This window comes from Symbiopectobacterium sp. (assembly GCF_051710365.1).
Taxonomy (GTDB): domain Bacteria; phylum Pseudomonadota; class Gammaproteobacteria; order Enterobacterales; family Enterobacteriaceae; genus Symbiopectobacterium.
Window position 1 is genome coordinate 1 of record NZ_JBPETA010000001.1, and the last position, 54,298, is coordinate 54,298.

At 54.6% G+C, this 54,298-nt stretch carries 34 protein-coding genes, 4 tRNA genes and 8 pseudogenes; 38 read left to right on the forward strand and 8 right to left on the reverse strand.

Features of this window, described 5'->3' with window-relative positions:
- Positions 1 to 105: 105 nt before the first annotated feature.
- Complete coding sequence (locus ACTBDZ_RS00005; RefSeq protein WP_438813731.1) at positions 106 to 1,602, reverse strand: YifB family Mg chelatase-like AAA ATPase; 1,497 nt, start codon at positions 1,600 to 1,602, stop codon at positions 106 to 108.
- A 349-nt stretch (positions 1,603 to 1,951) separates the two neighbouring features.
- Between ACTBDZ_RS00005 and ACTBDZ_RS00010 the strand changes: the two genes are divergently transcribed.
- From ACTBDZ_RS00010 to ACTBDZ_RS00040, 7 genes and pseudogenes are all read left to right on the forward strand, one after another.
- A complete protein-coding gene (locus tag ACTBDZ_RS00010) occupies positions 1,952 to 2,050 on the forward strand; it encodes an IlvGEDA operon leader peptide (protein WP_195314403.1) in 99 nt (32 codons plus the stop codon).
- Positions 2,051 to 2,191: 141 nt separating this feature from the next.
- Positions 2,192 to 3,841 carry an acetolactate synthase 2 catalytic subunit gene (gene ilvG, locus ACTBDZ_RS00015; RefSeq protein ID WP_438813732.1) on the forward strand — a complete coding sequence of 550 codons (1,650 nt, stop codon included), beginning with the start codon at positions 2,192 to 2,194 and terminating at the stop codon, positions 3,839 to 3,841.
- A 17-nt stretch (positions 3,842 to 3,858) separates the two neighbouring features.
- Entirely contained in the window at positions 3,859 to 4,116 is a 258-nt protein-coding gene (ilvM, locus tag ACTBDZ_RS00020) for an acetolactate synthase 2 small subunit (protein WP_438813733.1), read from the forward strand.
- 43 nt (positions 4,117 to 4,159) lie between these two features.
- Positions 4,160 to 5,034, forward strand: a pseudogene (gene ilvE, locus ACTBDZ_RS00025) (branched-chain-amino-acid transaminase).
- A gap of 113 nt (positions 5,035 to 5,147) precedes the next feature.
- Complete coding sequence (gene ilvD / locus ACTBDZ_RS00030; RefSeq protein ID WP_438813734.1) at positions 5,148 to 6,998, forward strand: dihydroxy-acid dehydratase; 1,851 nt, start codon at positions 5,148 to 5,150, stop codon at positions 6,996 to 6,998.
- 5 nt (positions 6,999 to 7,003) lie between these two features.
- Entirely contained in the window at positions 7,004 to 8,557 is a 1,554-nt protein-coding gene (gene ilvA / locus ACTBDZ_RS00035) for a threonine ammonia-lyase, biosynthetic (RefSeq protein WP_438813735.1), read from the forward strand.
- A gap of 80 nt (positions 8,558 to 8,637) precedes the next feature.
- Positions 8,638 to 9,384, forward strand: coding sequence for a DUF2461 domain-containing protein (locus ACTBDZ_RS00040; RefSeq protein WP_438813757.1), 747 nt, complete (start codon positions 8,638 to 8,640; stop codon positions 9,382 to 9,384).
- On the opposite strand, the gene ACTBDZ_RS00045 is transcribed toward ACTBDZ_RS00040, so the two are convergent.
- Positions 9,381 to 10,151 carry a lysozyme inhibitor LprI family protein gene (locus ACTBDZ_RS00045; protein WP_438813736.1) on the reverse strand — a complete coding sequence of 257 codons (771 nt, stop codon included), beginning with the start codon at positions 10,149 to 10,151 and terminating at the stop codon, positions 9,381 to 9,383. The two genes, ACTBDZ_RS00040 and ACTBDZ_RS00045, sit on opposite strands and share 4 nt — an antisense overlap.
- A gap of 623 nt (positions 10,152 to 10,774) precedes the next feature.
- Here ACTBDZ_RS00045 and ACTBDZ_RS00050 point away from each other — a divergent pair.
- Positions 10,775 to 12,898, forward strand: a pseudogene (locus tag ACTBDZ_RS00050) (TonB-dependent siderophore receptor).
- Positions 12,899 to 12,902: 4 nt separating this feature from the next.
- Here ACTBDZ_RS00050 and ilvY read toward each other — a convergent pair.
- Positions 12,903 to 13,793 (reverse strand): HTH-type transcriptional activator IlvY, encoded by an 891-nt coding sequence (gene ilvY, locus ACTBDZ_RS00055; protein ID WP_438813737.1) that lies wholly within the window; start codon positions 13,791 to 13,793, stop codon positions 12,903 to 12,905.
- A 162-nt stretch (positions 13,794 to 13,955) separates the two neighbouring features.
- Here ilvY and ilvC point away from each other — a divergent pair, with 162 nt between their 5' ends.
- Entirely contained in the window at positions 13,956 to 15,434 is a 1,479-nt protein-coding gene (gene ilvC / locus ACTBDZ_RS00060) for a ketol-acid reductoisomerase (RefSeq protein ID WP_438813738.1), read from the forward strand.
- Positions 15,435 to 15,512: 78 nt separating this feature from the next.
- Here ilvC and putP read toward each other — a convergent pair.
- Positions 15,513 to 16,995: pseudogene (gene putP / locus ACTBDZ_RS00065) on the reverse strand (sodium/proline symporter PutP).
- 350 nt (positions 16,996 to 17,345) lie between these two features.
- Here putP and putA point away from each other — a divergent pair.
- Positions 17,346 to 21,289: pseudogene (putA, locus tag ACTBDZ_RS00070) on the forward strand (trifunctional transcriptional regulator/proline dehydrogenase/L-glutamate gamma-semialdehyde dehydrogenase).
- A 64-nt stretch (positions 21,290 to 21,353) separates the two neighbouring features.
- Here the strand turns inward: putA and ppiC are convergent.
- Positions 21,354 to 21,635 carry a peptidylprolyl isomerase PpiC gene (gene ppiC, locus ACTBDZ_RS00075; RefSeq protein WP_252320717.1) on the reverse strand — a complete coding sequence of 94 codons (282 nt, stop codon included), beginning with the start codon at positions 21,633 to 21,635 and terminating at the stop codon, positions 21,354 to 21,356.
- A gap of 178 nt (positions 21,636 to 21,813) precedes the next feature.
- Between ppiC and rep the strand changes: the two genes are divergently transcribed.
- Positions 21,814 to 23,838 carry a DNA helicase Rep gene (rep, locus tag ACTBDZ_RS00080; protein WP_438813739.1) on the forward strand — a complete coding sequence of 675 codons (2,025 nt, stop codon included), beginning with the start codon at positions 21,814 to 21,816 and terminating at the stop codon, positions 23,836 to 23,838.
- 10 nt (positions 23,839 to 23,848) lie between these two features.
- Here the strand turns inward: rep and gppA are convergent, their stop codons facing one another.
- Positions 23,849 to 25,345, reverse strand: coding sequence for a guanosine-5'-triphosphate,3'-diphosphate diphosphatase (gppA, locus tag ACTBDZ_RS00085; RefSeq protein ID WP_438813740.1), 1,497 nt, complete (start codon positions 25,343 to 25,345; stop codon positions 23,849 to 23,851).
- A 6-nt stretch (positions 25,346 to 25,351) separates the two neighbouring features.
- Positions 25,352 to 26,638 (reverse strand): ATP-dependent RNA helicase RhlB, encoded by a 1,287-nt coding sequence (gene rhlB / locus ACTBDZ_RS00090; RefSeq protein ID WP_438813741.1) that lies wholly within the window; start codon positions 26,636 to 26,638, stop codon positions 25,352 to 25,354.
- 117 nt (positions 26,639 to 26,755) lie between these two features.
- On the opposite strand from rhlB, the gene trxA reads away from it, so the two are divergent.
- The 18 genes from trxA to ACTBDZ_RS00180 all read left to right on the forward strand — a co-directional run bounded on the left by trxA (position 26,756) and on the right by ACTBDZ_RS00180 (position 43,462).
- Complete coding sequence (trxA, locus tag ACTBDZ_RS00095; RefSeq protein ID WP_438813742.1) at positions 26,756 to 27,082, forward strand: thioredoxin TrxA; 327 nt, start codon at positions 26,756 to 26,758, stop codon at positions 27,080 to 27,082.
- 471 nt (positions 27,083 to 27,553) lie between these two features.
- Entirely contained in the window at positions 27,554 to 28,813 is a 1,260-nt protein-coding gene (rho, locus tag ACTBDZ_RS00100) for a transcription termination factor Rho (protein ID WP_010283881.1), read from the forward strand.
- A gap of 307 nt (positions 28,814 to 29,120) precedes the next feature.
- Positions 29,121 to 30,203 carry a UDP-N-acetylglucosamine--undecaprenyl-phosphate N-acetylglucosaminephosphotransferase gene (gene wecA, locus ACTBDZ_RS00105; protein WP_438813743.1) on the forward strand — a complete coding sequence of 361 codons (1,083 nt, stop codon included), beginning with the start codon at positions 29,121 to 29,123 and terminating at the stop codon, positions 30,201 to 30,203.
- 23 nt (positions 30,204 to 30,226) lie between these two features.
- Entirely contained in the window at positions 30,227 to 31,324 is a 1,098-nt protein-coding gene (gene wzzE, locus ACTBDZ_RS00110; protein ID WP_438813744.1) for an ECA polysaccharide chain length modulation protein, read from the forward strand.
- Positions 31,325 to 31,376: 52 nt separating this feature from the next.
- Complete coding sequence (gene wecB, locus ACTBDZ_RS00115; protein ID WP_438813745.1) at positions 31,377 to 32,510, forward strand: non-hydrolyzing UDP-N-acetylglucosamine 2-epimerase; 1,134 nt, start codon at positions 31,377 to 31,379, stop codon at positions 32,508 to 32,510.
- A 23-nt stretch (positions 32,511 to 32,533) separates the two neighbouring features.
- Positions 32,534 to 33,796, forward strand: a complete 1,263-nt coding sequence (gene wecC, locus ACTBDZ_RS00120) for a UDP-N-acetyl-D-mannosamine dehydrogenase (RefSeq protein WP_438813758.1) — start codon at positions 32,534 to 32,536, stop codon at positions 33,794 to 33,796.
- Positions 33,787 to 34,860, forward strand: a complete 1,074-nt coding sequence (gene rffG / locus ACTBDZ_RS00125; RefSeq protein ID WP_438813746.1) for a dTDP-glucose 4,6-dehydratase — start codon at positions 33,787 to 33,789, stop codon at positions 34,858 to 34,860. Before wecC ends, rffG begins: the two co-directional genes overlap by 10 nt.
- Positions 34,861 to 34,923: 63 nt before the next feature.
- Complete coding sequence (gene rffC / locus ACTBDZ_RS00130) at positions 34,924 to 35,643, forward strand: dTDP-4-amino-4,6-dideoxy-D-galactose acyltransferase (RefSeq protein ID WP_438813747.1); 720 nt, start codon at positions 34,924 to 34,926, stop codon at positions 35,641 to 35,643.
- Positions 35,630 to 36,760 carry a dTDP-4-amino-4,6-dideoxygalactose transaminase gene (gene rffA, locus ACTBDZ_RS00135; RefSeq protein WP_438813748.1) on the forward strand — a complete coding sequence of 377 codons (1,131 nt, stop codon included), beginning with the start codon at positions 35,630 to 35,632 and terminating at the stop codon, positions 36,758 to 36,760. The genes rffC and rffA overlap by 14 nt, the downstream gene beginning before the upstream one ends.
- Before the next feature lies 1 nt (position 36,761).
- Positions 36,762 to 38,012 carry a lipid III flippase WzxE gene (gene wzxE, locus ACTBDZ_RS00140; RefSeq protein WP_438813749.1) on the forward strand — a complete coding sequence of 417 codons (1,251 nt, stop codon included), beginning with the start codon at positions 36,762 to 36,764 and terminating at the stop codon, positions 38,010 to 38,012.
- Positions 38,009 to 39,094 carry a TDP-N-acetylfucosamine:lipid II N-acetylfucosaminyltransferase gene (locus ACTBDZ_RS00145; protein WP_438813750.1) on the forward strand — a complete coding sequence of 362 codons (1,086 nt, stop codon included), beginning with the start codon at positions 38,009 to 38,011 and terminating at the stop codon, positions 39,092 to 39,094. Before wzxE ends, ACTBDZ_RS00145 begins: the two co-directional genes overlap by 4 nt.
- Positions 39,091 to 40,464, forward strand: coding sequence for an ECA oligosaccharide polymerase (gene wzyE / locus ACTBDZ_RS00150; protein ID WP_438813751.1), 1,374 nt, complete (start codon positions 39,091 to 39,093; stop codon positions 40,462 to 40,464). Before ACTBDZ_RS00145 ends, wzyE begins: the two co-directional genes overlap by 4 nt.
- Positions 40,465 to 40,473: 9 nt before the next feature.
- Positions 40,474 to 41,220, forward strand: a complete 747-nt coding sequence (gene wecG, locus ACTBDZ_RS00155; protein ID WP_438813752.1) for a lipopolysaccharide N-acetylmannosaminouronosyltransferase — start codon at positions 40,474 to 40,476, stop codon at positions 41,218 to 41,220.
- A gap of 220 nt (positions 41,221 to 41,440) precedes the next feature.
- Positions 41,441 to 42,832, forward strand: a complete 1,392-nt coding sequence (gene thrP, locus ACTBDZ_RS00160; RefSeq protein ID WP_438813753.1) for a bifunctional threonine/serine APC transporter ThrP — start codon at positions 41,441 to 41,443, stop codon at positions 42,830 to 42,832.
- A gap of 139 nt (positions 42,833 to 42,971) precedes the next feature.
- Positions 42,972 to 43,048: transfer RNA gene (locus ACTBDZ_RS00165), tRNA-Arg, on the forward strand.
- Between the two features lie 97 nt (positions 43,049 to 43,145).
- Positions 43,146 to 43,221, forward strand: a tRNA-His gene (locus ACTBDZ_RS00170).
- 23 nt (positions 43,222 to 43,244) lie between these two features.
- Positions 43,245 to 43,330 (forward strand) — tRNA-Leu (locus ACTBDZ_RS00175).
- Positions 43,331 to 43,385: 55 nt separating this feature from the next.
- A tRNA-Pro gene (locus ACTBDZ_RS00180) sits at positions 43,386 to 43,462 on the forward strand.
- Between the two features lie 43 nt (positions 43,463 to 43,505).
- Here the strand turns inward: ACTBDZ_RS00180 and ACTBDZ_RS00185 are convergent.
- Positions 43,506 to 44,315, reverse strand: a complete 810-nt coding sequence (locus tag ACTBDZ_RS00185) for a transporter substrate-binding domain-containing protein (protein WP_438813759.1) — start codon at positions 44,313 to 44,315, stop codon at positions 43,506 to 43,508.
- 305 nt (positions 44,316 to 44,620) lie between these two features.
- On the opposite strand from ACTBDZ_RS00185, the pseudogene ACTBDZ_RS00190 reads away from it, so the two are divergent.
- The 9 genes and pseudogenes from ACTBDZ_RS00190 to ACTBDZ_RS00230 all read left to right on the forward strand — a co-directional run bounded on the left by ACTBDZ_RS00190 (position 44,621) and on the right by ACTBDZ_RS00230 (position 53,615).
- A pseudogene (locus ACTBDZ_RS00190) lies at positions 44,621 to 45,693 on the forward strand (iron-containing alcohol dehydrogenase family protein).
- A gap of 193 nt (positions 45,694 to 45,886) precedes the next feature.
- Complete coding sequence (gene purB, locus ACTBDZ_RS00195; protein ID WP_438813754.1) at positions 45,887 to 47,251, forward strand: adenylosuccinate lyase; 1,365 nt, start codon at positions 45,887 to 45,889, stop codon at positions 47,249 to 47,251.
- 13 nt (positions 47,252 to 47,264) lie between these two features.
- Complete coding sequence (locus ACTBDZ_RS00200; protein ID WP_438813755.1) at positions 47,265 to 47,792, forward strand: GNAT family N-acetyltransferase; 528 nt, start codon at positions 47,265 to 47,267, stop codon at positions 47,790 to 47,792.
- An 11-nt stretch (positions 47,793 to 47,803) separates the two neighbouring features.
- Positions 47,804 to 48,613: pseudogene (locus ACTBDZ_RS00205) on the forward strand (transporter substrate-binding domain-containing protein).
- A 68-nt stretch (positions 48,614 to 48,681) separates the two neighbouring features.
- A complete protein-coding gene (locus tag ACTBDZ_RS00210) occupies positions 48,682 to 49,353 on the forward strand; it encodes an amino acid ABC transporter permease (protein WP_438813760.1) in 672 nt (223 codons plus the stop codon).
- A gap of 12 nt (positions 49,354 to 49,365) precedes the next feature.
- Positions 49,366 to 50,126, forward strand: a pseudogene (locus ACTBDZ_RS00215) (amino acid ABC transporter ATP-binding protein).
- 93 nt (positions 50,127 to 50,219) lie between these two features.
- Positions 50,220 to 51,384 (forward strand): annotated as a pseudogene (locus tag ACTBDZ_RS00220) (amidohydrolase).
- 308 nt (positions 51,385 to 51,692) lie between these two features.
- Positions 51,693 to 52,046 (forward strand): hypothetical protein, encoded by a 354-nt coding sequence (locus tag ACTBDZ_RS00225; RefSeq protein ID WP_222158873.1) that lies wholly within the window; start codon positions 51,693 to 51,695, stop codon positions 52,044 to 52,046.
- A 54-nt stretch (positions 52,047 to 52,100) separates the two neighbouring features.
- Positions 52,101 to 53,615: a S10 family peptidase gene (locus ACTBDZ_RS00230; protein ID WP_438813756.1), complete on the forward strand. Its 1,515-nt coding sequence runs from the start codon at positions 52,101 to 52,103 to the stop codon at positions 53,613 to 53,615.
- Positions 53,616 to 54,298 lie beyond the last annotated feature (683 nt).

The window sequence follows — 54,298 nt, forward strand, 5'->3', positions numbered from 1 at the left end:
AAGGTTACGGATGGTAACGTGGGGAGTACTCATGCTGATTGGTCTGCAAAAAGCAGTAATAAATTCAGAACTTCAGAATACCGTCAAGTCCCGAAAAAAGAAAAATCAGGTGCGGAATGACGGATAACTTATCGCTTCCGCCAAATGGTCGCGCTGGATATCGGGCTGTTGCGCCAGATCGGCGATGGTCCTTGCTACCTTCAAAATGCGGTGCCAGGCACGCACAGACAGCTCCAGCTTGGTCATTAACGCCTCCAGCCAGACGGCATCCTCTTCGTGCAAGCGGCAGTGAATATCCATTTCCGGCGGTGTCAGGCGCGCATTGATTTTCTCCGCTCGTGCAAGTTGCCTCTCTCGTGCCGTCAATACGCGTGCTTGAACGTCGGTGCTGCGCTCTCCCTGTCGCCCCTGTTTGTGCAGCGTTCCGGGAGGCAGTAGCGGAACTTCAATCGACAGATCGAATCGGTCGAGAAATGGCCCGGAGAGTTTTCCCAGATAGCGCAGGATCTGCTGTACCGGCAAGCGGTTATGGATACCTTGATAGTGCCCCGATGGGCTGGGGTTCATGGAGGCGACGAGCTGAACGCGGGCAGGATAATTCACTTTAGCCCGCGTGCGGGAAATCACGATTTCACCAGCCTCTAACGGTTCTCGCAGGGCATCCAGTACACGCCGCTCGAACTCGGGTAACTCATCGAGGAACAGGATGCCATTGTGCGCCAACGAGATCTCTCCCGGTTTTGGCAATCCGCCACCACCCACCAGTGCCGTCATGGATGCGCTGCGGTGCGGCGCTCGAAAGGGGCGAGTGTGCCACAAACCCAGAGTCGTATCCGCAGCGCTCACCAGGCTGTTAATGGCGGCCACCTCCAGCGCCTCTTCATTGCTCAACGGGGGCAATAGCCCGGCAAGACGGCTGGCCAGCATGGTTTTTCCGGTGCCGGGTCCCATCAGCAGCAGGTTGTGGCCTCCGGCGGCAGTGACTTCGAGCGCCCGTTTTCCCTGCTCTTGCCCAATGATGTCTGCCAGATCCGGGTCGTTGTTGAGGTCGGGCGCATGAACTTCAACCGCCTGGCTGCTGGCTAACGGCTCACCGCTGTGCAAAAAGGCGCACACCGCATTCAGGTGTTCTGCCAGCAGTACTTCGCCGTGCCCGATAAGCGCCATTTCCTGCTGATGAGCCAGTGGCAAAATAAGCTGCCGGCCCGCCTTGCCAGCCGCGATGGCTGCCGGGATCGCGCCGGTAACCGCACGCAGCGCCCCGGATAATCCCAATTCACCCAGAAACTCATACTGCGCTAACGCCTTGCCACAAATCTGCTCTGAGGCTGCCAGAATCGATAATGCGATGGGCAGATCGTAGCGCCCGCCCTCTTTGGGCAAATCCGCTGGGGCGAGATTGACTGTGATCCGCTTGGCGGGAAAGGTGAACCCGGCATTGAGCAGTGCGCTGCGCACCCGATCCCGTGCTTCCTTAACCGTGGTTTCCGGCAGGCCAACCAGCGTTAGTGCGGGCAAGCCATTGCTGATATGGGCTTCGATCGTCACGCAAGGGGCCTGAATGCCAATCATTGCGCGCGTATAGGTAACAGCCAGCGACATAAGGCTCCCTCCTGTCAATCCCGACAGCGTGCGCTATCCTGAGCCTAAGCGGCAGTATAAAAACAACGTTATCAGCAACGGTTCGCACAAAGGTGGTTACCATACAGTGCGTTTCCTCTGGAATGGGCGCTGGTTTGCAGCTTTTGCGTGAATCGATGACGTCGTCGGTGAAAGCTCGAAGAAAAAGCACAATATGAATAATTGTTTATATCTATATGATTAATTTGCATTTAACGCAGATTTTTTCATCGGTTTTCGTTGCGCGTTAGAAAAAAATATTGTCAGTGGCGCTAAGTCTGTGGTAACTTCTTAGGTATTCGTTCGACAGTGATGACAGAACAAACCATTTATGAAAGCGTTCTCCCTCGTGATTAGCCTAGTCATTATTAGCGTGGTGGTGATTATTAACCCACCGTGCGGGGCGTCGCTGAGACGAAGAATGGCTTAAAAATCAAGCCGTAATTCAAAAAAACCCCGCACCGTAAGGTCGGGGGTTTTTTTGTTGGGCGGTAAAAACTACAGAAGGGAGTGGAGTATGTCTTACAGCATAAAATCCTATTTCTCCCCGGCAGCGTCGGGGAAATAAACTATGAATGGGGCTCAATGGGTGGTGCAAGCGTTGCGGGCGCAAGGTGTCGATACCGTGTTTGGTTATCCGGGCGGCGCGATTATGCCGGTTTACGATGCACTCTACGACGGCGGCGTTGAGCACCTGTTGTGCCGTCATGAACAAGGCGCTGCCATGGCGGCGCTTGGTTATGCCCGCGCGACCGGCAAGGTAGGCGTGTGTATCGCCACCTCAGGCCCAGGTGCCACTAACCTGATCACCGGGTTGGCGGATGCGCTGCTGGATTCCGTACCGGTCGTGGCAATTACCGGTCAGGTGGCTTCACGGCTGATCGGTACTGATGCCTTTCAGGAAATCGACGTGCTGGGCCTGTCGCTGGCCTGCACCAAACACAGCTTCCTAGTGGATTCGCTGGAGTCGCTGCCGGAGATCATGGCAGAAGCCTTCGCCATCGCCAGCAGCGGTCGTCCCGGCCCGGTGCTGGTGGATATCCCAAAAGGCATCCAGTTGGCCACCAGTGAGATAGCCCCGCAGTTTACGCCAGTCGATGACAGTCAGCCGAATTTCCCCAAGCAGGCCATCGAGCAAGCGCGCGCCATGCTGGCGGCGGCGAAAAAACCGATGTTATACGCCGGCGGTGGCGTGGGCATGGCGCAGGCGGTGCCTGCCCTGCGTGCGTTCATTGCTGAGACGGGCATTCCCTCCGTCGTTACGCTGAAAGGATTGGGTGCCGTTGATGCCGAGCATCCGCACTACCTCGGCATGTTGGGCATGCATGGTACCAAAGCGGCTAACCTGTCGGTGCAGGCGTGTGATTTGCTGATTGCCGTCGGTGCGCGGTTTGACGATCGCGTGACGGGTAAACTGAATGCGTTTGCGCCTCATGCAGCGGTTATCCATCTGGATATCGATCCGGCAGAGCTGAGTAAATTGCGCCAGGCCAACGTGGCGCTGCCGGGGGATTTGAACACGCTGTTGCCTGCATTGGCCCAGCCGCTGGCGATTGACGCCTGGCGTCAAGAGGTGGCGGCGCTGAAAGCCGAATACCCGTGGCGTTACGATCATCCGGGTGAAGCCATCTATGCGCCCGCGCTGTTAAAAACCCTGTCTGAACGCAAACCTGCGGAAACCGTGATCACCACCGATGTCGGCCAGCACCAGATGTGGGCCGCACAGCACATGCGTTTTTCCCGTCCGGAAAATTTCATCACCTCCAGCGGGTTAGGCACCATGGGCTTTGGTTTGCCAGCGGCAGTCGGCGCGCAGGTAGCCCGCCCTGAAGATACCGTGGTGTGTATTTCCGGTGACGGCTCTTTCATGATGAACGTGCAAGAGCTGGGCACCATCAAACGAAAACAGCTGCCGATAAAAATCGTGCTGCTGGATAACCAACGGTTAGGCATGGTTCGGCAGTGGCAGCAGTTGTTCTTCAATGAACGTTATAGCGAAACCAACCTCTCCGATAACCCCGATTTTCTGACCCTGGCAAGCGCATTTGGTATTCCAGGGCAACGCATAACCCGAAAAGATCAGATCGATGCCGCGCTGGATGCCCTGTTGAGCAGTGATGGGCCGTACTTGCTGCATGTCTCTATCGATGAACTGGAAAACGTCTGGCCGCTGGTTCCACCGGGTGCCGGGAATGAAACCATGCTGGAACGTACCGAATAATGGCAGGAGAACAGAGAATGACGCACCATCAACTTTCCATACAGGCTCGCTTTCGTCCCGAAATGCTGGAGCGCGTGCTGCGCGTGGTACGCCACCGCGGTTTCCGAGTGTGTGCCATGAACATGATGACGGCCTCCAACCCCGACCACATCAATATCGAATTGACCGTTGCCAGCCAACGGCCGGTGGATTTATTGTCAACACAGTTAAGCAAGCTGCTTGATATCGCTTGTGTTGAAATACAACCCCACACATCACAACAAATACGTGCCTGAAGGCATTAGAAAGGATAATGACAAGCAAAGCTTCAATGGTGAGATGGTGCCGTGGGCGGAAGCTAAAGTACACGTGATGTCCCATGCGCTGCATTACGGTACGTCCGTGTTTGAAGGGGTGCGCTGTTACGATTCCCATAAAGGCCCGGTGGTATTCCGTCACCGTGAACATATGCGCCGCCTGCACGACTCCGCTAAAATTTATCGTATGCCGGTGCAGTACAGCGTGGATGACCTAATGGAAGCCTGCCGCGCAACGCTACGTAAAAATGACCTGAAAAGCGCCTATATTCGTCCGCTGGTGTTCGTTGGCGACGTTGGCATGGGCGTGAATCCGCCGGAAGGTTATGTCACGGATGTCATCATTGCGGCATTTCCCTAGGGCGCGTATCTGGGCGAAGACGCACTGGATCAGGGGATTGATGCCATGGTGTCCTCCTAGCCAACACCATTCCAACGGCAGCAAAAGCGGGCGGTAACTACCTTTCCTCCCTGCTGGTGGGCAGCGAAGCGCGTCGCCACGGTTATCAGGAAGGGATTGCGCTGGATGTCAACGGTTATGTGTCTGAAGGTGCAGGTGAAAACCTGTTTGAAGTGAAAGATGGAGTGTTGTTTACCCCGCCGTTCACCTCATAAGCGCTGCCGGGTATCACCCGTGACGCCATTATCAAACTGGCGCAGAGCCTGGGGCTGGAAGTGCGTGAGCAGGTGCTGTCGCGTGAGTCGCTCTATCTGGCGGATGAGGTCTTTATGTCCGGCACTGCCTCGGAAATCACTCCGGTGCGCAGCGTGGACGGTATTCAGGTCGGCATTGGTCGTTGTGGCCCAGTCACCAAACAACTACAAAAAGCGTTCTTCTGCCTGTTTACCGGCGAAACCGAAGACAAATGGGGCTGGTTAGATCAGGTTAACCCGTAATCGTAACAAGAAAGATTAATACACCCCTTTCCTTTGCTTCACGAACCCAAGACGCCAGTCGCCGCTGAACGGGAGCAGGAAAGGGGATGAAACACACACTGGAGTAACAGAGTATGCCTAAGTACCGTTCAGCCACAACCACGCATGGCCGTAACATGGCAGGTGCGCGCGCCCTGTGGCGTGCCACCGGAATGACCGATGCCGATTTCGGCAAGCCGATCATCGCCGTGGTCAACTCGTTCACACAATTTGTTCCGGGCCACGTGCACTTGCGTGATCTGGGCAAACTGGTGGCGGAGCAAATCGAAGCCGCTGGCGGCGTGGCCAAAGAGTTCAACACCATTGCGGTGGATGATGGTATCGCGATGGGGCACGGTGGCATGCTCTACTCCCTGCCATCACGTGAGCTGATTGCAGATTCGGTCGAATACATGGTCAATGCCCACTGCGCCGATGCGATGGTGTGCATTTCGAACTGCGACAAAATCACCCCCGGAATGCTGATGGCCTCGCTGCGCCTGAACATCCCGGTGATCTTTGTTTCTGGCGGTCCGATGGAAGCCGGGAAAACCAAGCTTTCTAACCAATTGATCAAACTGGACTTGGTGGATGCCATGATCCAGGGGGCTAACCCGAACGTCAGCGATGCGGATAGCGATCAGATCGAACGTTCCGCTTGCCCGACCTGCGGTTCCTGTTCCGGCATGTTTACCGCTAACTCGATGAACTGCCTGACGGAAGCGCTGGGCCTGTCACAGCCGGGCAATGGCTCGCTGCTGGCGACCCACGCCGATCGTAAGCAACTGTTTTTGAACGCGGGTATGCGTATCGTTGAACTGACTAAACGCTACTACGAGCAGGATGATGCTAGCGCGCTGCCGCGAAATATCGCGACCAAGGCTGCGTTTGAAAACGCCATGACGCTGGACATCGCCATGGGCGGTTCCACCAACACCGTTCTGCACTTGCTGGCCTCCGCGCAGGAAGCAGAAGTGGATTTCACCATGGACGACATCGACCGTCTGTCACGCCGTGTGCCGCAGCTGTGTAAAGTGGCACCGAGCACGCAGAAATACCACATGGAAGACGTACACCGTGCGGGTGGGGTGATCGGTATTCTGGGCGAACTGGATCGTGCCGGATTGCTGAACCGCGATGTGCGTAATGTGCTGGGCAAAAGCCTGACGGAAACGCTGAACGCTTACGACGTCATGCTGACCGATGATGACGCGGTGAAAAGCATGTACTCCGCAGGGCCAGCGGGCATTCGTACCACACAGGCGTTTTCACAGGATTGCCGCTGGGAGTCGCTGGATACCGATCGTGAACAGGGCTGTATCCGTGCGCGTGAGCACGCCTACAGTCAGGATGGCGGTCTGGCTGTGCTGTACGGCAACATCGCGGAAAAAGGCTGTATCGTAAAAACCGCCGGTGTGGATGAAGGTAGCCTGGTGTTCCGTGGTCCGGCCAAAGTGTACGAATCGCAGGATGACGCCGTGGAAGCCATTCTGGGCGGTAAGGTGGTCGCGGGTGATGTTGTGGTTATCCGTTACGAAGGGCCGAAAGGCGGGCCGGGCATGCAAGAGATGCTCTACCCGACCAGCTTCCTGAAATCCATGGGATTGGGTAAAGCCTGTGCATTGATCACTGACGGTCGTTTCTCCGGCGGCACCTCTGGGCTTTCCATCGGTCATGCTTCGCCTGAAGCGGCCAGTGGCGGCACCATCGGGCTGGTGGAAGAGGGTGACATCATTGCCATCGATATTCCTAACCGTACCATTGAGCTGGTGGTAGCGAAAGATGAACTGGCACGCCGTCACGATGCGGAGCTGGCGCGCGGCGATGCTGCCTTTACGCCGAAAAACCGTCAGCGTCAGGTGTCCTTTGCCTTGCGTGCTTACGCCAGTCTGGCAACCAGCGCGGACCAAGGCGCGGTACGCGATAAGAGCAAGCTGGGAGGCTAAGTTCAATGGCGGTATCACTCCCTCTCCCCGACGCTCCGTGCGGCGCGGAGTATTTGCGTGCGGTGTTGCGCGCGCCGGTCTATGAAGTGGCACAGGTGACGCCGCTTCAGCCGATGGATAAACTCTCGGCGCGTCTTGGCAACACCATTGTGGTGAAGCGCGAGGACCGTCAGCCGGTGCACAGTTTCAAACTGCGTGGTGCCTATGCCATGTTGGCAACCCTGACCGAAGCGCAGAAAGCGCACGGTGTGGTAACGGCCTCCGCCGGTAACCACGCACAGGGCGTGGCGCTTTCGGCCAGTAAGCTCGGCATCAAGGCGCTGATCGTCATGCCGGTCGCCACCGCGGATATCAAAGTGGATGCGGTGCGCGGTTTTGGCGGTGAAGTGCTGCTGCACGGCGCCAATTTCGACGAAGCCAAGGCCCGTGCGATTGCGCTGTCGCAAGAGCAGCATATGACCTTCATTCCGCCGTTCGATCACCCGGCCGTGATTGCCGGGCAGGGAACGCTGGCGATGGAGCTGTTGCAGCAGGATGCGCATCTCGATCGCGTGTTTGTGCCAGTCGGTGGCGGTGGTCTGGCAGCCGGCGTGGCGGTGTTGATCAAACAACTGATGCCGCAGATTAAAGTGATCGGCGTTGAGGAGGAAGATTCCGCATGCTTACGTGCGGCATTGGATGCCGGACACCCGGTGGATTTGCCGCGCGTTGGATTGTTCGCCGAAGGCGTGGCGGTCAAGCGCATCGGCGATGAAACCTTCCGTCTGTGCCGGGAATATCTGGATGATGTCATCACCGTGGACAGCGATGCGATTTGTGCCGCACTGAAGGATATCTTTGAAGATGTGCGGGCGATAGCTGAGCCGTCTGGTGCACTGGCACTGGCGGGGATGAAGAAGTATATCCAGCAGCACGGCATTCAGGGTGAACGGCTGGCGCATATTCTGTCGGGTGCCAACGTCAACTTCCACGGCCTGCGCTACGTCTCTGAACGCTGTGAACTGGGTGAACAGCGTGAGGCATTGCTGGCGGTAACCATCCCTGAGCGCAAGGGCAGCTTTTTGACCTTTTGCCAACTGCTGGGTGGTCGCTCGGTGACCGAGTTCAACTACCGCTACGCCGATGACAAGGACGCCTGCATTTTCGTGGGGGTGCGTCTGACGCGTGGTCATGCGGAGTGGGATGAGATTATTGCAGAGCTCTCCGCGGGCGGTTATCAGGTGGTCGATCTCTCCGATGATGAAATGGCGAAGCTCCATGTGCGTTACATGGTCGGTGGACGTCCTTCCAAGCCGTTGCGGGAACAGCTTTACAGCTTCGAGTTTCCGGAATCTCCCGGAGCGCTGCTGAAGTTCCTGCACACGCTCGGCACGCACTGGAACATCTCGCTGTTCCACTATCGCAGCCACGGCACCGATTTTGGTCGCGTGCTGGCGGCGTTCGAAGTGACCGAGCGCGATCTGGAGTTTGAGCAACGTTTGCAGGCGCTGGGCTACGAGTGCCATGACGAAACCCAAAATCCGGCGTTTCGTTTCTTCCTGGCCGGTAACGCGGCGTAATGTCAGTGTGCCCGACGGTGGAATTTCACCGCCGGGCGCGCTATCGTGGTTGCCATTCAAGGGATTAGCAATGGCAGACCATCATGACGACGTTCAACGGTTTCTCGCAGCAGAGCCTGACTTTTCTTCAACAGGTTCGACAGGAAAACAGCAAAGAGTGGTTTGACGACAACCGCGCGATATACGATGAGACGCTGGTTGCCCCGTTTCGCGCGCTGGTCGATGATTTGAGCCTGACGATGCTACCGATCGACGATCAGTTTGAAATTCGTCCCGCCATTGGCAAAACCCTGTCGCGTATCCATCGTGATACCCGTTTTTCTCACGACAAATCCCGCTACCACAGCCAGATGTGGCTGACGTTTAAACGCCCGCGTAAAGACTGGACGGACGCGCCGGTGTACTTTTTCGAAATTGGCCCGGATTTCTGGCGTTATGGCTTGGGATACTACAGCGCCACGCGCGATACCATGGCGCTGTTTCGCCAGACGCTGCGCGACAACCCGCAGGCCTTTTTGGCAATGGCCGCGTGTCTGGCGCCTACGTTTACGCTGGAAGGCGAAAGCTATAAACGTCCACTTATCAAGGATCAGCCTGCGGAATTGGCGACCTGGTACAACCGTAAATCCTTCGCTGCCATGACCACGCGGCAAGATATGGACGCGCTGTTTTCTGCTGATTTGGTTACCACGCTGGCACAGGGTTTTCGCCAACTGGAGCCGCTGTATCGCTATCTGATGGGCATTGAGAGCATGAAGCGGCTGACGCCTGAACAGGAGGAGGGAAGCTGGTCGAGCTTCCCGGCGTCAGCGCGTTTTGAACGTTAGGGTTTTTGCCGCGTCATCACCATGTTGAACAGGTAGCTTTCGCCCTGCGTATCAAACGTCGAGATGCGAATTTCGTCATCGCTCACGCAGGTAAACAGGATCTTGGTGGTGCCGCCAAAGCTGCTTTCCCGGCGGCCAATCGCCTGCGTATCACTCATCTGGCGGGCGGTAAACTCACCGTCATCCAGCCGGTTGGCGTAGCGGAACGCGACGGAAATGTTGCCGCTGATTTTCCCTTTTTCCTGCGTCATGTCCAAACCGACCTCATTATAGGGTGCTTTCTGATCGTACATTTCCTGAAAATAGCTGCCGAGGTTGTCGTATTCTTCCTTGGTGAGGTCCTGCAAATAATCCTCGTAGCTGAACGCCCCATGGAAACACCCGGTGGTTTTGATCGGGGTAATGGGCGTCGGTAACGCGTGCTGGGCCACCTGATTGAGGTAGCGCAGTCGGTTAAGCTGCTGCTGATAGCGCTGGCGCAGGCAATCCTCATCCTGGCATTGGTTACGCGTGGTGAGCCAACTGCGTTGAAACAGGTTTAATGCCTGTTCAAAGGGCTGGCTCTGTGTATAGGTGGTCAGCGCCGATCGTGCGGTCTTCCACTCCTGCGCCAGTTCATCATCCAACTGGCCGAGCAGCGGGCTTTGGCAAATCTGTTTTTCCTGCGCGCTGGTGGCATTGGCACAGTCGAACGAGACAGCCTGTGCATGAGGCACAAACGCGCAAGCCGCCAATGCCGCCACGGCAGAGAACACAGAGAGCTTCATAGGGGATCCTGTTTCATTCCTTGAGCAATTAGTGTTTGTTATACAGCCATCTGCGCTGCTCCGCCAGTCCAGTGCACCAACGTAGAGTGCCATGACCGTTTAACACAATCTCTTCCTGTTGGCCGATGTGTTAACAACGTAGCGGCATGTCCAGAATCGAAAACTGATATTCGCGACGGCGGAGTGACGTTAAGCTATTCACTAATTGTATCGGGTGTTAGCCCGAGTGATTCGGTCTTATCAGGGATGTCTTGTGGCATTTTCCTGCGAAAATGATATGTCTTGCGGTTCACGTTCACCAGACATCAGGAGCAGATTCGTGACGGCAAGGCTGTAACGATAGAACATCCCCATGGTGAATCCCTTTCATTTTTACAACGCAATGTTAAATGCAAAGTAAGAAAAATTAATGCAATTGCATAAATGCAATTGAGACGAGTTTGCATTTGAAATAGTCTTTTTTTTGCATTATCAGCCACGAATATGTTGGCTTATTTGTGATGCATAAAAATAGTATTGCAGTGAAGGATGAGCGTGTGTCTGAAAATAAAAGGAAATTTTACCTCATTGGGCGGTTATTTTTCGGTTATGTCACGGTACTGAGTGTTGCATCGTCGCTATTAATGGCTGTGCAAACGTTGGCCGCCGAAACGGTAACCGGTAACGCTGATGTGATGGTGGTCATTGCACAAGACGAGCAAAATACCGCGTTCCCCGCTGGTGGAATGATAGCGAAACAGAGTGCCGCCGGTACAAAAACGCAAATGCCGTTGGTAAAGACGCCACAGTCGATTGCGGTGGTCACGCGCGCACAAATGGACAAGCAGCGGGTGAGATCCGTCTCCGATGCGTTTAATTACTCTGCCGGCGTGCTTCCAAATTACCGGGGCTCCTCTAACCGCAATGATGAAACCATCATGCGCGGTTTTCGCTATGCGCCTAAATTTCTTGATGGGCTGAGTTTTGGCCTGATCGGGCAAGGTGCCTGTATTGGAAAGATCGATCCCTGGTTGTTAGAACGCGTTGAATTGATTCGCGGCCCGGCGTCTGTCATGTATGGTCAGGTCGATCCTGGCGGTACGGTTATTATGACCAGCAAACGTCCCACGGCGGAAAAGATTCGCCACGTACAGTTTAGTGCGGGTAACCAACGTTTTGGTGAAGCCGCGTTTGATTTCGGCGGTGTGCTAAGCGATGACAGCGCACTGTTATATCGCTTGAACGGGATAGCCAATACCCGGCAGCAATTTGTTAAAGATGCCAAACAACAACGCATTGCGATTGCCCTGGCGTTGACGTGGTTGCCCAATGCCGACACCAGTCTGACCGTACTGACCCGTTACCAATACGACCCTGAGGCGGGTTTTCGTAACTTCCTGCCCGCTTACGGCACGGTGTTTGCCACCAACGCCGGTTATATCCCTTACTCGCTGAATGTCAGCGATCCGAATTACCATCACTCAACGCGTGAGCAGATAGCGTTCGGTTATATTTTTGGGCACTCCTTTAACAGGGCGATTTCTGTTCAACAGGATCTGCGCTACTCACAGTTGCATGATAACTATAAATCTCTGGTTTACAGCACCGGCGGCAGCGTCACGGATACTACGCTAACGCGTAACCAGCAACGTGAAAAAATAGATGCTGATGAATTGGGGATCGATACCCAATTGAAAGCAAACTTCGTCACTAGCTCGGTCAACCATACCCTACTGGCTGGGTTGGATTATATCTGGCAGAAGTGTGACGCTAATTTGTGGCTCAATAGCGGAAGTCAGTACGATTTTGATTGGGCTCACCCTCACTATGGTGGGTCTTATCTGGAAAATGACAGCGACTTGCCCTTGGTACGCAGCGCGTTTAAAAAGCTCGATCAGGTAGGGCTCTATGCGCAGGATCAGGCGGTATGGCAGCAGCGGAACCTGCTACTCTCTGGGCGTCACGATTGGACAGAAATTCGTACCTACGAGAGCACGCTCAACAATGCCAAAAGGCAGTCGAATGATGATGATTTTACCGGTCGCGCGGCGCTGCTGTATGCGTTTGAGAATGGTTTTTCACCCTATATCAGCTACAGCACTTCCTTTGAGCCTAATCTGGACAGCGGCATTCCGGGGTCGGCACCCTTCAAACCCACAACCGGTGAGCAAACTGAAGTGGGGATAAAGTTTTAGCCAGTGGGCCGCAACACCTTGTTAACGCTATCGTTGTTTGACATCACGCAGAAAAACATCACGTCATGGAACAGCAAACTCAAGTTCAACGAGCAAATTGGCAAAGTCGAATCACGAGGCGCTGAAGCGGAACTCCATACCCAAATCACACCCGCACTGAGCCTGATGTCGGCGTACAGTTATACGGAGGCGGAGACGAAAGAGAGCACCAATGCGAGCACGCCAGCAGGGAACAGGCCAGCGGCGACGCCACGCCATATGGCCTCCGCCTGGGGCACCTACTTTGTTCACTACGGCCCGCTGGCCGGGCTGACTGTGGGAACCGGTGTACGTTACATCGGCAGTAGCTATGGCGATAACAAGGAGAGTTTCAGTGTGCCGCACTACATCCTGTATGACGCGATGGTGAGCTATGATTTGGGCTCAGCCTCACCGCAGTGGAAAGGTGCGGTGTTGCAGATCAATGTCAACAACCTGACCGATAAGCATTATGTGGCCTCTTGCAGTAATAACGAAGCCTGCTTCTACGGCGTTGGACGCTCGATTATCGCGACGGTTAGCTACCGCTGGTAATCCCTCAAACACTGTCCTGCAAGATATGCCAGAACGCGGCAATCAATGGCTCATTGAGTCGCTTTTTCTGCACGCAAACGCCGAGTTCAAACGGTTCCATCGCTTGCTCCAGCAATACGGAAACGCGGTTACGCACTGGCTCTGGGCTGTTTTCCAGCACCACGTCCGGGATCAACGAGATGCCGCAGCCCAGTGCCACCATCGACACCATTGCCTCGTGCCCCGACACGGTGGCGTAAATCAGCGGATTGGCGATGTGGTGACGACGGAACCAGACATCAATTCGTTTTCGCACCGGGCCGTGTTCGGGCAAAATAAACGGAATCTGTGCCCAGTCTGGATTGGGTTGCCGTACCATCGACTGCACCGGTGATGCCAGCGCTGGGGCAATTAGTACCAGGGGGATCTTGCCGATAGGCATAAAATCGATGGTGGTAGGTAAGGTTTCCGGGTGGCCCGCGATGCCGAGATCGGCTTCATTGGACTGCACTTTTTCCACCGCATCGGCGGCATCGCAGGTTGTTAGCTTGATTTCGACCAGCGGATGCTGGGCGCGGAAACGGTCGAGGATCGGCGTTAGATGGCTATAGGTGGCAGTCACGGAATAGAAAATGCGTAGCTCACCGCTCAATGAAGGCCCTCGTTGCCCAATGGCGTGGCGCAACTGCTCGTGATGCAGCAGCGTTTGCTGAGCAAATTGTTTCAATTGCTCACCTGCATCGGTCAGTTGCACCATGCGGTTATCACGTAAAAACAGGGTTTGCCCGACATCCTCTTCCAGTCGTTGGATTTGGCGTGACAAGGTTGACGGACTCAGGTGCATGGCTTTGGCGGTGCGCCCGAAATGGCGGCTGTCACACAGGTGCAGAAACAGTTTCAAATCTCGTAAATCCATGTGCGCACGGCCTCATTTTCGTCTTGCAGTTATTGCAATGTCATCTTGTTAATATATCAATTTAAGCAATACTTTTCCTGTCATATCATGAGGGCATTCAGGCTTCCCTGACAGGAAACCTCTTCTGAACACTCGCAATTAACAGATTAAACGGAGTTGTGCATGGCTAACTATTTCAACACTTTGAACCTGCGTCAGCAGTTGGCGCAATTGGGTGTATGTCGTTTCATGGGACGTGAAGAATTTGCAGACGAAGCGAACTACCTGAAAGGCAAAAAAGTGGTGATCGTCGGTTGCGGCGCGCAAGGGCTGAACCAGGGTTTGAATATGCGTGATTCCGGGCTGGATATCGCCTATGCGCTGCGTGCAGAAGCTATCGCGGAAAAACGTGCGTCATGGCGTAAAGCGACTGAAAACGGTTTTAAAGTCGGCACCTATGAAGAGCTGATCCCGCAGGCGGATCTGGTGGTGAACTTGACGCCAGACAAGCAGCACTCCGCTGTGGTTCAGTCTGTTCAACCGCTGATGAAGCAGGGTGCATCTCTGGGTTACTCTCACGGTTTCAACATCGTTGAAGTGGGTGAGCAGATCCGTAAAGACATCACCGTGGTGATGGTGGCGCCGAAATGTCCGGGCACCGAAGTACGTGAAGAGTACAAACGCGGCTTTGGTGTTCCGACGCTGATCGCGGTTCACCCGGAAAACGACCCGAAAGGTGAAGGCATGGCGATCGCCAAGGCCTGGGCTGCCGCTACTGGTGGTCACCGTGCGGGCGTACTGCAATCTTCTTTCGTTGCTGAAGTGAAATCTGACCTGATGGGCGAGCAGACCATCCTGTGTGGTATGTTGCAAGCAGGTTCTTTGCTGAGCTTTGACAAACTGGTTGCTGAAGGCACCGATCCTGCCTATGCGGAAAAACTGATTCAGTTCGGCTGGGAAACCATTACCGAAGCGCTGAAGCAAGGCGGCATCACGCTGATGATGGATCGTCTGTCTAACCCGGCAAAACTGCGTGCTTACGCGCTGTCTGAGCAGTTGAAAACGATCATGGCACCGCTGTTCCAGAAACACATGGACGATATCATCTCCGGTGCGTTCTCCAGCGGCATGATGGAAGACTGGGCCAATGACGACATTAAACTGCTGACCTGGCGTGAAGAAACCGGTAAATCCGCGTTTGAAAATGCCCCGCAGTTCGACGGTAAAATCGCAGAGCAAGAATATTTTGACCACGGCGTACTGATGATCGCTATGGTTAAAGCCGGTGTAGAACTGGCGTTCGAAACCATGGTAAGCGCGGGCATCATCGAAGAATCCGCTTACTACGAATCGCTGCACGAACTGCCGCTGATTGCGAACACCATTGCACGTAAGCGTCTGTATGAAATGAACGTGGTTATCTCTGACACCGCAGAATACGGTAACTACCTGTTCGCGAATGCCGCAGTGCCGTTGCTGAAACAGGCATTCATGGCTTCACTGCAAGCGGGCGACATCGGTAAACCGGTGGCAGCCAGCAGCGTGGACAATGCGCAGCTGCGCGACGTCAATGATGCGATTCGCAACCACCCGATCGAAGCGGTTGGTCAGAAACTGCGTGGCTACATGAAAGACATGAAACGCATTGCGGTTGCAGGCTAAGAATAAACGCATTACTTCGGCAATGAAAAAAGGCGCAACCGTGGTTGCGCCTTTTTTATGCGTGAAACACATCGTTCCTTAGCGGCTCTGGAACTGGGTTTCCGCCTGTTGGAAGCGATCGGTGACGGCTTTGGAAGGCGCACGACTCATCAGGCTAACGATAAAGATCGCCAGGCTGGCAAAGAGAAAGCCGGGGATGATTTCATACAGATTAAACCAGGCATTCTGTTTCCAGATAATCACCGTGGCAGCTCCGATCAGCATACCGACCAGCGCGCCGTTACGCGTCATACGCGGCCACAGCAGGGAAATCAGGATCACCGGGCCAAACGCGGCCCCAAAGCCGGCCCAAGCGTAGCTGACCAGCCCCAACACGCGGTTTTCTGGGTTGGCGGCCAACACGATTGAAATGATGGCAATCAGTAACACCATAATGCGACCAACCCAGACCAGCTCGCGCTGCGTAGCGCCGGGACGGAAGAAGGGGCGGTACAAGTCTTCGGTAATGGCGCTGGAACAGACCAGCAGCTGACAGCTCAGGGTGCTCATTACCGCCGCCAGAATAGCGGAAAGTAACACACCGGCGATCCACGGGTTAAACAGCAGCATGGAAAGCTCAATAAATACCCGCTCGGCATTGTTGGTGACGTTGCCCGCTTGTTCCGGATGATTGCTGAAGTAGGCGATACCGAAGAAGCCCACGCTCACCGCACCCGCGAGACACAGGATCATCCAGGTCGTACTGATGCGGCGTGCGCTGCGAATGGTGTGGTGAGAATCTGCCGCCATAAAGCGCGCCAGAATGTGCGGCTGTCCAAAGTAGCCCAGACCCCAACCCAGCAACGAAATGATGGCGATAACGTCCAACCCTTTGAACATATCCAGATTGGCCGGGTTTTTCGCCGCGATAACCAACAGAGACGTATCGATTCCATCCAGCGCCAGAATCACCATCCGGTGTCAGGATCAAGGCGAAAATCATCAGCGTGGCCTGTACCGTATCCGTCCAACTGACTGCCAGATAGCCACCGATAAAGGTATAGGCGATGGTAGAGGCTGCACCGACCCACAATGAGGTGGTGTAGCTCATGCAAAAGGTGCTTTCGAACAAGCGGGCACCGGCAACGATGCCAGAAGCGTAGTAAATGGTAAAAAACACCAGAATAATCAAGGACGCAATGACTCTCAGGATTTTTCTGGTGTCTTCGAAACGGTGTGTGAAATAGTCTGGCAAGGTCAGCGCGTTGTGGTTCACTTCTGTGTGAACGCGCAGACGGCCTGCAACCCAGCGCCAGTTGAGGTAAGCGCCGATAGTCAGTCCGATAGCGATCCAGCTTTCAGAAATGCCGGAAATAAATATCGCGCCTGGCAACCCCATCAGCAGCCAGCCGCTCATGTCAGAAGCCCCCGCTGAAAGTGCCGTGACCACACTGCCCATCCGGCGTCCACCCAGAATATAGTCGCCAAGGGTGGTGGTTGAGCGATAGGCGGCCAGGCCGATCAAGACCATTCCGAAGATATACACCAGAAAGGTCACCAGCATGGGTGTACTCATTGTCATTAGAATCTCCAAGTTAAAGCGCCCTGTCTATCCCCATAGGGCATAAAGGCAAATCATATTGTTGGTATAACCTGACGGGAACGACGTCAGGTAAAGCGCAGTCTGCACGATTGCGCATCCCTCGTGCAGCCTGTTTTTTCTTATAATGCAAAGCGTTAACGATTTGTTATATTTCCCCGTCACACCAATGTTATACACTTGTTAACTGCATTGCATCTTATGGCAACTCGCGAAAACCAGGTTGCATAATCCGATAACGACGGCCAAGCTTCGAAGGCATACCTTCAACAAATCAACGTTATCCGATCCCTCACTATCGATGATTATCTTGGCTTCACTGGAGTGAAACGATGGGATTCTCCACTATAGCGGTAAAGCTTGACGATGCGACCCGCAATCGTATCGAACGTACAGCGCAGCGCCTTGATCGCACATCGCATTGGTTGATTGAGTACGCTATTTTTTGTTATCTCGACGCCGTCGAGCGCGATGGTAAGGCTCCTGACATCACACCAGAGCAGGGTAAAGCATTTCAACGCGCGCCGGAGATTACGCCGCAATCTCGTCAGGAAGGAAACTATCAGCCGTTTTTAGCTTTCACTCAAACGCTTTTACCCCGTTCACCGCAGCGTGATGCTATCACGGCGGCATACCGCCGTTCCGAGGGCGAAATGGTGCCGTTACTGCTCGAGCGGGTAGAACCGATGGCATCAATGGCCCCGGCGGTGCAGGCGCTGGCCTATCGATTGGCGCAGACGCTGCGGCGTGAACAGCAGACCCATGGGCGAGCGGGACGGGTGCAAAGTTTGTTACAGGCCTTTTCCCTGTCATCGTCAGAGGGGGGTTGCGCTGATGTGTCTGGCAGAAGCGTTGCTGCGCATTCCCGATGCCTCAGCGCGCAATGCGCTGATCCGTGACAAGATCAGCAGCGGAGACTGGCATTCCCATTTAGGGAAAGGGCAATCGCTGTTCGTCAATGCGGCAACCTGGGGACTGCTGCTGACCGGAAAGCTGGTTGCGACGCACAGTGAAACGCGTCTGGCACACACCCTGAAGCAACTGATTAACAAGGGGGGCGAGCCGGTCATTCGATTGGGGATGGATCGCGTGATGCGCCTGATGAGGGAGCAGTTTGTTACTGGAGAAACCATCGATGAGGCGCTGTCCAACGCGGAACATCTGGAACAGCAGGGATTTCGCTATTCCTATGACATGCTGGGCGAAGCGGCCCTCACCGAGCAGGATGCGGAGGCTTACCTCAACGCTTATCAGCAGGCGATTCATGCGATTGGCAGGGCATCGCAGGGGCGCGGGGTGTATGAGGGGCCGGGTATCTCCATCAAGCTGTCGGCGCTGCATCCACGTTATAGTCGCGCGCAGTACGATCGCGTCATGGAGGTGCTCTATCCCCGTTTGTTGGCGTTGACGTTGCAGGCGATGCAGTACGACATCGGCATTAATATTGATGCGGAAGAAGCGGAACGGCTAGAGATCTCCCCCGATCTGTTGAAGCGGTTGTGCCATGAGCCTGCGCTGGCGGGGTGGAAAGGGATCGGTTTTGTGGTGCAGGCCTACCAGAAACGCTGCCCGTTTGTGATTGATTTCCTTATCGACCTGGCACAGCGTACCCAGCGACGCCTGATGGTGCGATTGGTGAAAGGTGCCTACTGGGACAGCGAAATCAAACGCACGCAAATAGACGGCCTGGAGGATTACCCCGTCTATACCCGTAAAGTCTATACCGATGTCGCCTGTCTGGCCTGCGCCCGCCAACTGCTGGCGGCACCGGATGCCATTTACCCGCAGTTCACTACCCACAATGCTCATACCCTGAGCGCGGTGTATACGCTGGCCGGTGACAGTTATTACCCTGGACAATATGAATTTCAATGCCTGCACGGTATGGGGGAGGCGCTTTATTCGCAGGTCGTCGGTCCCGAAGAACAGGGCAAGTTGGCGCGCCCCTGTCGGATCTATGCCCCCGTCGGCACCCATGAAACCCTGCTGGCCTATTTGGTGCGACGTTTATTGGAAAATGGTGCCAACACCTCATTTGTTAACCGTATTGCGGATGCGGAGGTCTCGCTGGAGCAACTGATTGCCAGCCCGATAGCTGAAGTGCAGGCGCTGGCTTACAAAGAGGGGGCTCCCGGCTGCCCGCATCCGCGAATTCCTCTACCCGCTCAACTCTACGGTGCAGAACGTTGCAATGCGCAAGGCGTAGACCTGACCGATGAGCGCCGCCTGCAAATGCTCGCTGCGGCCTTAAGCGCCGACGCCGCGCAGGTACGGCATGCGGCACCGATTATGGTCGATGCATCATCGCCGCTGGCGGCTCGGCCAGTGATCAATCCGGCCCAACAGCACGATATCGTGGGGTACGTGCGTGATGCCAGCGAGGAGGATGTGCGCATTGCGTTGGGCCGTGCGGTGCAGGCCGCAGAACGGTTCTCGGCGGCGTCGCTTCCGCAGCGGATTGCCAGCCTGCAACGCGCTGCCAGCTTGCTGGAAGCGGCGTATCCGCAGTTCATCGGGTTATTGGTGCGCGAGGCGGGGAAAACCGTGCCAAATGCCATTGCTGAAATACGCGAAGCGGTGGACTTCTTGCGCTATTACGCACGGCAGTCTGCTACGGTGTCATTGGAACAGGTTTGCCCGCTGGGCGTGGTGGTTTGCATTAGTCCGTGGAACTTCCCGTTGGCCATTTTTACAGGGCAGATTGCTGCCGCACTGGCAGCGGGGAATGCGGTACTGGCAAAACCGGCGGAGCAAACGCCTCTGGTAGCCGCGTTGGCGGTGCAACTGCTGCATCAGGCTGGCATTGCGCCTGATGTGTTGCAACTGCTGCCCGGCGCTGGTGCGCGATGCGCGCGTCAATGGCGTGCTGTTTACCGGATCTACCGCGGTTGCCAAGAGCTTGCAGCGCACGTTGGCAGACCGGCTGGATGCGCACGGGCAACCTGCGGTGCTGATCGCTGAAACCGGTGGGATGAATGCCATGATTGTCGATTCGTCCGCGCTGACGGAGCAGGTGGTCAGCGATGTTATGGCCTCCGCCTTTGACAGCGCAGGGCAACGTTGTTCAGCATTGCGTCTGCTCTGTCTTCAGGAGGACATTGCAGAAGCGACCTTGAACATGCTGCGTGGCGCCATGGCGCAGTTTCGCGTGGGCAATCCCGACAGTCTGGCAACGGACTGCGGCCCGGTGATTGACGATGAAGCCCGCGAACGGATCGAGCAACATATTCACCTGATGCAAGCGGAAGGGCATTCGGTGTTTCAGGCGGCTTTTGGCGCACAGGCGTGCCTGGCCTCATGGCGACAGGGCACCTTTGTATTACCGACGCTGATTGAACTGGAGCACGTAGCCAGCTTGCAACAAGAGATCTTTGGTCCGGTGCTGCACGTGGTGCGTTATGCCCGAGAGGGGCTGGATACGTTGATTGAGGAGATCAACGCCCTGGGGTATGGGCTCACGCTGGGCGTCCATTCACGGATTGATGAAACCATTTCGCGTATCACGCAGCGGGCGCATGTGGGTAACCAATACGTCAATCGCAATATGGTGGGGGCTGTGGTCGGCGTTCAGCCATTCGGGGGCGAAGGGCTGTCCGGTACGGGGCCGAAAGCGGGCGGGCCGCTCTATTGCCACGCTTGCAGAGAACACCGCCTGGCCTACCCAGCGCAGCGAGTAGCGCATTGGGCGTCAATGCCACATTGGCAACGACGCCGGAACGTGCGGGGTTTGCGCTACTGGTTGACTGGGCGCAACAACAGGGACGGCTGGCAGTGTTCGAAGCGGCGCAGCGCTACCGTGCCTGGGGGCGCCGTCAGCGGTATGATACGCCCGCTGCCGGGGCCTACTGGCGAACGCAATACCTATATGCTGACACCGCGCGATAACGTGTTGTGTCTGGCGCAGGAAAGCGATGATATTCTGCGCCAGTTGGCGGCGCTGCTGGCCGTGGGCAGTAACGCATTATGGCCTGACAGTGCAGCGTTACGTGAACTTGCCCGCAGCTTGCCACTGGAAGTGCAGAGCCGCATCCGTTTTACGCCGGAATGGCAACAGGAAAGTGAGCATATTGGCGCGGTTATCTGTCACGGCGAGAGCGACATGCTGCGTGAGGTTAATCAGCAGATTACGCAATGGACGGGAGCGATTATTCCTCTGCTCGGCTGTGAACCCGGCAGTGACACGATCCCACTGGAGCGGTTATGGCATGAACGTGTGCTCAGCGTGAATACGGCGGCAGCGGGGGGAAATGCCAGCCTGCTGATGATGACGGAGTAATCACTCCGTACGCGCCGCGCACACTGCGCGGCGCAACAACACAGAACGCCGGTTGCCAGAACGCTTAGTTGCGGTACAGCACCTTGATGATGTGATAGCCGAACTGGGTTTTTACCGGTCCAAAGGGTTTCAGCAATTCGCAGGAAAATACCGCCTTGTCAAAAGCGGGCACCATATCGCCCTGACGGAACTCACCCAGATTGCCCCCATCCCGTTTGGATGGGCAGGTAGAGTGCTTTTTGGCTAACTGCTGAAAGTCTGCCCCTTGCGCCAATTGGTCCAGTAGATCATTCGCCTGTTGTTCTGTATCGACCAGAATATGCAGTGCAGATGCCGTTTTCGCCATGGGAATACCTTTCATGTGATTAAGAAGCGTGAATTGAACAGGCCTCACGCCGACGCCGATGGCTGGCAATGTAGCACGATGCATGTCTGATGTGGATCGGTAAAGGCGAATCCTGCCATCAAGATCTGCGTGGCTTTCTGCTACAATCGGTTTCCGTTTTTATTGCGAGCTGAACGTCATGCGCCTGAATCCCAGTCAACAACATGCTGTCGAATTTGTCACCGGCCCTTGTCTGGTGCTGGCTGGCGCGGGATCAGGCAAAACGCGCGTTATCACCAACAAGATTGCTCATCTGATCCGTCAGTGCGGCTATCAGGCGCGTCATATCGCCGCGGTGACCTTTACCAACAAGGCCGCACGGGAAATGAAAGCGCGCGTGGCGCAGACCTTAGGGCGCAAAGAGACGCGCGGGTTGCTGATCGCCACCTTCCACACCCTGGGGCTGGAGGTCATTAAACGGGAATATGCCGCGTTGGGCATGAAGGCGAACTTCTCGCTGTTTGACGATCAGGATCAGGCCGCGCTGCTCAATGAACTGACGGAAACCTGGTTGGAAGGGGATAAAACCCAGCTACAGCAGTTGACCTCCACCATTTCCAACTGGAAAAACGATCTGATGGACCCGGCGCAGGCGGCGGCATCGGCGCAGTCGGAGCGCGATAAGCTGTTTGCGCACTGTTATGGCCTGTATCACGACCACTTGCGCGCCTGTAACGTACTGGATTTTGACGATCTGATCCTGTTGCCAACGCTGCTGTTCAAGCGCAATGAAGAGGTGCGTGAGCGCTGGCAAAACCGCTTGCGCTACCTGCTGGTGGATGAGTATCAGGACACCAACACCAGCCAGTATGAACTGATCAGACTGCTGGTTGGTGCACGTGCGCGCTTTACCGTGGTCGGAGATGACGACCAATCTATCTACTCTTGGCGCGGTGCCCGTCCGCAAAACCTGGTGCTGCTTTCACAGGATTTCCCTCAGCTTGAAGTGATCAAGCTGGAGCAAAATTACCGTTCTTCGGGCCGTATTCTCAAAGCGGCCAACATCCTGATCGCCAATAACCCACACTTATTTGAAAAAAAACTCTTTTCGGAACTGGGTTACGGCAGTGAACTGAAGGTGATCAACGCCAACAATGAAGACCACGAGGCGGAACGGGTGGTGGGCGAACTGATTGCCCATCACTTTATCAACAAGACGCAGTACAGTGACTATGCCATCCTCTATCGTGGCAACCATCAGTCGCGACTGTTTGAAAAGATGCTGATGCAAAACCGCATTCCCTATCGCATCTCCGGCGGTACCTCCTTCTTTTCTCGTCCTGAAATCAAAGATCTGTTGGCCTATCTGCGTGTTTTGACCAACGCGGATGACGACAGCGCCTTTCTGCGCATCGTCAACACTCCTAAACGAGAAATTGGCCCCGCGACGCTACAGAAACTGGGGGAGTGGGCCAATGTGCGCAACAAAAGCCTGTTTACCGCCAGTTTTGATTTGGGGCTGGAGGCACACCTGTCTGGCCGTGGGTTGTCCTCACTGCAACGGTTTACCCACTGGATGCGGGAAATTGCCCAGCAGGCTGAGCGAGAACCGGTGGTGGCGGTGCGCGACCTCATTCACGGGCTGGATTATGAAAGCTGGCTGTATGAAACCTCAACCAGCCCGAAAGCGGCGGAAATGCGTATGAAAAACGTCAATCAGCTGTTTAGCTGGATGACGGAAATGCTGGCAGGCTCGGAGCTCGATGAACCGATGACGCTGACACAGGTGGTAACGAGGTTCACCCTGCGCGATATGATGGAGCGCGGCGAAAGCGAAGAAGAGGTGGATCAGGTGCAACTGATGACCCTGCACGCCTCCAAAGGGTTGGAATTTCCCTATGTGTATCTGGTGGGGATGGAGGAGGGACTACTGCCGCACCAGAGCAGCATTGACGAAGACAATGTCGATGAAGAGCGTCGCCTGGCGTATGTCGGTATCACACGGGCGCAGCGTGAACTGGTTTTTACCCTGTGCAAAGAGCGTCGCCAGTATGGCGAACTGGTGCGGCCAGAACCCAGCCGTTTCTTGCTGGAACTGCCGCAGGACGATCTGCAATGGGAAACAGCGCGCAAAGTGGTCAGCGCGCAAGAGCGGATGCAAAAGGGGCAAAGCCATCTGGCGAATCTGCGCGCGCAACTGGCGCAGGCGCGCGATAAGGAGTAATGCCCCGCTGTTACGGCGCGGCTTCCTCAATCACCAGCGGCCAGTGGGCATAGCCCTGCCAACGGCTTTCCTGCTCCAGCGCTTCTGCGCGCAGGGGATGGGCGGCCAGCCAGCCAGCAGGTAGCTGGATGTGCAGGGTATCGTCGTCCGCCCGCAAGATGCTGTCAGGCAAGGTGTCATCACGGCGACGGCTGGCGAAAATAATCGCCAGTCGCAACAAACGGCATAAGCGCTGCGCAGGCAGTACGGGTACGGCGTTTTGCTGATTCAATGACTGAAGATCGAGCGCACCACTCTGATTTAACACCAGAATAGCCAGCAATTTTTTCTGTGCCGGTGTGAAACCGGGAAGATCGCTGTTGCGTATGAGATAGGCGGCGTGTTGCGGAGCATTGCGAAAATCAATGGCCAAGCCGATTTCATGCAGAAAACCGGCGCTGTGCAGCAACTCGCGACATCGGTGATCCAACGGCCAATCCTGCGCCAGTTGGTGCAGGAAATTGTCGGCTAATGTGCTGACACGCTGGCCCTGTTCACCGTCTAACAGGTAGCGGCGTTGCAGATTGAGCAGCGTGCGCTGGCGAATATCCTGCTCTACGGGCAGGTGCAGCATCCCGTATACCAGGCCTTCGCGCAGTGCGCCACCGGCCAATGTCATACTCTGAATGCCAAGCTCCTGGAAAATCGCCAACAGAATGGACAATCCGCTGGGGAACACCAGCGCCCGCTCTAACGTCAGGCCGTCAATTTCCAGCTCTTCCAGCTTATGGCACGCGATGGCATGCTCTTTCAGGGCGCGCAGCTTGTCGAGCGTAATGTGCTCGTCCATGCCCGCAGCCACCATAATCTCTTGCAACGCTTGTACGGTACCGGATGCGCCCACGCACACTTGCCACCCCTGCGCACGCAGTTGGGCGGCCACGGGGCGTATCATGTCACCGGCAGCCTGTTCAGCACGGGCAAAATTTTCCGCTGTCAGGGTGCGATCGCTGAAATAACGCTCCAGCCAGGTCACGCATCCCATGGGCAAACTGAGTAACTGTGTGGCCTGTGCGGCGGTTCCGGTCGCCAGTTCGGTACTGCCACCGCCGATATCCACCACCAGACGTTGTTCCGGGCCGCCGGTGGTGTGGGCCACGCCCTGATAAATCAGGCGCGCTTCTTCTTCACCGCTGATGACTTGAATCGGCAAACCCAGGATCTGCTGCGCCTGCGCTAGAAATTCATCGGCATTGGTGGCAAGCCGCAGGGTCGCCGTCGCGACAACGCGGGTTTGCGTCTGAGGGATATCTTGCAAGCGTTCGGAAAACAGGCGTAAGCACTGCCAGCCGCGCTGCATGGCTTCCTGTGACAAGCGGTTATCACGATCCAATCCCGCAGCCAAACGCACTTTACGTTTAATGCGCGCTAGCGTTTGAATGCTGCCAGCGCTCTCCCGCACCACCAGCATATGGAAGCTGTTCGAGCCCAGATCGATCGCCGCATACAGCGAGGAAGCATTTAGCATGGATGCTTAACTCGGTCTTTTACGGTTGCCGCGCGGTGCGCCGCTACGACGTGGCGGGCCACTGCGACGCGGGCCACTGCTGGTGCGCGTGCGGGGCAAGCGCTTCGGCGCGGGCAGATTGGTCATCAGAGCATCGCTATCGTATTTGCTTACCGGGATTGAATGGCCCGTATATTGCTCAATGGCAGGCAGGTTCAGCGCATACTCTTCACAGGCCAGGCTGATGGAGAAACCGCTGGCACCGGCACGTCCGGTACGGCCGATGCGGTGCACATAGTCTTCGCAATCGTCCGGCAAGTCATAGTTGAATACGTGAGTGACAGCCGGAATATGCAGACCGCGCGCCGCAACATCGGTGGCGACCAGAATATCCAGGTTGCCCTGCGTGAAGTCATCCAGAATGCGCAGGCGTTTTTTCTGCGCTACGTCGCCAGTCAGCAGACCCACGCGATGGCCGTCCGCAGCCAGATGGCCCCAGATGTCTTCGCAGCGATGCTTGGTGTTAGCGAAGATGATGCAGCGGTCCGGCCACTCTTCTTCCAGCAACGTTTGCAGCAGGCGCATCTTCTCTTCGTTTGACGGATAGAACAGCTCTTCCTTGATGCGGTGCCCGGTTTTCTGCTCCGGCTCCACTTCAACGTACTCGGCGTTGTTCATCTGTTCAAACGCCAACTCACGCACACGGTATGACAACGTGGCGGAGAACAGCATGTTCAAGCGCTGCGTTACCGGCGGCATGCGGCGGAACAGCCAGCGAATATCTTTGATAAAGCCCAGATCGTACATTCTGTCGGCTTCATCCAGCACCACAACCTGAATGGCACCAAGGTTAATATGATTCTGCTTGGCGTAGTCGATCAAGCGGCCTGTGGTACCGATAAGGATATCAACACCCTGCTCCAGTACTTTAAGCTGCTTATCGTAACCGTCTCCGCCGTAAGCCAGACCCAGTTTCAAGCCTGTCGATTCTGCCAGCGCCTGTGCATCAGCGTGGATTTGCACGGCCAACTCGCGAGTGGGGGCCATGATCAGTGCGCGCGGCTGGTTGGTTTGACGCTCTGCCGAAGCAGGATGCGACAAGAGATAGTGGAAAGTAGACGCCAGAAATGCCAGCGTCTTGCCAGTTCCGGTTTGCGCCTGACCCGCGACGTCCCGACCATCAAGGGCGAGAGGTAGTGCGAGTGCCTGGATGGGCGTGCAGTTATAAAACCCTTTATTTTCAAGGGATTTGATTACCTGCGGGTGCAGCGCGAAGTCGGAAAACTTCTGTTCAGTCAAGTGTGTTTTGCTCATAGTGTGGTAGAATACCAGCTAACTATTGCTTTACGAAAGCGTATACAGTGAAATAAAGTCAAGCTTTGTTGGTTAATGCTACACCAACTCGCTAAAGATAATCCTGCGGAGTAAAAAATGAGCGATAAAATTATTCACCTGACAGACGACAGCTTCGAAACGGACGTGTTGCAGGCCGAAGGGGCAACACTGGTTGATTTTTGGGCCGAATGGTGTGGTCCCTGCAAAATTATCGCTCCCATTCTCGATGAAATCGCTGATGAATTCGAAGGTCGCATCACCGTTGCCAAGCTTAACATTGATGAAAATCCGGCGACTGCGCCGAAATATGGCATCCGTGGCATCCCGACCCTGCTGCTGTTCAAGAACGGTGAAGTGGCGGCAACGAAAGTAGGCGCGCCGTCCAAAGGCCAGTTGAAAGATTTTTTGAACACCAATCTGTAATGCCTGATAGATTTATCAACGCTATTTCATCGCACAAAGCGGTCAGTGTGGATTTCTCGTATTGACCGCTTGCCGCACGTCATGAAGCGTGCTAGATTCATCAGTACTGCATATCGTACTTGCCTATGTTTAAGCCTCACAGGCTTAAGCCTGAAAGTTTGAATCTATAGCATTACTCGCTGTCTATACCTTAACGCTGCCCGTTCGTGACAACAAATCGCACAAACACGGCATAAGAATCCGTAGCGTGGTCAGGCAATCTAAAAGTATTACATTAATTGGTTTCAGGTGTCTTCGATCTCTTGCCGTCGTTTTGTATCGGGCTTGCGTGGTCAACGTGTAACACGTTCACGTATCAAGCCAAACAGAATGGTGTGATTGAGGGCGGTATATGATAGTGGCACGGTGACCCTTGCCATCCCATTCACGTTAATTGTTCGAGATTTACCCCGAGTTTAAGAACCCACCACTATGAATCTTACCGAATTAAAGAATACGCCAGTTTCTGAGTTAATTACTCTTGGCGAAAACATGGGGCTGGAAAACCAGGCTCGTATGCGCAAGCAGGATATTATTTTCGCCATTTTGAAGCAGCACGCAAAAAGTGGCGAAGATATTTTCGGCGATGGCGTGCTGGAAATCTTGCAGGATGGTTTCGGTTTCCTCCGCTCCGCAGACAGCTCCTACCTCGCCGGCCCTGATGATATCTACGTTTCTCCCAGCCAAATCCGCCGTTTTAATCTTCGTACTGGTGACACCATTTCAGGCAAGATTCGTCCTCCCAAAGAAGGGGAACGCTATTTTGCCTTGTTGAAAGTCAACGAAGTCAATTACGACAAACCTGAAAACGCCCGCAACAAGATCCTGTTCGAAAACCTCACTCCGCTGCATGCCAACTCACGTTTGCGTATGGAACGCGGTAATGGTTCAACAGAAGACCTGACAGCACGCGTATTGGATTTGGCGTCTCCGATTGGCCGTGGTCAACGTGGTTTGATCGTGGCACCGCCGAAAGCCGGTAAAACCATGCTGCTGCAAAATATTGCGCAGAGCATCGCGTATAATCACCCTGATTGCGTGCTGATGGTGCTGCTTATCGACGAACGTCCGGAAGAAGTAACCGAGATGCAACGTCTGGTGAAAGGGGAAGTGGTGGCGTCTACCTTTGACGAGCCTGCCTCTCGCCACGTTCAGGTTGCTGAAATGGTGATTGAAAAGGCCAAGCGCCTGGTCGAGCACAAAAAAGACGTTATCATCCTGCTGGACTCCATCACCCGTCTGGCGCGTGCCTACAACACCGTGGTACCGGCGTCTGGCAAAGTGCTGACCGGTGGTGTGGATGCCAACGCCCTGCACCGTCCGAAACGCTTCTTTGGTGCTGCGCGTAACGTGGAAGAGGGCGGTAGCCTGACCATTATCGCCACCGCGCTGGTAGATACCGGCTCGAAGATGGACGAAGTGATTTACGAAGAGTTTAAAGGTACAGGTAACATGGAACTGCATCTGGCGCGTAAAATCGCTGAGAAGCGTGTGTTCCCGGCTATCGACTACAACCGTTCCGGTACGCGTAAAGAAGAGCTGCTTACCACCTCCGAAGAGCTGCAAAAAATGTGGATCCTGCGCAAAATCATTCACCCGATGGGCGAGATCGATGCAATGGAGTTCCTGATCAACAAGTTGGCGATGACCAAAACCAACGATGAATTCTTCGACATGATGAAGCGTTCATAAGCAGGCAGTGTTCTCGGGGAAAACGCCACGCGGGTCGTGGCGTTTTTTTTAGGAACTTACCGACCTTTACACTACAGGGTGTTTTTCTAGAGTATTCTAGGATATCCCGGCGTCATGCTTTCCGTTATGGTACGCACTGATTTGATGGCGTCATCATAATCCTGTTGCGAGTGCTTGTCCTGTGCATGCCCGCGCGATACCGCCGGCCGCATAATGATGTTGTGGTGAACGGCCCTGTTATGGCGGACCATGCTTCGCCGTGGCAGCCTGCGGCGGCTTGTAGCCATAAACGGTAAACTTACTCGCTATGCGTCTAGAGTTATTATTGATTTTCTTGTTTTCTCTGGCTTTTCTATTCCTGGCCCGTCGCGTGGCGGGGCCGTTGGGCCTTGTCGATCGTCCCAATCAGCGTAAACGTCACCAAGGTCTGATCCCGTTGGTGGGGGGCATTTCCGTTTATGCTGGCCTGTGCTTTACCTTCCTAGTCACCGACTACTACATTCCCCATTTCCGCTTTTACCTGCTGTGCGCCGGTATTTTGGTGTTTGTCGGGGCATTGGACGATCGCTTTGATATCAGTGTCAAAATCCGTGCGCTGGTTCAGGCGCTGGTGGCCATCGCCATGATGGTGTTCGCGCATCTCTCATTGCGCAATCTGGGAGAGTTGTTTGGCCAGTGGGATATGGTGCTGGGGCCATTGGGCTATCTGGTGACGCTGTTTGCCGTGTGGGCGGCCATTAACGCGTTTAACATGGTCGACGGCATCGACGGTCTGCTCGGTGGCCTTTCCGTGGTGTCGTTCGGCGCGATGGGTATCCTGCTCTACGGTTACGGTCACCACAATTTGGCGCTGTGGTGCTTTGCCATGATTGCGGCCACGCTGCCGTACATCTTACTCAACCTCGGTTTTTTTGGCCGCCGCTATAAAGTGTTTATGGGCGATGCAGGCAGCACCATGATAGGGTTCACCGCCATCTGGATCATGATGCAATCCACGCAGGGCAAATACCATCCGATTAACCCGGTAACGGCACTGTGGCTGATCGCCATCCCGCTGATGGACATGGTTGCCATCATGTACCGTCGCTTGCGCCGAGGGATGAGCCCCTTTGCGCCGGATCGTCAGCATATCCATCACTTACTGATGCGCGCCGGGTTTACACCGCATCAGGCTTTTGTGTTGATCACCGTGGCCGCGGTGCTGTTGGCGGGTATCGGTATGGCCGGAGAGTATTTCTCTTTCATTCCTGAATGGGCCATGTTGGTGCTGTTTTTACTGGCCTTTGGGCTTTACGACTATTGCCTGAAACGGGCATGGCGCGTGGCGCGCTTTCTGAAACGCATCAAGCGTCGAACGCACCGTAACGACAATCATCGACACTCAACTTGAAACCACATCACTTTGGGGAAGTAATGAAACACGAAAACCCTGCTAACGGAACCTCTGGCGAAGCCCATTACCGCGTGACGACTGCGGGTGCCGGTATTGAGAATGAGCTGGACATTCGCGGCCTGTGCGGTGCGTTGTGGCGAGGCAAATTCTGGATTGCCGGCGTAGCACTGGCTTTCGCGCTGGTGGCGTTAGGGTATTCCTATCTTGCACGCCAGGAGTGGAGCGCTACGGCAATAACGGACCGGCCTGGCGTCACGCGGCTGGGCGGTTATTATCCGCAACAGCAGTTCTTACGCAATCTGGATGCCAAAGCTTTTGCGTCACTGCCGCCCGAGGCGCTGTCGGTGTCAGCCAAGGTTTACGACGAGTTTGTCATGCAGGTTGCCGCGTATGATACCCGGCGCGATTTCTGGCTACAGAGCGACTACTATAAATCGCATCAGGAAGGTGATGCCAAAGCGGATGCGGCCTTGCTGGACGAGCTGATCGCCGACATCCAGTTTACCCCGCGTGACGACGGCAAAAAGACCTTCGACAGCGTGCGCCTGACGGCGGACAACGCGCCTGCCGCCAATCGCCTGTTGCGCGACTATATCGAGTTTGCCAGTCAGCGCGCCGCACAGCACCTTAACGGTGAGCTGAAAGGTGCCTGGGCGGCACGTAAGGTCTTTTTGCAGTCGCAGATTCAGCGTCAGGAAGCGGTCGCGCAGGCTATTTTCGATCGCGACCTGAATAGCGTGAAGATGGCGCTAAAAATTGCGCAACAGCAGGGGATAAGCCGCAGTCAGACCGATACCCCTGCGGAAGAATTGCCGCCTTCAGAACTTTTCCTGTTGGGGAGTCCGATGTTACAGGCGCAATTGGAGTCCTTGCAGGCCAGTGGGCCGCGCTACGACATCGATTATGACCAAAATCGCGCCATGTTGGCGACGTTAAGCGTTGAGCCAACGCTCGATGCGGCGTTGCAGACCTACCGTTATCTGCGCACGCCGGAGGAGCCGGTGAAGCGAGACAGTCCGCGTCGCCTGTTCTTGATGGTGATGTGGGGCGCTATCGGTGCATTAACCGGGGCGGGCATTGCATTGGTTCGCTGTAAACCTCAGCGGTGGGTGGATTGACCGTTTATGCCGCCTGAAAGGGCAGCCCCTAACCTGATGAAAGAGATTCATAGTGAAAGTGTTGACTATTTTCGGCACCCGTCCAGAAGCCATCAAAATGGCCCCTCTGGTTTATGCTCTGGCTCAAGATGAAGCCTTTGAATCGAAAATATGCGTAACAGCCCAGCACCGGGAGATGCTGGATCAGGTGCTGCGTTTATTTGCTATTACGCCGGATTATGATCTGAACATTATGCAGCCAGGCCAGGGGCTGAGTGAGGTCACTTGCCGCATTCTGGAAGGACTGGAACCGGTATTGACGGCGTTCAAACCCGATCTGGTGCTGGTGCATGGTGATACCACCACCACGCTGGCCGCCAGCCTTGCGGCGCTGCATCAGCGTATTCCCGTCGCTCATGTGGAGGCCGGGTTGCGCACGGGCAATCTCTATTCGCCGTGGCCTGAAGAGGCCAACCGTAAGCTGACCGGCCATTTGGCGACGTACCACTTTGCGCCAACCGAGCGGGCGCGTGATAACCTGCTGTGGGAAAACCTCGGCGACCGGCAGATCCTGGTGACGGGAAATACGGTTATCGATGCGCTATTCTGGGTGCGCGATCGTATTCTTGGCGATGAAACATTGCGCCACTCCCTGGATACCCACTACGGTTTTCTGGATGCGAATAAAAAACTGATTCTGGTCACCGGGCATCGCCGTGAAAACTTTGGCGGCGGGTTCGAGCGTATTTGCACGGCGTTGGCGAGCATTGCCCGTCGCCACCCGGAGGCGCAGATTCTGTATCCCGTGCACCTGAACCCGAATGTGCGTGAGCCGGTAAATCGTATTTTAAGCGGCATTGATAACGTGTTTCTGATCGCGCCGCAGGAGTACTTGCCGTTTGTTTACCTGATGAACCGGTCGTACCTGATTTTAACCGATTCTGGCGGTATTCAGGAGGAGGCCCCCTCGCTGGGCGTGCCCGTGCTGGTGATGCGCGAGACAACAGAGCGGCCAGAGGCCGTGGACGCGGGAACGGTGCGGTTGGTTGGCACAGAGGTGGCGACGATTCTGGACGCGGTGTCGCAACTGCTGACCGACAATGCGGCGTATCAGGCCATGAGCCGGGCGCATAACCCGTTCGGTGACGGCACCGCCTGTCAGCGTATTATTGCCGCACTGAAGAACCCTTTGGTTACACGACAATGAGCAACACCATGACAACTAACGCAATGACAATCAATAAAATAGTGGTGGTTGGGCTGGGCTATATCGGTCTGCCGACCGCAGCCGCGTTTGCCTCACGGAAAAAACAGGTGATTGGCGTGGACGTTAATCGCCACGCGGTGGAAACCATCAATCGCGGTGAGATTCATATCGTTGAACCCGATCTGGGGGCCATGGTTAAGGCCGCTGTGGAAAACGGTTATTTGACGGCAACGCACAAACCCGAGACGGCCGATGCCTTTCTGATCGCTGTGCCGACGCCGTTTAAAGAGGGGCACGAACCGGATTTGAGCTATGTACAGGCCGCGGCAGCGGCGATTGCACCGGTGCTGCAACCCGGTGCGCTGGTGGTGCTTGAATCCACCTGTCCCGTTGGCGCTACGAAGCAGATGGCGGCGTGGCTGGCCGATACCCGGCCCGATCTGACCTTCCCGCAGTACGCCGGGGACGATGCCGATATTCACATCGCTTACTGCCCGGAGCGGGTATTGCCTGGGCAGGTCGTGGTGGAACTCGTGAAAAATGACCGGGTGATTGGCGGCATGACGCCAGCCTGTGCCGCGCACGCCAGCGCGTTGTACAAGATTTTTCTTGAAGGTGAGTGCGTTGAAACCGACGCGCGCACGGCCGAGATGTGTAAACTGACGGAAAACAGCTTCCGTGACGTGAATATCGCCTTTGCCAACGAGCTGTCGCTGATTTGCGCTGAACAGGGTATCAACGTATGGGAATTGATTCGTCTGGCGAATCGTCACCCGCGTGTGAATATCCTTCAGCCCGGCCCCGGCGTTGGCGGTCATTGCATCGCGGTAGACCCGTGGTTTATCGTGGCGCAAAATCCGCAGCAGGCGCGTTTGATACACACGGCGCGGTTGGTGAACGACGGTAAGTCGTTGTGGGTGGTCGATCGCGTCAAAATGGCGGTAGCGGATTGTCTGGTGCAGAGCGGAAAACGTGCCAGTGACGTGACCATCGCCTGTTTTGGGCTGGCGTTTAAGCCGGATATTGACGATTTGCGCGAAAGCCCGGCGGTCGGGATTACCGAGATGATTGCGCAGTGGCACAGCGGCACGACGCTGGCCGTGGAGCCCAATGTGGCTGCGTTGCCGCCACGTTTGACCGGGTTGGTCACGTTGACCGAATTGCCGACGGCGTTGCGTGAGGCGGATGTGGTGGTGATGCTGGTCGATCACCGCGCATTCCGCGCGATAGAACCTGAAAAGATAAAACAACAGTGGATTGTAGACACGAAAGGAGTATGGTGTTGAAACGTATTTTGGTGACAGGCGGCGCAGGGTTTATTGGATCCGCGCTGGTACGCTATCTGGTAACGGAAACGCAAGACAGCGTCGTGGTGGTCGATAAGCTGACATATGCCGGTAATCTGGCGTCATTGGCGCCGGTGGCGGCTAGCGACCGTTTTGCGTTCGAGCAGGTTGATATCTGCGATCGTCTCGCGTTGGATCGGGTATTTGCCACGTATCAGCCGGATTTGGTGATGCATCTGGCGGCGGAAAGTCACGTTGACCGTTCGATCGATGGTCCGGCGGCGTTTATTGAAACCAATATCGTCGGTACCTATCAGATGCTGGAAGCGGCGCGCCACTACTGGAACGCGCTGGATGACGAGAAAAAAGCTGCTTTCCGTTTCCACCATATTTCCACCGATGAGGTGTTTGGCGATCTGCATGGTACGGACGATCTGTTCACCGAAACCACGCCGTATGCGCCCAGCAGCCCTTATTCCGCATCCAAAGCCTCCAGCGACCATCTAGTACGTGCCTGGATGCGCACCTATGGGCTGCCGACGATCATCACCAACTGCTCCAATAACTACGGTCCTTACCACTTCCCGGAAAAATTGATTCCGCTGATGATCCTCAACGCATTATCCGGTAAGCCGCTGCCCGTGTATGGCAACGGTGCGCAGATCCGTGACTGGCTGTTTGTTGAAGATCATGCGCGTGCGCTTTACCGCGTGGTGACGGCGGGTGAAATCGGGGAAACCTACAATATCGGCGGCCATAACGAGCGTAAAAACCTCGACGTGGTGCATACCCTGTGCGATCTGCTGGAAGAACTGGCACCGCAAAAACCGGCGGGTGTAACCCATTATCGCGATCTGATTACCTGCGTGAATGACCGACCCGGACATGACATGCGTTATGCCATCGATGCCAGCAAAATGGCGCGGGAGCTGGATTGGAAACCACAGGAAACGTTTGAAACCGGCATGCGTAAAACGGTGCTGTGGTATCTGAACAACGAAGCCTGGTGGCGCAGTGTGCAGGATGGCTCCTATACCGGAGAACGGTTGGGGCTGGACGCATAATCGACGCGTTTGTCGTGCCCGTGTGCCAGTAACAGCAGCGTGCAGGCCATTACAGGAGAGGCGATGACAGTCACGATCCGTGCGCATCTGATGCCGTTAGCGTGGGAAAGCGATTTTTTCGCCCTCCCCAGCGCGCGCCTGTCGTTCAGTGATGATGCGCCAGTGCTGACATCTGAGGCGTTGACCGCGTATGCCGTGGTGCAGGCCAAGGTCGCTGCCAGCGATCTGGCGACGATCGATGCGCTCTCTGCCGGAGGTTTCCAACTGGCAGAGAGCGAAGTGGATTTTTGCCTGCCCATCGATTCTGGCGAGGTGGTGCTTCCGGCCTGGCGCGTGGCGGATACCGCAGATATTGCGCCGCTGCGTGATGCCGCTTCGCGCGTTTTTTCGCAGAGTCGATTTCGCACACCCTGGTATCACGCTGCGGACAGCGGTCGTTTTTATGCGCAATGGGTGGAAAACGCGGTACGTGGCACCTTTGACGATGTTTGCCTGATTGCACACGACGCGCAGGGCGCGCCACGTGGTTGGGTGACACTGCGCCAAACACAGACGGACCAGGCGCGCATCGGCCTTCTGGCCGCGTGGCCGGGCACTCCCGGTGGGGTGGGCATGCCGCTTATGGCACTGGCAAGGCACTGGTGCCAACAGCGGCACGTGGCGCACCTGTGGGTGGCTACGCAGTTGGGTAATACGCGCGCGCTGCGCCTTTATCAACGCTCTGGCGCGCAGATTCATGACACGGCGCATTGGTTTTACAGGAGACCGCATGATTCCCTTTAACGCTCCCCCGGTTGTGGGTACCGAACTGGACTATATGCAGGCCGCCATAAGCAGCGGCAAGCTGTGTGGTGACGGCGGTTTTACTCGCCGCTGCCAGCAATGGCTGGAGCACTATTCTGGCAGCAAGAAGGTGTTGTTGACCCCCTCCTGTACCGCATCGCTGGAAATGGCTGCCATCCTGCTGGATATTCAGCCGGGAGATGAAGTGATCATGCCCAGCTACACCTTCGTTTCCACCGCCAATGCCTTTGTGCTGCGTGGGGCAACCATCGTTTATGTCGATGTACGCCCGGATACGCTGAACATCGATGAAAGCAAAATTGAAGCGGCGATTACCGACAAGACCCGTGCCATCGTGCCAGTGCACTATGCCGGTGTGGCGTGCGAGATGGACGCCATTATGGCGCTGGCGGAAAAGTACGATCTATGGGTGGTGGAGGATGCCGCGCAAGGGGTGATGGCGCGCTACAAAGGGCGTCCGTTGGGGGCGATTGGCCACATTGGCTGCTTCAGCTTTCATGAAACCAAAAACTACACGTCCGGCGGTGAAGGCGGTGCCACACTGATCAACGACCCCGCGTTGGTTGAACGGGCGGAAATCATCCGCGAGAAAGGCACCAACCGCAACCAGTTCTTTCGCGGTCAGGCCGATAAATATACCTGGCGCGATATCGGCTCCAGCTACCTGATGGCGGATATTCAGGCTGCCTACCTGTGGGGGCAGTTGGAAGCCGCCGGGCGCATCAACGAACGACGTTTACGCCTGTGGCATAACTATTGTGATGCTTTCCGCCCGCTGGTGGAGGTCGGGCGCGTCACGCTGCCCACGCTGCCGGCACACTGCCAGCACAATGCGCACCTGTTTTACCTCAAGCTGCGCGATATTGACGATCGCGCCGCGTTTATTCACGACATGAAGGATGCGGACATCCTGACGGTGTTTCACTATATTCCGCTGCATACGTCACCTGCGGGGCTGCGCTTCGGGCGTTTTTCTGGTGAAGATCGTTACACCACGCGGGAAAGCGAGCGACTGGTCCGGTTGCCGCTGTTTTATAATCTGTCTGATGTGAATCAGCGTACGGTGATCAACACCATCCTGAGCTTCTTTTCCTGACATGTCATTGGCAAAAGCGTCCTTATGGACGGCGGGTTCGACGCTGGTCAAAATCGCCATTGGCCTGGTGGTTATCAAATTGCTGGCAGTGGCCTTCGGCCCGAGCGGCGTGGGGCAGGCGGGGAATTACCGTCAACTGATCACGGTGTTGGGCGTGCTGTCAGGCGCGGGAATATTTAATGGTGTGATCATGCTGGTGGCGTGCCACCAGCAGCAGCCTGAGCCGTTGCAACAGGTTTTGGGGACGTCAGCGACGCTTATTGCGCTCTTTTCATCGGCGTTAGCGCTCCTCTTTGTGCTGGCAGCAGGGCCGATAGCCACGGCGCTGTTTGGCGACGATCGCTATCGTGACGTGATCCGCCTGCTGGCGTTGCTGCAAATGGGTATTGCCTGCGCCAACTTCTTTTTGGCTATCCTGAAAGGGTATCGGGACGCACAGGGCAATGCGCTGGCGATTGTCGGGGGCAGCCTGATTGGGCTGGTGGCGTTTGTTGCCTGCTTTCTGCTGGGGGGTTACGCTGGTGCGCTGGTGGGGTTGGCGCTGGTACCGGCGTTGATCGCGCTGCCCGCCGGTGTGTTGATGTTGCGGCGCACCCCGTTGCGTTGGCGGCATTTGCGTCCGGTATGGGATCGCGCGTTCGCCACGCAATTAGGGAAATTTACCCTGATGGCGGTGATGACGGCGGTAACGGTACCCGTTGCCTATATCATGATGCGTAACGTGCTCGCGGCGCATGCCGGGTGGGACGCGGTCGGCTTGTGGCAGGGGGTGAGCTCGATATCCGATGCCTACCTGCAATTTATCACCGCCGCGTTTTCGGTCTATTTATTGCCGACGCTGGCGCGGTTGCAGGAAAAACCGGCTATTGCACGAGAGATCGGCCGCGCGTTGCGGTTTGTTATCCCCGCGGTGGCAGCTGTCAGTCTCGCTATTTGGTTACTGCGTGATGTGGCTATCTGGCTGCTGTTTTCCCCGCAGTTTGTGCCGATGCGCGATCTCTTCGCCTGGCAACTGGTGGGGGATGTGATGAAAGTGGGGGCCTATGTCTTTGGTTATCTGGTGATTGCCAAAGCGGCGCTGCGTTTTTATCTGCTGGCGGAACTGAGCCAGTTTCTGTTGCTGAGTGGTTTCTCCCAGTGGCTGATTCCGCGCCACGGCGCATTGGGGGCCACGCAAGCCTATATGTTGACCTATGTGGTTTACTTTTTCCTGTGCTGTTGTGTTTTTCTTATTTACTGTAGGCGACCATGACGACACTGATTCACGTGCTGGGATCGGATATCCCGCATCATAACCAGACGCTGCTGCGCTTCTTCCATGACGTGCTGGCAACGCAACTGCCTGCTCCCGTGGTCACGCATTTTATGTTGGTATCCGGTGATGAGGGCTTGCCGCAGGCTTTTCCTAGGTTGACGTTAACCTGCTATGCCGATAAACGTGCGTTGGCGCAGGTGGTGGTGACGCAGGCGCGGACCGATAGACAGACGCGGTTTTTTTTCCACGGACAGTTCAATCCGTGGATTTGGCTGGCGTTGTTGGGGCGACGTATCAAACCGGCCCAGGCCTATTGGCATGTGTGGGGTGCGGATCTGTATGAAGAGGCCACACAGTGGAAACATCGCCTGTTTTACCTGCTGCGTCGCATGGCTCAGGGGCGTATCGGTCATGTATTTGCCACACGCGGCGATCTGGATTTTTATCGGCAGCGGCATGCGGATGTGCCCGCCTCCTTGCTTTATTTCCCCACCAAAATGAACCCGGCGCTGACGGAAGAGACCGTGACCAAGCCGCTGGCTGGACCGATGACGGTGCTGGTGGGTAATTCCGGCGATAAGAGCAATCGGCATATCGAAGCGCTGCGGGCCATTCATCAGCAACTGGGGCCGCAGGTGCGGGTGATTGTCCCCATGGGATATCCCGCAAACAATGAAGACTATATCAATCAGGTGGCGCAGGAAGGTGAAACGCTGTTTGGCACGAAGCAGTTCCAGTTGCTGCGTGAACAGTTAGCGTTCGATGATTACCTGAATATGTTGCGCAGTTGCGATCTCGGCGTATTTATCTTCCCGCGTCAGCAAGGCATAGGCACGCTTTGCCTGCTGATTCAGTGCGGTGTGCCCTTTGTCATCAGCCGGAAGAACCCCTTCTGGCAGGATCTGGCCGAACAGCATTTACCGGTGCTGTTTTACGGCGATACGTTGACGGAAGCGGTGGTGCGTGAAGCGCAACGTCAGATCGCCAGCGTGGATCAGCGCCGCATCGCGTTCTTCCAGCCTAACTACCAGCGAGGATGGCTCGATGCCTTGACGTTGGCGGCGGAGACGAAGCGATGACACAGGGTGAATTCGGCGGCTTGGTCGTGGTGTATCTGTTTGCCGTCAGTTTTATTCTTTTTTTGACCTGGCAGGAGTTTCGTCGAGTACGATTTAACTTTAACGTACTGTTCTCAATACTGTTTCTGCTGACGTTCTATTTCGGTTTTCCCTTTACCTGCCTGCTGGCGTTCAAATTCAATGTGGCAGTGGTGCCCGCGACCTATTTACTTCAGGCGCTGCTGTCAGCAACCGCGTTTTACGCCATCTATTACGTGGCTTATAAAACTCGTCTGCGGGCGCAACGCCGACCGCCCGGCGAACCCTGGCTCGTGATGAATCGCATCGAAACGCACCTGACGTGGCTATTGCTGGCGCTGGTGGCCGTGGTGACAGTGGCTATCTTCTTTATCAACAACGGTTTTTTGTTGTTCAAACTGCGCACCTACAGCCAGATTTTTTCCAGCGAGGTCTCGGGCGTTGCCCTGAAGCGCTTCTTCTATTTTTTTATCCCCGCCATGCTGGTGGTCTATTTCCTGCACCAAACGCGCCGTGCCTGGCTGCTGTTTCTGGTGGGCACCGTCGGGTTCGGGATACTGACCTACCTGATTGTCGGCGGTACGCGGGCGAATATCATTATCGCTTTTGCCCTGTTCTTGTTTATCGGCATCCAGCGCGGTTGGATCACGCTATGGATGCTGGTCGCGGCGGGGGCGGTGGGCGTGACCGCCATGTTCTGGCTGGCGTTAAAACGCTACAGTCTGGACGTAAGCAGTGCGGAAGCGTTTTACACCTTCCTTTATCTGACACGCGATACCTTCTCGCCGTGGGAAAATTTGGCGCTGCTGTGGCAACACTACGGTGACATCGAATTTCAGGGGCTAGCCCCCATCGTGCGTGATTTTTATGTCTTTATTCCGTCCTGGCTGTGGCCCGCTCGTCCCAATCTGGTGCTCAACAGCGCTAATTACTTCACCTGGGAAGTGCTCAATAACCACTCCGGGTTGGCGATTTCGCCTACGTTGCTGGGATCGCTGGTGGTGATGGGCGGCGTGTTGTTTATTCCGCTCGGTGCTATCGTGGTCGGCCTCATCGTCAAGTGGTTTGATGCCCTGTATGAATCGGGTCGTCTCAGCCAGAATCGCTACAGCGCAGCGGTGCTGCAAAGTTTCTGCTTTGGTGCCATCTTTAACCTGATAGTGTTGGTGCGAGAAGGCGGCGATGCTTTTGTGTCGCGCGTGGTGTTTTTTATCCTGGTGTTTGGGCTGTGCGTGCTGGTGGCGAAGCTGCTGTATTGGCTGTTTGAACGTGCGGGCCTGATTCGTCAGCGTTGGACGCGTTCGCATACGGCACCTGCTGCCTTGACTCCACAAACTCCGGATACGCCATAAGGAATCCTCATGGAAAATCCCGCTTCTGTCCCGCTTTATCGCATTCGCAATATCCCGCTGCACGGGTTTGCGGACCAGGCAGCCTGTCTGGCGTACCTTTTCGCTGAGAGAGAGGTCAAAGCCGGCACGTTAGTGGCAATCAACGCCGAGAAAGTATTGGCAGCCGAGCAGTATAAGCCGCTGTGGGATTTGATTGCCGAGGCCGAATACAAGTATGCCGATGGTATCAGTATTGTGCGCGCCATTCGGCGTAAATATCCGCAGGTGCAGGCGCAGGTGACGCGTGTCGCTGGCGCTGATTTGTGGGAGGCGCTGATGCAAAAAGCCGGTGCGGAAGGCACCCCGGTTTTTTTGCTGGGCGGAAAACCGGCGATACTGCGCCAGACCTCAGAGAAACTGAGGGCGCAGTGGCAGGTGAATATCGTTGGAAGTCAGGATGGTTATTTCCCTCCCGAACAGCGCGATGCGGTGTTTGAACGGGTGCGAGCCAGCGGGGCGCGTATCGTTACGGTGGCGATGGGCTCCCCTCGCCAGGAGATACTGATGCGTGATTGTCGCCGTTACCATCCGCAGGCGCTTTATATGGGCGTGGGAGGCACTTACGACGTCTTCACCGGGCAAGTGAAACGCGCTCCTCTGGCGTGGCAGCGTATGGGGTTGGAGTGGCTCTACCGGTTGTTGAGCCAACCCAGCCGCATTACGCGTCAGATTAAGCTATTAAAATTCCTCGCCTACTACTTCAGCGGTCGCCTGTAACGGCGTTCTTCTCTGCTGAGCCATCGGTATTGGTTATGATGATTGGCTCTTAAAACAAAATTGTTATTCTCATTTGATTTTAAATGACTATTTGCTAATCAGGTAAAAATGCAGAAGGATATGCTGCCTAAAATGTGCGAACCCGCTCAATAGCGGGATGGGCACGATAAAACCCGGTATGAAACCGGGAGGAAAACACAACATTTAAGACTGAGGATCTATGGCAAATGAGGAAACGCAAGGCAAGCTCCACCGTGGGCTTGAGGCGCGACATATTGAGCTGATCGCGCTTGGCGGAACGATTGGCGTTGGGTTGTTTATGGGCGCGGCGAGCGCATTGAAGTGGGCCGGCCCCTCTGTGCTGCTAGCCTATATCGTTGCCGGGATATTCGTTTTCTTTATCATGCGCTCAATGGGCGAAATGCTCTATATGGAACCGGTCACCGGCTCCTTTGCCGTGTATGCGCATAAATACATGAGCCCGTTTTTTGGCTATCTCACCGCGTGGGGTTACTGGTTTATGTGGATGGTGGTTGGGATTTCCGAAATCACCGCCATCGGCGTTTATGTGCAGTACTGGTTCCCGGAACTGCCGCAGTGGATCCCCGCTATCGTGTGCGTGGCGCTGGTGGCGCTAGCCAACCTGGCCGCTGTGCGTTTGTACGGTGAAATCGAGTTCTGGTTTGCCATGATTAAAATCACCACCATTATTGTGATGATTGTCGTTGGCGTTGGCATTATCTTTTTTGGTATTGGCAACCACGGTCAGGCGACCGGCTTTGCCAATTTGACCGAGCACGGCGGCTTCCTGGCGGGTGGCTGGAAAGGGCTGTTGTTTGCGCTGTGTCTGGTGGTGGCCTCTTATCAGGGCGTTGAGCTGGTTGGGATCACTGCCGGTGAAGCCAAGAACCCCAAAATTACCCTGCGGCGCGCGATTAATAACATCTTGTGGCGTATTCTGATTTTCTATGTGGGTGCCATTTTTATCATCGTCACCATTTTCCCATGGAATGAAATTGGCACTGCCGGCAGCCCGTTTGTGCTGACCTTTGCCAAAATCGGGATTACCGCTGCGGCAGGTATCATCAACTTTGTGGTGCTGACCGCTGCGCTTTCAGGCTGTAACAGCGGGATGTACAGCTGTGGCCGTATGCTTTATTCACTGGCAAACAACCGTCAGCTACCGACCTGGATAGGCAAAGTCATGGCCAGCGGCGTGCCTGCGGCAGGTGTTGCCGTCTCTATTTTTTGTCTGCTGTTAGGTTCGGCGTTAAACTACATTATTCCCAACCCGGAAAAAGTGTTCGTCTATGTCTACAGCGCCAGCGTGCTGCCGGGCATGGTGCCGTGGTTTGTGGTACTGATAAGCCAAATACGTTTTCGCCAGCAGCATCAGGCACAATTAGCAGGGCATCCGTTCAAATCCGTGCTGTTTCCGTGGGTAAACTATCTGACTATGGCCTTCCTGCTGTGTGTATTGGTGGGAATGTACATCAATGAAGACACGCGGATGTCCTTATTGGTGGGGATGGCGTTTCTTGCCGTGGTTAGCGTGATTTATGCCATGCTGGAAGGGCGCAAAAAGCAGGCATTAACGGCACCCGAAGCCTGATTGATGGGTGGGGATCGTCGCTGACTGTGTGTTTTCGGTACGAAATGCGCAAAGCATAAGCAAACGCATCATTTCGATAAAAAAAGCACTAGACAGGCAGAGATTAAATCCGTACTATCCCCACCCGCAACGGCGCTATGCGCCCGTAGCTCAGCTGGATAGAGCGCTGCCCTCCGGAGGCAGAGGTCTCAGGTTCGAATCCTGTCGGGCGCACCAATAACTTTTTTTACAAGAATTGTGTGCAAGAGCTGCGGTGGTACAATTCACCGTAAGGGACGTACCGGTTTTATCGTTAGTTGTAAGCAGTACATTGGTGGCTATAGCTCAGTTGGTAGAGCCCTGGATTGTGATTCCAGTTGTCGTGGGTTCGAGTCCCATTAGCCACCCCAGATTCAGATGTTCGTGAATGTATGCGAAGGTGGCGGAATTGGTAGACGCGCTAGCTTCAGGTGTTAGTGTCCTTCGGACGTGAGGGTTCAAGTCCCTCTCTTCGCACCAACGAACATCATCAACAGTCAGTGTGATACACTGATGGCGTTGAAAAAAAGCATTTCGGCGAGTAGCGCAGCTTGGTAGCGCAACTGGTTTGGGACCAGTGGGTCGGAGGTTCGAATCCTCTCTCGCCGACCACTTTCTGTGGAAAGCGCCCCCGCTGTGCGAGGGCGAAAATTGCTTATTCCGCTTTACCGCCTTCCAGCACTTTATCACTGCCGAAATACTTCTCAGCCAAGGCTTTTAACTGGCCGTTCTGACGCAGCTGTTGCAGCTTCTGATTGAATGCTGCCAGCAACTTGTCGCCTTCCGCTGTTTTGGCAAACGGGAACGTGACTTGCTCATTGGAGATGGGTTCACCCACTAGTTTCAGCGGCAGGTGACGTTTATTAATCTCTGCCAACAGGATAGGGCGGGAATTGACATAGCCTTGAACGCGATTGTTGATCGCATCATTCATTGCACCGTCGCGGGTTTCATAGGTGCGGATGGTAACGTCATTGTTGGGAAAGGCGTTGCGCAGGTTGGTCACATGGGTCGAGCCTAAGACGCCAGATACGGTTTTACCCTTGAGATCGTCCAGAGACTGAATGTCTTTGTTCTCAACGCTGGTGACGATTTGCGTTGCGTAAGTGAGGTAAGCGTCGGTGAAGTTGTATTTTTTCTGGCGTTCGGTGGTTTTCATGAAATTATTGGCCACGATATCCAGCTTTCCGGCCTCCAACTGGCCCATCAGTCCGCTGAAATCAGCCGTAGTCCAGGTGACCTGATAACCCAATTCGCGAGCGATGGTTTCCACAACCTCGACATCGTATCCGACCAGCGTGCCGTTCTCTTTATAAGAACCCGGGAAGCTTTGGCCCGTCGTGCCCACGCGCAGCACCTTACTCTGCGTTTCCTCACTCTTGTTATTATCGCAACCAGCCAGCGTCACGGCGGCAAGCAGGGTCAGCAGTGCGGCACTGACGTGGCGGGTCAATTGGATTTTCATCATGAGGTTCCTGTTTCATCATTCCTAGTTTAGAACGAAATCGGGTTAACTATTTGCAACGCGCTCATCAGTTCTGAGGGTAATGGCAGGCTAACAACAGTGGGATGCACATTGAGGGGACGTGAAGGAGCGCTGTTTGTTTGAAAACTATATCATTAAAAACAAACAGGATTTTATACCTTCACGTTATATCTTATGACCATTTGATCGGTTACAACCTGCTGACAGGCTTTTACTATTGCACTTTATAGCCTGATAGCCTGTGCGTATGCGTTGGCACAGTGTAGAGAAATCAAGGAATTACCGTGTTTGCTATCAAATCTCCCGGTGTCTATCACCACCAGTCTGGCCTGCTTTCACGTGTGGGTGAACTGGTTGCGCCATTTTCTCGTCACATTGCTGTGTTGACCAGCCCACCGCCTGGGCAGCGGTAGAACGTGCACTCTCCACCAGTTTGACGCAGTCCGACGTGCAGTTTGATGTGTATCTGTTGGAAGGGGAATGCACGCGCGAGGCGATTGCACACCATCAGCATGAAATTGCTCAACGTGGCGTGCATGTTGTCCTCGGTGTTGGCGGTGGATGCGTGATGGACTGTGCCAAAGCGGTCGCTGACGGGCTGGAGAACGGTCAGGCGATCACTTTGCCGACCATCGCTGCCACCTGCGCGGCCTGGTCACCGATCAGTATTCTGTATGATGAGCAGGGTGGGCATCAGGGAACGCAGGTATTGCAACACATGCCGGTGATGGTGCTGGTTGACAGTGACGTGATTGCCCGCAGCGATGTGCGCTATCTGAAAGCCGGAATCGTCGATGCGCTGGCTAAATGGTATGAATTTCAGCCCTATCTGGCGAAAAACGGAGATAATCTGGCGCTGAACCTTAAGGTTCAGGTGGCGACGCTCGCCCGCGATACCTTTGTACAGTGGGGCGAACAGGCACTGAGAGATAATGCCGAACAGCAAGTGACCGTGGCGTTGCAAAAGGTGATCGATGCCAATATCGCGCTGGCCGGATTGGCAAACAGCATGCGTGATGACTCCCCTTCACCCGGCGTAGCCCATGCGATTCATAATCGAATGACGCACGTTCCTGAACTGCATGACTGGTTGCACGGAGAGAAAGTCGGCTATGGCTTGCGGGTGCAGTCGCTAGTGGCGCGCGGCGACGGTTCGGTCGATCCCGATTTGCTGGCACAGTTGTAGCGCTATGATGCCCCCGCGCGCTTGCCAGTGGCGGAAGCGCGCTATGCCGAACTGGCCAATACGCTGTCTCAAACCTTTAAATTCCCAGCTGCCAGCGCCGCACTGCTGCCGTTTTCGCTGGCACCCGAGGCGATTCAACGGGCTGTATTAACAACGCAATACAGCAAGTGATGCGGTTTTACGGGATGTGATGGATATCAATATAGCGTTACGTCTGGATGTGTGGTAAACGATCTATCTTCCTATCTTCTGAATATAAGATAGATCCAGAAGATATATAGGGGCCGATTTGTCGCATGCTATATTCCCAAGATTAGAACGACGACAAAAATCCCGCCTGACACATCCAACGAACGAGTAAGCTATGGCATCACATCTCATTGATTTTCTCCTCATCGGGAACAACTTTGGCACGCCCGAAATGCGTGCTGTCTGGTCAGAACATAACCGCCTGACGAAGCAGGTTGACGTTGAAGTTGCGTTGGCGCTGGCCGAAGGTGAACTGGGCGTTATCCCGGCCGACGCCGCACAAACCATTGCCGCGAAAGCGGATGCAAGCGCACTGAATGTGGAAGAGATCGCGCAGGACGCGGTCCGTATGAAGCACTCCCTGATGCCCACCATCACCGCGATTCAAAAGCAGTGTGGCGACGCGGGCGAATACATTCACTATGGTGTGACCACGCAAGATATCGTGGATACCGCTACGGTACTGCAATTACAGCAGGCTTTTGCCATTGTCGAACGCGACACGCAATTGATGGCGGTTGAGTTGAAACGCCTGGCGAAAAAGTATCAGCATACGCCGATGACGGGGCGTACCCACGGCATGCAGGCGCTACCGACTACCTTTGGCTTTAAACTGGCGGTATGGCTGGATGAGTTTGTTCGCCATCTGGAGCGTCTGAAAGAAATCAAAGCCCGCGTACTGGTGGGTAACGTGAATGGCGCAATTGGTACCTATGCATCGTTCGGCGAACTGGGACCGCAGATTGAGCGCCTGATGTTGGATAAACTGGGACTGGGTACGCCGAACATCGGCTGGCAGTCCGCGCGCGATCGTTTCTCCGAATATGCTTCTGTAGTGGTGCTGATCAGCGGCACGCTCGGCAAGATCGGCAACGAGCTGTATAACCTGATGCGCACGGAAATCAACGAAGTTGAAGAGCCGTTCTCAGCAGGCAAAATTGGCTCCACCACCATGCCGCACAAACGTAACCCGGCGGCATTGGAAGGGCTGGCTAGCCTGACCGCACCCATTTTCAAAAGCGCATTGCTGATTCATGAGTCCATGAAGGTGGAACATGAGCGTGACGCTATGAGCTGGCGCGCTGAGTGGATCGCTCTGCCGGAAGTGAACATTTACCTCTCTGCGCAGTTGCAGAATGCGCTGGGTATCCTGCGCGGTATGTCGGTGAATGAAAAGCAGATGCTGGCGAACCTAGAACTGCAAAACGGCCTGTTGCTCTCTGAGAAAGTGATGTTTGAAATTGGCAAACGTATGGGTAAACAAACCGCGCACCATTTGGTGTACGAGTGCTCCATGAAGGCGTTTGAACAGAACCGTCACTTCAAAGAGGTGCTGCTGGAAGACCCGGTGCTGTCGGCGCAGGTTACCGCGCAGGAACTTGACGCATGGCTGAACCCGGTCAACTATTTGGGCTGTGCACCGCAAAAGGTGGATGAAGTGATTCGTTATGCCGACAACTCTGGTCTGCTGCCAGCGTAAGTGAGCGTTAAACATGAGTACGGTTTTTCGCCAGCTCACGCTGGAAGATGACGAAGCCTTTCTGGCGTTGGCGTTGGCGGCCTATGAACCGATTCGCCAACTGGGCATTCACTTTGCCGCGGCTGAGGCGGATATCGATATGGTGCGTCGCCATATTACGCGCTACGGTGTTTATGCGCTGGAAAAAGACGGCGTGATGGTGTCGTCTTTTAGCATCCGTTACCCTTGGGGACCGGAGCCTGGCCCGTATGGTTTGCCGCATTTGGGGTGGTTCGCCACCCACCCGAACTACAAAGGGCAGGGGTTTGGCCGCCAGATGATGCAGTGGCTGGAAGAAACGGTGCTGATAGGGCAACTCAAGGCACCCGCGGTTTCTTTGGGCACGGTACAGAGCCACCCCTGGCTTATCGACATGTATAAGCATTACGGTTTTAACGAAGTCGGGCAGGCGAATCTGGGTAAAGGCCACCTGACGATTTATATGGAAAAAGTGTTAGACCAGGATGGTTATCACCAGTGGAAGAAGAAAAATTCCCAATGAGAGGCATGAACATGATAATGAAAAAACTGACTTTGTCTGCGTTAGCGCTTACCACTGCCTTTCTAATGGCGGGCTGTGACTCTCAGGACAAAAGAGCGGCGGCGGGCGGAGAAGCCAGCACGGTGCTGCGCGTAGGTTCTACCGGACAAAGCTACCCGAGCGGCTTTAAGCAAGATAACAAGTTGGTGGGTTTTGACGTTGAAGTCACTGAAACCATCGCGAAAGATCTGAATTACAAAATCGAGTGGGTTACCGCCGATTTCAGCGGCCTGATGGGGTAGTTGGAAGCGAACAAACTCGATACCGTGGCTAACGTCGTGGCGATCACGCCGGCGCGTAAAGAAAAGTATAACTTTGCCGATGTATACATCTACTACGGCAGCCAGATTGTTACGCACAAAGATAACACCAATATCAACACGCTGGATGACCTGAAAGGCAAAACAGTGGCGGGAGTATTTTGCTATAACCACTTGAATAAACTGAGGAAAGACTTTGCTGACGGCAGCGTGACCATCCGCACCTATGAAACCCGCGATGGCGCAATGAATGATGCGTTGTCCAAGCGCGTGGAAGGCTATGTAAACTCCCGCCCGATCCTGTTGGCTGAAATCAACAAGCGCAACCTGCCGTTCAAACTGGTTGGCGATCCGCTGGTGATCGAGGAAGTCAGCTTCCCGTTCCACAAAGATGAAAAAGGCGACAAACTGCGTGAGCAGTTCAATGCTGAGCTGGCGAAAATGCGTGCTGATGGCCGTCTGAAAGAGATTTCCGTGAAATATTTCGGTGAGGACATTACTACCGCACCGCAAGCACACTAACCGACGCGCTTTTTGTCATCTCTTTTCCACCGGTGCTTGCGCCGGTGGAAGCATTAATGGTACTGCTCATGAATATCGATTTTGCTTACCTGCTGAAGGTGTTTCCTCAGGTTTTGCTCTATTTACCGACCACGCTGCTGTTAGCCGTGGTATCCATGATTTTCGCCATGATACTGGGTCTGGTGCTAGCGCTGCTGCGGGAAAGCAAGATCACGGTATTGGTGAAGGTGATTGAGTTTTATATCTCGCTGTTTCGCGGCATTCCGTCGCTGGTTCAGTTGCTTATCATCTACTTCGGTTTGCCGCAGCTGTTCCCGGCGCTGAGCGATCTGACCGCGATGTCGGCGGCGATTATCGGCTTTAGCCTGAAAACCTCGGCGTACATGGCGGAGATTTTCCGCGCTGCGCTGGCCTCGGTCGATTGGGGACAAACGGAAGCCGGGCTGTCGATCGGCATGAATCGTTCGCAGATTTACCGCCGTATCGTACTGCCGCAGGCGATGCTCAATGCGCTGCCTGCCACAGGTAACACCTTTATCTCGCTGATCAAAGACACCTCGGTAGCCTTTGCACTTGGCGTATCTGAACTGTTTGCTGAAGGTAAAATGATCGCCGCAGAATCGCTGCGTTTCTTTGAAACCTTCCTGGTGGTAGGGCTGATTTATTGGCTGGTCATCATTGTTTATTCCAGACTGCAAAACTGGCTGGAAAAGAAACTGAACCACTCATTACAGCGCTAAGGAGACGCCGCCATGATCAGTGTAAAAAACCTCTCAAAACGCTTTGGCGACAAAGCGGTGCTGGACAATATCAGTCTGGATATCGCACAGGGCGAAGTGGTGGCGATTATCGGCCCTTCAGGGTCGGGTAAATCCACCCTGCTGCGCTGCCTCAACCTGTTGGAAAAACCGGAGTCCGGCACGATTGAAATTGGCGATCGCGTACTGGATACACGCCGTTATAGCACCAAGGAAGCCTACGCACTGCGTCAGCACACCGCGATGGTGTTCCAGAACTACAACCTGTTCAAGAATAAAACCGCGCTGGAAAACATCACTGAAGCATTGATCGTGGTGAAAAAAATGCCGAAGAAGTAGGCGCAGGAGATTGGGCTTCGGCTTATCGAGCAGGTTGGCCTACTGCCGGAAGCCCATCAGTATCCGGTGACCTTGTCCGGCGGGCAGCAGCAGCGCGTGGGTATCGCGCGCGCTGGCCGTGGACCCGAAAGCCATTCTGTTTGATGAACCTACCTCGGCGCTGGATCTGGAACGCGTGCACGAAGTGCTGCAAGTGATTCAAAATCTCGCGAAAAACAGCACCACTATGGTTATCGTGACCCATGAGATGCAGTTTGCCAAAGAAGTTGCTGATCGGGTTATTTTCATGGCCGACGGGCATATCGTCGAGCAAGGGGCCCGCCGAGCAGGTGATCAGTTTCTCTGACAACCCGCAGACGCAGCGTTTCTTACGTCAGATGACCAAGATGCCGGAACATACGGAATACGACATCTGACGATGCGGTGATAACAAGCTATTTAGATAAAATACCCTGCGCGCCGCGGGTTTATCCTGCGGCGTTAAGCACGGACAGTGTGGAGAAGACATCGTGAAAACAGCACCTCAACATGCGCCGTTAGCGCAATTTATTCAGGCGTTCCGGCATGATTTGCACCAGAACCCCGAATTATCCAACCAGGAATTTGAAACCACCAAGAAAATTCGCGCCGCGCTGGAGAAGGAAGGCATCCGCATTCTGGATCTGCCATTGAAAACCGGTCTGGTCGCTGAAGTCGGCGGCGTGCAGGATGGCCCGTTGGTTATCGTGCGTTCAGATATCGACGCACTGCCGATTGAAGAAGAATCCGGCGTGGAATTCACCTCTCAGCGTCAGGGCGTGATGCACGCTTGCGGGCACGACTTTCACTCATCCGCCGCGCTGGGTGCCGCCATTTTGCTTAAAGGCATCGAGTCCGAGCTAAAGGGCACTGTGCGCATTCTGTTCCAGGCGGCGGAAGAAACCGGGCTGGGCGCGCCAGAAGTGATCGCGACCGGTGCGCTGGATAATGCGGCAGCCATCTTTGGCATTCACAACGACCCAACGCTGCCAGTTGGCGTGGTCGGTGGTAAAGATGGCGCGTTGACGGCAGGCGTGGATCGTTTTGAAATCAAGATTGCTGCCAAAGGCTGCCATGCGGCCAAACCTCATGAAGGCAACGACCCCATTATCATTCTCGGCCAGTTGATTAGCGCGGTGCAGACCATTATCAGCCGCACGGTGCCAGCGGATGATACCGCCGTGGTGTCAATCACTCAGGTACACAGTGGCAGCTCCTGGAACGTGATCCCGGATACCGCCTACGTGGAAGGTACGGTACGCACCTTTAGCCAGACAGCGCGCGATCTGATTGAACAGCGCTTTCGCCAGATTGTGGCAGGTATTGCCAGCACCTTTGGCGCTGAGCTCGAGTTTATCTGGCACGCCGGACCGCCGTCCGTGGTCAATACGCAGGAATGGGTGGATTTTGCCCTGTGTGTTGCCGATGAAGAAGGTTTTGAAGCGCGCCGCGTGGATGCCAGCCCGATTGGCGAGGATTTTGCCTTCTATCAGCTATCAGCAAAAACTGCCGGGTACATTCATGATGGTCGGTTCGGGCGGGCCTTATGCACTGCATCATCCGAAATTCCGGGTTGATGACAGCGCACTGTTCCCTACCGCGCACTACCTCCATCAGTTGGCGAAACAGAGCCTGGAACAACTGTCTTCTCGCTGATGTTTTCATCCGCGCCGTGTTCACGGCGCGGATAATCTATTTATACCCGTCATACTTCACGTTGCGTTTGCTGGTGCCGTTCAATGCGTTAACTTGTTGTCTTGTACTGCAAATCATTAAGGCTATATCCCTGTTTTTATTTAGACAAAACAGCCAAATACTTTTCATTTCTTGTTCGATATTTCCCTTTTTAATACTAAACACAAGTTAAACGATGTGTCATTGATTGTATAAATTGCTATTCAAGAAATGAAACAATAATACAATTTTATGCCGAAGGTAAAAAATCTGTATTAAAAGGAATCGAAATGAATATTAAGTTTACATTATTGTTTGCCACACTTCTGCTTTCTGGTTGTACGACGCAATGGGTGAAAAGTAGCGCTAACGCTGAGGATTTCACCATCTCGAAAGGTGCCTGTGAAACGCTGAGCGAAGAAAAATTCCCTGTGAAAAATGAAGTGGCGCAGCGAACGCAATATACGTCCTACTATTTGCCGTGTGGAAAAAAGGACGACTGTAAAAATGAAAAATATATCAGCGGGCAACGACCAGAAACACAAAGTTATGTGATGGATGTTAATAGCGGTAGCCGCCAGGCCCTTTTCAATCAGTGCATGAAATTGAGGGGATGGACATCGGAAACGAAATGGTTCCCATAAGGACGATAATGTAAAAGGAATACCATGAATAACTTGCAACGTTTTGTTTTTATAATGATGTCTTTATGCTTAAGCTCCGCGTTTGCCATGGCATCACCGCCGCCAGTACCAGAACAGGCTCCGGCGCCGAGTGATGTTGTGATGAGTGAAGGGCAAGTGAAACTTAACCAGGGGCGCCTTAATTATCGTGCCGAAGCGGGCGCATTAGCACTGAATACGGACGATCCCGACGAACCCATCGCGACCTTGTCCTACGTGGCCTACTTCAAGTCGGTAGATAAGACGGCGAAGCCGGAGAATCGGCCGATCACGTTTATCTATAACGGCGGACCGGGTTCTTCTTCCGTGTGGCTGCATATGGGCGGTTTAGGGCCAAAGCGGGTGGTCACCAGCACGCCAGATAAACCCGTATTGCCGCCTTATCCGGTTATCGATAATGCCTATTCTCTGCTTGATGTCAGCGATCTGGTCTTTATCGATGCGCCGGGCACCGGGTTTGGTCAGTTTATCAGCCATGCGGCCAATGTTCAGGAGCGGCAGGCGCAGAAGCGTCAAAAAGAGAATGACACCTACAGTATTAATGGAGACGCACACGCGTTTGCGCAATTTATCACGCAGTTTCTGAGTCGCTATCAGCGCTGGAATGCGCCGCGTTACCTGCTTGGTGAGAGCTACGGCACGACGCGTACGGTGGCGCTGGCAAACCGGCTGAAGGTGCAGCACAACGTCGATGTTAACGGTATTATTTTGCTGTCGCAGTATTTGAGCCAGGATATTGATATCGATCGTCCCGAATCCAACCCCGGCATCGATCAGCCCTATTATCTGGCGTTGCCAACCTATGCGGCAATAGCCCATTACTATCAGCATCCGGCAAATGTCGCAGAAAATCTGGATCATTTGCTGACTGAGGTTGAACAGTTTTCCCTTGGTCCCTATGCACAGGCGTTGGCTCAGGGCAATCTCTTGCCAGAATCGCAGAAAGCAGAGCTTGCTAAGCAACTTGCTCGCTATACCGGTATACCCGCGCGGGAATGGGTTAAGGCCGATTTGCGCGTTTCAGGCCCGCTGTTTGTTAAAAAACTGCTGGCAGAGCAGGGCGATACGGTCAGCCGTGCTGACGGCCGTTATCGAGGAGCCTCGCTGGATAAAATGGCTGCGCGGAGCGATTACGATCCGGTTATGACTATCGGCTCCGGGTTTATTTCCGCGTATCGCGACTATCTGGCAAAAGCATTGAACGTGAATACGGTGCAAGATTATGTTTCTGACTCGAATGCCATTTACTATTGGAATATGACGCCAGAAAACCGTTCTTTCAATCTACTGCCTGCATTGTCCGAAACCATGAAAATGAATCCGCGCATGAAAGTGATGGTGCTCGGGGGGATCTACGATTTGGCGACGCCTTACTTTGTCGCGCAATATCACCTCAATCACCTCTCTTTGCCTGAAAAACTGCGCGCTAATCTCCAATTTAATCGGTATGAGTCGGGACATTTGCCTTATCTTGATGAAAAATCGCTGCAACAGTTACATCAGGATCTGCGTGACTTTATTGCGGGATAGTTCAGCAGACTGTTGGAAAATGGCGACAGAAGCCCTGTTTAAATGTCTCCATTTAGAGACATTTAAGTGATTGAAATAAAACATGAAAAAACAAAGCCCAACATTGTGTCTCTATATGGAGACAGTTGGGTTATTCATGCTTGGCGCAAGCTGTCAGTCGAGAGGATAAATTGCGAAAGCGATGTATTTTAAATTATATATTTTTCAATAAATTAGATTGGTTTGTTTTTTTCAATGTGGCGACGATCTGGCACGGTTCATGCTAATATGACCCCGTAGATGCTCATTCCGCCTTCTATGTTTGCTTCGGCTTCATAATCCTGGGAATGACGCAGAGCCGTTTACAGGTGCCTATCGTCCACCTCCAGATGACGTTGTGATTAGCCGTTTCACTGCATTTCACGACACCATCGGACTTTTCGGACATTACGTTGAGTGAGGCACTCTACTGTAGTCTTTTATGACCTGATCCTATTCAACGCTTGCCGTTTATTGGCAAGCGTTTTTTTTGCGCCATTTTTAGTGCGTGAGATCTTCGCCGTGGGTGGCAATGACCTTTTGATCCGTCATTCCGCACCTACTTTAAGAATAAATTCGACGGTATCGCTCGCCGAGAACATCAACGATGGTCTTGTGAACAGAATTGAGGTTGGATACTTGTGGTGGTCTGTCACCAATACTGA

Coding starts and splice junctions, on each gene's coding strand:
- ACTBDZ_RS00005 (WP_438813731.1), bottom strand. CDS start 1,602: ATGTCGCTGGCTGTTACCTATACGCGCGCAATGATTGGCATTCAGGCC.
- ACTBDZ_RS00010 (WP_195314403.1), top strand. CDS start 1,952: ATGAAAGCGTTCTCCCTCGTGATTAGCCTAGTCATTATTAGCGTGGTG.
- ilvG (WP_438813732.1), top strand. CDS start 2,192: ATGAATGGGGCTCAATGGGTGGTGCAAGCGTTGCGGGCGCAAGGTGTC.
- ilvM (WP_438813733.1), top strand. CDS start 3,859: ATGACGCACCATCAACTTTCCATACAGGCTCGCTTTCGTCCCGAAATG.
- ilvD (WP_438813734.1), top strand. CDS start 5,148: ATGCCTAAGTACCGTTCAGCCACAACCACGCATGGCCGTAACATGGCA.
- ilvA (WP_438813735.1), top strand. CDS start 7,004: ATGGCGGTATCACTCCCTCTCCCCGACGCTCCGTGCGGCGCGGAGTAT.
- ACTBDZ_RS00045 (WP_438813736.1), bottom strand. CDS start 10,151: ATGAAGCTCTCTGTGTTCTCTGCCGTGGCGGCATTGGCGGCTTGCGCG.
- ilvY (WP_438813737.1), bottom strand. CDS start 13,793: ATGGATTTACGAGATTTGAAACTGTTTCTGCACCTGTGTGACAGCCGC.
- ilvC (WP_438813738.1), top strand. CDS start 13,956: ATGGCTAACTATTTCAACACTTTGAACCTGCGTCAGCAGTTGGCGCAA.
- ppiC (WP_252320717.1), bottom strand. CDS start 21,635: ATGGCGAAAACGGCATCTGCACTGCATATTCTGGTCGATACAGAACAA.
- rep (WP_438813739.1), top strand. CDS start 21,814: ATGCGCCTGAATCCCAGTCAACAACATGCTGTCGAATTTGTCACCGGC.
- gppA (WP_438813740.1), bottom strand. CDS start 25,345: ATGCTAAATGCTTCCTCGCTGTATGCGGCGATCGATCTGGGCTCGAAC.
- rhlB (WP_438813741.1), bottom strand. CDS start 26,638: ATGAGCAAAACACACTTGACTGAACAGAAGTTTTCCGACTTCGCGCTG.
- trxA (WP_438813742.1), top strand. CDS start 26,756: ATGAGCGATAAAATTATTCACCTGACAGACGACAGCTTCGAAACGGAC.
- rho (WP_010283881.1), top strand. CDS start 27,554: ATGAATCTTACCGAATTAAAGAATACGCCAGTTTCTGAGTTAATTACT.
- wecA (WP_438813743.1), top strand. CDS start 29,121: ATGCGTCTAGAGTTATTATTGATTTTCTTGTTTTCTCTGGCTTTTCTA.
- wzzE (WP_438813744.1), top strand. CDS start 30,227: ATGAAACACGAAAACCCTGCTAACGGAACCTCTGGCGAAGCCCATTAC.
- wecC (WP_438813758.1), top strand. CDS start 32,534: ATGACAATCAATAAAATAGTGGTGGTTGGGCTGGGCTATATCGGTCTG.
- rffG (WP_438813746.1), top strand. CDS start 33,787: ATGGTGTTGAAACGTATTTTGGTGACAGGCGGCGCAGGGTTTATTGGA.
- rffC (WP_438813747.1), top strand. CDS start 34,924: ATGACAGTCACGATCCGTGCGCATCTGATGCCGTTAGCGTGGGAAAGC.
- rffA (WP_438813748.1), top strand. CDS start 35,630: ATGATTCCCTTTAACGCTCCCCCGGTTGTGGGTACCGAACTGGACTAT.
- wzxE (WP_438813749.1), top strand. CDS start 36,762: ATGTCATTGGCAAAAGCGTCCTTATGGACGGCGGGTTCGACGCTGGTC.
- ACTBDZ_RS00145 (WP_438813750.1), top strand. CDS start 38,009: ATGACGACACTGATTCACGTGCTGGGATCGGATATCCCGCATCATAAC.
- wzyE (WP_438813751.1), top strand. CDS start 39,091: ATGACACAGGGTGAATTCGGCGGCTTGGTCGTGGTGTATCTGTTTGCC.
- wecG (WP_438813752.1), top strand. CDS start 40,474: ATGGAAAATCCCGCTTCTGTCCCGCTTTATCGCATTCGCAATATCCCG.
- thrP (WP_438813753.1), top strand. CDS start 41,441: ATGGCAAATGAGGAAACGCAAGGCAAGCTCCACCGTGGGCTTGAGGCG.
- ACTBDZ_RS00185 (WP_438813759.1), bottom strand. CDS start 44,315: ATGAAAATCCAATTGACCCGCCACGTCAGTGCCGCACTGCTGACCCTG.
- purB (WP_438813754.1), top strand. CDS start 45,887: ATGGCATCACATCTCATTGATTTTCTCCTCATCGGGAACAACTTTGGC.
- ACTBDZ_RS00200 (WP_438813755.1), top strand. CDS start 47,265: ATGAGTACGGTTTTTCGCCAGCTCACGCTGGAAGATGACGAAGCCTTT.
- ACTBDZ_RS00210 (WP_438813760.1), top strand. CDS start 48,682: ATGAATATCGATTTTGCTTACCTGCTGAAGGTGTTTCCTCAGGTTTTG.
- ACTBDZ_RS00225 (WP_222158873.1), top strand. CDS start 51,693: ATGAATATTAAGTTTACATTATTGTTTGCCACACTTCTGCTTTCTGGT.
- ACTBDZ_RS00230 (WP_438813756.1), top strand. CDS start 52,101: ATGATGTCTTTATGCTTAAGCTCCGCGTTTGCCATGGCATCACCGCCG.